This is a genomic window from Dyella amyloliquefaciens (assembly GCF_004296575.1).
GTDB classification, from domain to species: domain Bacteria; phylum Pseudomonadota; class Gammaproteobacteria; order Xanthomonadales; family Rhodanobacteraceae; genus Dyella; species Dyella amyloliquefaciens.
Genome location: NZ_SAYT01000005.1, coordinates 57,672 through 113,148 on the forward strand (window position 1 = coordinate 57,672; position 55,477 = coordinate 113,148).

58 protein-coding genes and 1 tRNA gene (2 of these 59 only partly in view) are annotated in these 55,477 nt (G+C 65.6%); 26 read left to right on the forward strand and 33 right to left on the reverse strand.

Features of this window, described 5'->3' with window-relative positions:
* The 12 genes from flgL to EPB08_RS12190 all read right to left on the reverse strand — a co-directional run.
* Window positions 1–163, reverse strand: partial view of a flagellar hook-associated protein FlgL gene (gene flgL, locus EPB08_RS12135; RefSeq protein WP_130619383.1) — the start only. Its footprint begins 1,064 nt before the window's first position; the window shows 163 of its 1,227 coding nt (coding positions 1–163); its start codon is at window positions 161–163; its stop codon lies beyond the left edge, outside the window.
* A 6-nt stretch (window positions 164–169) separates the two neighbouring features.
* Window positions 170–2,044, reverse strand: a complete 1,875-nt coding sequence (flgK, locus tag EPB08_RS12140) for a flagellar hook-associated protein FlgK (RefSeq protein WP_130619384.1) — start codon at window positions 2,042–2,044, stop codon at window positions 170–172.
* Window positions 2,045–2,062: 18 nt separating this feature from the next.
* Window positions 2,063–2,995: a flagellar assembly peptidoglycan hydrolase FlgJ gene (flgJ, locus tag EPB08_RS12145; protein WP_324615261.1), complete on the reverse strand. Its 933-nt coding sequence runs from the start codon at window positions 2,993–2,995 to the stop codon at window positions 2,063–2,065.
* 262 nt (window positions 2,996–3,257) lie between these two features.
* On the reverse strand, window positions 3,258–4,424 hold the full coding sequence (locus EPB08_RS12150) for a flagellar basal body P-ring protein FlgI (RefSeq protein ID WP_130619385.1): 1,167 nt from the start codon (window positions 4,422–4,424) through the stop codon (window positions 3,258–3,260).
* A complete protein-coding gene (gene flgH, locus EPB08_RS12155) occupies window positions 4,424–5,107 on the reverse strand; it encodes a flagellar basal body L-ring protein FlgH (RefSeq protein WP_130619386.1) in 684 nt (227 codons plus the stop codon). The genes EPB08_RS12150 and flgH overlap by 1 nt, the downstream gene beginning before the upstream one ends.
* 8 nt (window positions 5,108–5,115) lie before the next feature.
* Window positions 5,116–5,901, reverse strand: a complete 786-nt coding sequence (gene flgG, locus EPB08_RS12160) for a flagellar basal-body rod protein FlgG (RefSeq protein ID WP_130619387.1) — start codon at window positions 5,899–5,901, stop codon at window positions 5,116–5,118.
* A gap of 23 nt (window positions 5,902–5,924) precedes the next feature.
* Window positions 5,925–6,665: a flagellar basal-body rod protein FlgF gene (flgF, locus tag EPB08_RS12165; RefSeq protein ID WP_130619388.1), complete on the reverse strand. Its 741-nt coding sequence runs from the start codon at window positions 6,663–6,665 to the stop codon at window positions 5,925–5,927.
* 6 nt (window positions 6,666–6,671) lie between these two features.
* Window positions 6,672–7,889, reverse strand: coding sequence for a flagellar hook protein FlgE (gene flgE / locus EPB08_RS12170; RefSeq protein WP_130619389.1), 1,218 nt, complete (start codon window positions 7,887–7,889; stop codon window positions 6,672–6,674).
* Window positions 7,890–7,921: 32 nt separating this feature from the next.
* Window positions 7,922–8,596 (reverse strand): flagellar hook assembly protein FlgD, encoded by a 675-nt coding sequence (locus tag EPB08_RS12175; protein ID WP_130619390.1) that lies wholly within the window; start codon window positions 8,594–8,596, stop codon window positions 7,922–7,924.
* A gap of 17 nt (window positions 8,597–8,613) precedes the next feature.
* Window positions 8,614–9,042, reverse strand: coding sequence for a flagellar basal body rod protein FlgC (gene flgC / locus EPB08_RS12180; protein WP_130619391.1), 429 nt, complete (start codon window positions 9,040–9,042; stop codon window positions 8,614–8,616).
* A complete protein-coding gene (gene flgB / locus EPB08_RS12185) occupies window positions 9,042–9,440 on the reverse strand; it encodes a flagellar basal body rod protein FlgB (protein ID WP_130619392.1) in 399 nt (132 codons plus the stop codon). Before flgB ends, flgC begins: the two co-directional genes overlap by 1 nt.
* Window positions 9,441–10,539: 1,099 nt before the next feature.
* Window positions 10,540–11,469, reverse strand: a complete 930-nt coding sequence (locus EPB08_RS12190; protein ID WP_130619393.1) for a chemotaxis protein — start codon at window positions 11,467–11,469, stop codon at window positions 10,540–10,542.
* Window positions 11,470–11,637: 168 nt separating this feature from the next.
* Between EPB08_RS12190 and EPB08_RS12195 the strand changes: the two genes are divergently transcribed.
* From EPB08_RS12195 to EPB08_RS12215, 5 genes are all read left to right on the forward strand, one after another.
* Window positions 11,638–12,945, forward strand: a complete 1,308-nt coding sequence (locus EPB08_RS12195) for a methyl-accepting chemotaxis protein (protein WP_130619394.1) — start codon at window positions 11,638–11,640, stop codon at window positions 12,943–12,945.
* Window positions 12,942–13,631, forward strand: coding sequence for a flagellar basal body P-ring formation chaperone FlgA (gene flgA / locus EPB08_RS12200; RefSeq protein ID WP_130619395.1), 690 nt, complete (start codon window positions 12,942–12,944; stop codon window positions 13,629–13,631). Before EPB08_RS12195 ends, flgA begins: the two co-directional genes overlap by 4 nt.
* Window positions 13,632–13,705: 74 nt before the next feature.
* Window positions 13,706–14,020, forward strand: coding sequence for a flagellar biosynthesis anti-sigma factor FlgM (flgM, locus tag EPB08_RS12205; protein WP_130619396.1), 315 nt, complete (start codon window positions 13,706–13,708; stop codon window positions 14,018–14,020).
* Window positions 14,017–14,463: a flagella synthesis protein FlgN gene (locus EPB08_RS12210; protein ID WP_130619397.1), complete on the forward strand. Its 447-nt coding sequence runs from the start codon at window positions 14,017–14,019 to the stop codon at window positions 14,461–14,463. Before flgM ends, EPB08_RS12210 begins: the two co-directional genes overlap by 4 nt.
* 91 nt (window positions 14,464–14,554) lie before the next feature.
* Window positions 14,555–15,811, forward strand: a complete 1,257-nt coding sequence (locus EPB08_RS12215; RefSeq protein ID WP_130619398.1) for an EAL and HDOD domain-containing protein — start codon at window positions 14,555–14,557, stop codon at window positions 15,809–15,811.
* A gap of 532 nt (window positions 15,812–16,343) precedes the next feature.
* On the opposite strand, the gene EPB08_RS12220 is transcribed toward EPB08_RS12215, so the two are convergent.
* The 7 genes from EPB08_RS12220 to rsmD form a co-directional block, all read right to left on the reverse strand.
* Window positions 16,344–17,357: a TMEM43 family protein gene (locus tag EPB08_RS12220; RefSeq protein ID WP_130619399.1), complete on the reverse strand. Its 1,014-nt coding sequence runs from the start codon at window positions 17,355–17,357 to the stop codon at window positions 16,344–16,346.
* Between the two features lie 32 nt (window positions 17,358–17,389).
* A complete protein-coding gene (locus tag EPB08_RS12225) occupies window positions 17,390–18,235 on the reverse strand; it encodes an MBL fold metallo-hydrolase (RefSeq protein WP_130619400.1) in 846 nt (281 codons plus the stop codon).
* Window positions 18,236–18,391: 156 nt separating this feature from the next.
* Entirely contained in the window at window positions 18,392–20,119 is a 1,728-nt protein-coding gene (gene ggt / locus EPB08_RS12230; protein ID WP_130619401.1) for a gamma-glutamyltransferase, read from the reverse strand.
* A complete protein-coding gene (locus tag EPB08_RS12235; protein ID WP_130619402.1) occupies window positions 20,116–20,373 on the reverse strand; it encodes a YfhL family 4Fe-4S dicluster ferredoxin in 258 nt (85 codons plus the stop codon). Before EPB08_RS12235 ends, ggt begins: the two co-directional genes overlap by 4 nt.
* A 211-nt stretch (window positions 20,374–20,584) precedes the next feature.
* On the reverse strand, window positions 20,585–21,076 hold the full coding sequence (locus EPB08_RS12240) for a hypothetical protein (protein WP_130619403.1): 492 nt from the start codon (window positions 21,074–21,076) through the stop codon (window positions 20,585–20,587).
* Window positions 21,077–21,411: 335 nt separating this feature from the next.
* Window positions 21,412–21,909, reverse strand: a complete 498-nt coding sequence (gene coaD, locus EPB08_RS12245; RefSeq protein WP_130619404.1) for a pantetheine-phosphate adenylyltransferase — start codon at window positions 21,907–21,909, stop codon at window positions 21,412–21,414.
* A gap of 94 nt (window positions 21,910–22,003) precedes the next feature.
* On the reverse strand, window positions 22,004–22,576 hold the full coding sequence (gene rsmD, locus EPB08_RS12250; RefSeq protein ID WP_130619405.1) for a 16S rRNA (guanine(966)-N(2))-methyltransferase RsmD: 573 nt from the start codon (window positions 22,574–22,576) through the stop codon (window positions 22,004–22,006).
* Window positions 22,577–22,650: 74 nt separating this feature from the next.
* On the opposite strand from rsmD, the gene ftsY reads away from it, so the two are divergent.
* The 6 genes from ftsY to EPB08_RS12280 all read left to right on the forward strand — a co-directional run bounded on the left by ftsY (window position 22,651) and on the right by EPB08_RS12280 (window position 28,500).
* Complete coding sequence (gene ftsY / locus EPB08_RS12255; RefSeq protein ID WP_130619406.1) at window positions 22,651–23,799, forward strand: signal recognition particle-docking protein FtsY; 1,149 nt, start codon at window positions 22,651–22,653, stop codon at window positions 23,797–23,799.
* A 13-nt stretch (window positions 23,800–23,812) separates the two neighbouring features.
* Window positions 23,813–24,913: an AsmA family protein gene (locus tag EPB08_RS12260; protein ID WP_130619407.1), complete on the forward strand. Its 1,101-nt coding sequence runs from the start codon at window positions 23,813–23,815 to the stop codon at window positions 24,911–24,913.
* Entirely contained in the window at window positions 24,910–25,941 is a 1,032-nt protein-coding gene (mutY, locus tag EPB08_RS12265) for an A/G-specific adenine glycosylase (RefSeq protein WP_130619408.1), read from the forward strand. Before EPB08_RS12260 ends, mutY begins: the two co-directional genes overlap by 4 nt.
* Window positions 25,942–25,961: 20 nt before the next feature.
* Window positions 25,962–26,240, forward strand: a complete 279-nt coding sequence (locus tag EPB08_RS12270) for an oxidative damage protection protein (protein WP_130619409.1) — start codon at window positions 25,962–25,964, stop codon at window positions 26,238–26,240.
* A gap of 66 nt (window positions 26,241–26,306) precedes the next feature.
* Window positions 26,307–26,382 (forward strand) — tRNA-Phe (locus tag EPB08_RS12275).
* A gap of 444 nt (window positions 26,383–26,826) precedes the next feature.
* Window positions 26,827–28,500: a hypothetical protein gene (locus EPB08_RS12280; RefSeq protein ID WP_130619410.1), complete on the forward strand. Its 1,674-nt coding sequence runs from the start codon at window positions 26,827–26,829 to the stop codon at window positions 28,498–28,500.
* A 176-nt stretch (window positions 28,501–28,676) separates the two neighbouring features.
* Here the strand turns inward: EPB08_RS12280 and EPB08_RS12285 are convergent, their stop codons facing one another.
* From EPB08_RS12285 to EPB08_RS12295, 3 genes are all read right to left on the reverse strand, one after another.
* Window positions 28,677–29,135, reverse strand: coding sequence for a host attachment protein (locus tag EPB08_RS12285; RefSeq protein WP_130619411.1), 459 nt, complete (start codon window positions 29,133–29,135; stop codon window positions 28,677–28,679).
* A gap of 180 nt (window positions 29,136–29,315) precedes the next feature.
* Window positions 29,316–29,984: a DUF1045 domain-containing protein gene (locus EPB08_RS12290; RefSeq protein ID WP_130619412.1), complete on the reverse strand. Its 669-nt coding sequence runs from the start codon at window positions 29,982–29,984 to the stop codon at window positions 29,316–29,318.
* Between the two features lie 449 nt (window positions 29,985–30,433).
* Window positions 30,434–30,895 carry a phasin family protein gene (locus EPB08_RS12295; RefSeq protein ID WP_130619413.1) on the reverse strand — a complete coding sequence of 154 codons (462 nt, stop codon included), beginning with the start codon at window positions 30,893–30,895 and terminating at the stop codon, window positions 30,434–30,436.
* Window positions 30,896–31,157: 262 nt separating this feature from the next.
* Here EPB08_RS12295 and EPB08_RS12300 point away from each other — a divergent pair, with 262 nt between their 5' ends.
* A complete protein-coding gene (locus tag EPB08_RS12300) occupies window positions 31,158–31,580 on the forward strand; it encodes a PepSY domain-containing protein (RefSeq protein ID WP_130619414.1) in 423 nt (140 codons plus the stop codon).
* Between the two features lie 146 nt (window positions 31,581–31,726).
* Here EPB08_RS12300 and EPB08_RS12305 read toward each other — a convergent pair whose 3' ends face one another.
* Entirely contained in the window at window positions 31,727–32,125 is a 399-nt protein-coding gene (locus EPB08_RS12305) for an HU family DNA-binding protein (RefSeq protein ID WP_130619873.1), read from the reverse strand.
* Between the two features lie 290 nt (window positions 32,126–32,415).
* Here EPB08_RS12305 and EPB08_RS12310 point away from each other — a divergent pair, with 290 nt between their 5' ends.
* Entirely contained in the window at window positions 32,416–34,068 is a 1,653-nt protein-coding gene (locus EPB08_RS12310; protein WP_130619415.1) for a M28 family metallopeptidase, read from the forward strand.
* Between the two features lie 230 nt (window positions 34,069–34,298).
* Entirely contained in the window at window positions 34,299–34,556 is a 258-nt protein-coding gene (locus EPB08_RS12315; protein WP_130619416.1) for a hypothetical protein, read from the forward strand.
* Window positions 34,557–34,591: 35 nt separating this feature from the next.
* Here EPB08_RS12315 and recQ read toward each other — a convergent pair whose 3' ends face one another.
* On the reverse strand, window positions 34,592–36,406 hold the full coding sequence (recQ, locus tag EPB08_RS12320; RefSeq protein WP_130619417.1) for a DNA helicase RecQ: 1,815 nt from the start codon (window positions 36,404–36,406) through the stop codon (window positions 34,592–34,594).
* A 187-nt stretch (window positions 36,407–36,593) separates the two neighbouring features.
* Complete coding sequence (locus EPB08_RS12325; protein WP_229238323.1) at window positions 36,594–36,944, reverse strand: MGMT family protein; 351 nt, start codon at window positions 36,942–36,944, stop codon at window positions 36,594–36,596.
* A gap of 76 nt (window positions 36,945–37,020) precedes the next feature.
* On the opposite strand from EPB08_RS12325, the gene EPB08_RS12330 reads away from it, so the two are divergent.
* A complete protein-coding gene (locus EPB08_RS12330; protein WP_130619418.1) occupies window positions 37,021–37,425 on the forward strand; it encodes a type III secretion system chaperone in 405 nt (134 codons plus the stop codon).
* A gap of 139 nt (window positions 37,426–37,564) precedes the next feature.
* Here EPB08_RS12330 and EPB08_RS12335 read toward each other — a convergent pair whose 3' ends face one another.
* Window positions 37,565–38,686, reverse strand: a complete 1,122-nt coding sequence (locus EPB08_RS12335) for an inorganic phosphate transporter (protein WP_205746346.1) — start codon at window positions 38,684–38,686, stop codon at window positions 37,565–37,567.
* A 78-nt stretch (window positions 38,687–38,764) separates the two neighbouring features.
* Entirely contained in the window at window positions 38,765–39,394 is a 630-nt protein-coding gene (locus tag EPB08_RS12340; protein WP_130619419.1) for a DUF47 domain-containing protein, read from the reverse strand.
* A gap of 167 nt (window positions 39,395–39,561) precedes the next feature.
* Between EPB08_RS12340 and EPB08_RS12345 the strand changes: the two genes are divergently transcribed.
* The gene (locus EPB08_RS12345) at window positions 39,562–40,884 is read left to right on the forward strand and encodes a hemolysin family protein (RefSeq protein ID WP_130619420.1); all 1,323 of its coding nucleotides are present in this window, start codon (window positions 39,562–39,564) and stop codon (window positions 40,882–40,884) included.
* A gap of 160 nt (window positions 40,885–41,044) precedes the next feature.
* On the opposite strand, the gene EPB08_RS12350 is transcribed toward EPB08_RS12345, so the two are convergent.
* Window positions 41,045–41,812: an RNA methyltransferase gene (locus tag EPB08_RS12350; RefSeq protein WP_130619421.1), complete on the reverse strand. Its 768-nt coding sequence runs from the start codon at window positions 41,810–41,812 to the stop codon at window positions 41,045–41,047.
* Window positions 41,813–41,955: 143 nt separating this feature from the next.
* On the opposite strand from EPB08_RS12350, the gene EPB08_RS12355 reads away from it, so the two are divergent.
* The gene (locus EPB08_RS12355; RefSeq protein WP_130619422.1) at window positions 41,956–42,759 is read left to right on the forward strand and encodes an inositol monophosphatase family protein; all 804 of its coding nucleotides are present in this window, start codon (window positions 41,956–41,958) and stop codon (window positions 42,757–42,759) included.
* Window positions 42,760–42,897: 138 nt separating this feature from the next.
* On the opposite strand, the gene hda is transcribed toward EPB08_RS12355, so the two are convergent.
* From hda to EPB08_RS12370, 3 genes are all read right to left on the reverse strand, one after another.
* On the reverse strand, window positions 42,898–43,602 hold the full coding sequence (gene hda, locus EPB08_RS12360) for a DnaA regulatory inactivator Hda (protein ID WP_130619423.1): 705 nt from the start codon (window positions 43,600–43,602) through the stop codon (window positions 42,898–42,900).
* The gene (locus tag EPB08_RS12365) at window positions 43,599–44,780 is read right to left on the reverse strand and encodes an AI-2E family transporter (RefSeq protein ID WP_130619424.1); all 1,182 of its coding nucleotides are present in this window, start codon (window positions 44,778–44,780) and stop codon (window positions 43,599–43,601) included. The genes hda and EPB08_RS12365 overlap by 4 nt, the downstream gene beginning before the upstream one ends.
* 103 nt (window positions 44,781–44,883) lie before the next feature.
* Window positions 44,884–45,864, reverse strand: a complete 981-nt coding sequence (locus EPB08_RS12370) for a DUF2066 domain-containing protein (protein ID WP_130619425.1) — start codon at window positions 45,862–45,864, stop codon at window positions 44,884–44,886.
* Window positions 45,865–46,026: 162 nt separating this feature from the next.
* Between EPB08_RS12370 and purM the strand changes: the two genes are divergently transcribed.
* From purM to EPB08_RS12385, 3 genes are read left to right on the forward strand one after another with little or no spacing between them, the layout of a single operon-like run.
* Entirely contained in the window at window positions 46,027–47,055 is a 1,029-nt protein-coding gene (purM, locus tag EPB08_RS12375) for a phosphoribosylformylglycinamidine cyclo-ligase (RefSeq protein ID WP_130619426.1), read from the forward strand.
* A 4-nt stretch (window positions 47,056–47,059) separates the two neighbouring features.
* Entirely contained in the window at window positions 47,060–47,728 is a 669-nt protein-coding gene (gene purN / locus EPB08_RS12380; protein ID WP_130619427.1) for a phosphoribosylglycinamide formyltransferase, read from the forward strand.
* Between the two features lie 56 nt (window positions 47,729–47,784).
* Window positions 47,785–48,501, forward strand: coding sequence for a DUF3108 domain-containing protein (locus EPB08_RS12385; RefSeq protein WP_130619428.1), 717 nt, complete (start codon window positions 47,785–47,787; stop codon window positions 48,499–48,501).
* A 161-nt stretch (window positions 48,502–48,662) separates the two neighbouring features.
* Here the strand turns inward: EPB08_RS12385 and murA are convergent, their stop codons facing one another.
* Together murA and EPB08_RS12395 are read right to left on the reverse strand one after the other, a co-directional pair.
* Window positions 48,663–49,922, reverse strand: a complete 1,260-nt coding sequence (murA, locus tag EPB08_RS12390) for a UDP-N-acetylglucosamine 1-carboxyvinyltransferase (protein WP_130619429.1) — start codon at window positions 49,920–49,922, stop codon at window positions 48,663–48,665.
* A 44-nt stretch (window positions 49,923–49,966) separates the two neighbouring features.
* Window positions 49,967–50,206 carry a BolA family protein gene (locus EPB08_RS12395; protein WP_111981234.1) on the reverse strand — a complete coding sequence of 80 codons (240 nt, stop codon included), beginning with the start codon at window positions 50,204–50,206 and terminating at the stop codon, window positions 49,967–49,969.
* Window positions 50,207–50,461: 255 nt separating this feature from the next.
* Here EPB08_RS12395 and EPB08_RS12400 point away from each other — a divergent pair, with 255 nt between their 5' ends.
* The 6 genes from EPB08_RS12400 to EPB08_RS12425 form a co-directional block, all read left to right on the forward strand.
* Complete coding sequence (locus EPB08_RS12400) at window positions 50,462–51,472, forward strand: KpsF/GutQ family sugar-phosphate isomerase (RefSeq protein WP_130619430.1); 1,011 nt, start codon at window positions 50,462–50,464, stop codon at window positions 51,470–51,472.
* A gap of 91 nt (window positions 51,473–51,563) precedes the next feature.
* Window positions 51,564–52,103, forward strand: coding sequence for a KdsC family phosphatase (locus EPB08_RS12405; protein ID WP_205746347.1), 540 nt, complete (start codon window positions 51,564–51,566; stop codon window positions 52,101–52,103).
* Window positions 52,100–52,705 carry an LPS export ABC transporter periplasmic protein LptC gene (gene lptC, locus EPB08_RS12410; protein WP_130619432.1) on the forward strand — a complete coding sequence of 202 codons (606 nt, stop codon included), beginning with the start codon at window positions 52,100–52,102 and terminating at the stop codon, window positions 52,703–52,705. Before EPB08_RS12405 ends, lptC begins: the two co-directional genes overlap by 4 nt.
* The gene (gene lptA / locus EPB08_RS12415) at window positions 52,659–53,240 is read left to right on the forward strand and encodes a lipopolysaccharide transport periplasmic protein LptA (RefSeq protein WP_130619433.1); all 582 of its coding nucleotides are present in this window, start codon (window positions 52,659–52,661) and stop codon (window positions 53,238–53,240) included. The genes lptC and lptA overlap by 47 nt, the downstream gene beginning before the upstream one ends.
* A gap of 3 nt (window positions 53,241–53,243) precedes the next feature.
* Window positions 53,244–53,963 (forward strand): LPS export ABC transporter ATP-binding protein, encoded by a 720-nt coding sequence (gene lptB / locus EPB08_RS12420; RefSeq protein ID WP_130619434.1) that lies wholly within the window; start codon window positions 53,244–53,246, stop codon window positions 53,961–53,963.
* A 111-nt stretch (window positions 53,964–54,074) separates the two neighbouring features.
* Window positions 54,075–55,477, forward strand: partial view of an RNA polymerase factor sigma-54 gene (locus EPB08_RS12425; protein ID WP_130619435.1) — the 5' portion only. Its footprint extends 61 nt past the window's final position; only the first 1,403 of its 1,464 coding nucleotides appear in the window; its start codon is at window positions 54,075–54,077; its stop codon lies beyond the right edge, outside the window.

Genomic DNA, 55,477 nt, shown 5'->3' on the forward strand with positions numbered 1-55,477 from the left:
CGTGACTCAGGCTGACCACCTGGCCGGCGCCTGCCGGATCATCGGACGCCACGTTGATGCGCACGCCGGTGGTGACTTCGTTCTGCGTCGCCGCCAGCGAGCTCTGCTGGCTGAGCATCGTGGTGACGGACTGCTGGTACATCCAGCTCGTGGAAAGGCGCATGGCGGTTTATCCGTTGATCGCGGAAATCAGGCTGCTGAAGATGGTCTGCGAGGTGGAAATCACCTGCGCCGAGGCCTGATAGGCCTGTTGGTAACGCACCAGGCTGGCGGCCTCTTCGTCGAGGTTCACGCCAGAGACGCTCTGCTGCGCGGACATCGCCTGGTTGTAGAGGCTGGTCTGCGTGGTGAGGTTGGTCTGCGCCTGGCTGCCCACGGTGCCGATGTTGGTGGTCAGCGTGCCGTAGCTGTCGATCACCGACTGCTTGCCGCCGTTGAGCACCCCCTTGTCGGCCAGCGACGCCATCGCCAGCGCATTGCTGGTGTCGTTGAGGCCGTTCGAGTTGATGCCGATGGTGTAGCTGTCGTTCGCTGCCGGCGTGCCGGAAGGCGTCACGCTCCAGCCGTTGGCGCTGATGGTCTGTCCAGGCGTGTAGCTGCCGCTTCCAAGCACATTGCCGCCGCTGTCGGTGACCTGATAGCTGCCGGCCGTGGGGAAACTCAGCGTGGCGTTGCTGAGCAGCGCCGCGTTGGTCGGATCATCCACGGTTACCGCGCCGATGCTGCCGGTGCCGGTGTTGGCACTGGCGGCCGTGGACGTGAGGGCCGCAGCCGCGGCGATGCCGTTGGGATCGGTCATCGTCAGTGCGAGGCCACTGGCTGCTGCACGCGTGGGCTGGATCTTGAAGCTGTCACCCGTCTGGGCACTGCCGGACAGGCTGAAGGTCATGCCGTCCGCGGAATACGTGCCATCCGGATTGCTCGTCATCGCCACGCTCTGGCCCGCCGTGGTGGCGAGGTTCCAGTTGTTCCCGTCGTAGCTGAGCACGTAGTCGGAGGTGGTGAGTTGCGAGACGTCGGTGATGCTGGCCGAAACGCTGGCACTGCCCTTGTTGTTGGTATTGCCCATCACCGCCGGCGAGGGCACGCTGAACATCGCTCCGCCCTGGTTGCCATTGAGGTCCAGGCCCTTGGCCTGCTGCGTGTTGACGCTGGTGGCGAGTGCCACGGCCGCCTGGCCGAGCTGGTTCTGCACGCTGTCCAGCACGTTGCTGCGGTAATCGAGCAGCGCGCCGAGCGTGCCACCGCTGATCTTGGTGGTGATGTCGGTACCGGTGGTGTCGAGCACGGCGGTGCGCGAGGCGTCGTACGCATCCTTGCCCGTCGAAAGCGCGAACGACTTGTCGCCGCTCACCAGCGCCTGCCCGCTGGAGGCATACACGCTGATGGTGCCGTCCGACTGGGCATAGGTGGATACACCCATGTAGCCCGACAGCGTCTGGATCATGGTGTCGCGCTGGTCCAGCAGGTCGTTCGGTACGTTGTTGCCGGCCTGGCGGATCTTCGCGTTGAGGTCGGCGATGCTGCTCGACACGCTGTTGATGCCGTCGACCGTGGTGCTGATCTGGCTGTTCACCTGGCCCTGCTGCGCCGTGAACTGCTGGGCCAGGGTGTTGAACGTGGTGACCATGGAGCTGGCACTGCCAAGCAGCGACTGGCGGCTTGAAGCCACGCCCGGCGTGTTGGCGACGGTATCGAAGGCGCCGTAGAAGCTGTCCAGCGAGCTCTGCAGGTTGCCGCTGGCGCTGAGCATGCTGTTGAGCGTGGTGGTCAGGTTGTTGTACGTCGTTGCGCGCTGCAGGCTGGAATTGCTGGTCCACAGCGCGCTGGTGAGGAAGTCGCTGTAGGCGCGCTGCACCGACTGCACGTCGACACCGCTGCCAATGGTGTAACGCCCGCCGCCCGGCGAGATGCTTTCGTTCTGCACCACGCTCTGCCGGCTGTAACCGGTGGTGTTGACGTTGCTGATGTTGTTGCCGACCGTGGTCAGCGCCACCTGGGCGGCGTTCAGCCCCGAGGCACCGATACTGAGAAGGTTGGACATGGATCGTTCCCTGACGGCTTATTCGGAGGAGTTCGGCCCAGCGCTGACATTCTTTAGCGCGGCCAGTGCTTCTTTCATGGCGGGGCTGTTGGCGATGGCCACGATTTTTTGCGCATAGGAGGGGTCGGTGGCGTAGCCGCCGCTGACCAGACCGCGCGCAAAACCCACCACATCCTCGCCGTGGTTCAGTGCCTTGGCGTAGCGCGGGTTGTCGGCGATCAGCTGGGCATAGTCGTTGAACGACTCGCCCGGGTTGTTGTACGAACGGAACTGCGCGCGGCGGTGCACGGCTACGCCATCCTCGAACTCCAGCGTGGGCACGCTCACTTTCTCGCCATCCCAGCTGCTGCCGGCCTTCATGCCGAACAGGTTGTTGCTGGTATTCCCGTTGGAGCGGGACGGCATGTGCTTGCCCCACTGCGTTTCCAGCGCCGCCTGGGCCAGCACGGCGCGCACCGACACGCCGAGTTTCTCGGCCGCCTCCTGGGCATAGGGCGCCAGCTGCTTCACGAATTCCTGGGCATCCTGCGGCAGCAACTTCACCACCTCGGAGCCAGCGGACTTGGCGGCATTGGCGACCGAACTCAGTCGCTGCTGCCAATCGTCACTCTTCGCGGCGTCGCCCGTGCTCGAAGACGACGCGCCACCCAACTGGCGCATCAGCATCTGCGCAATACCCAGGCCGTTGCCCTGCGACAGGTTCACCGACAGCTGCTGGTCGAACATGTCGCGCCAGGCATTACCCGACTCGCTGTCGCCCAGGCCATCGCCCGGACTCGCGTCGCGCATCGACTTCAGCATCATCTGCGTGAAGATGGATTCGAACTGCTTGGCAACGGCCGGCAGCGCGGACTTCGCATCCGACTGTGCCGACTGGCGCAAAGCCCCGAACCCGGACAGATCGGTCCAGGTATTGAGGCTCTTGGTCGCGTCGCCTGGGAGCATGTTCATGGTCTCTCCGTGGCCCGCGTTGACTCCATGCGCCCGCCAGGGAGTGGAGCGTGGCGCCGCGCCTGACTGGCCGTCAGGTCAAGCCGCGCGCCGCTTCCTGGCGGGCGCATGGAGTCAACCCTTCGGGCCGGGTCTGTTTGCCCGCAGTCCGGCGTCATCGCTCGGTTGTGTATCGACATACACGCCCTCGCTCTTCCTTGGCCCGCGCGCAAACAGCTCCCGGCGCGGGCCACGGAGAGACCATGAACAGGCTCTAGCGCCATCAGATCACCACCAGCTCCGCATGGAGCGCGCCGGCCTGCTTGAGCGCCTGCAGGATGGAGATGAGATCGCTGGGCGAGGCACCGACCTGGTTCACCGCGCGCACGATGGTGTCTAGATTGGTGCCGGGGCCGAACTTGAACATGTGGCCGCCGTCCTCGCTTACCTGCACGTTGCTGTTCTGCACCACCGTGGTCTGGCCACGACTGAACGCTTCCGGCTGGCTGACGGTCGGCTGCTCGCTGATGGTCACCTGGATCGCGCCGTGCGCCACCGCGGCCGGCGTCACGCGCACTTCCGAACCGATCACCACGGTGCCGGTACGCGAATTCACCACCACGCGCGCCGGTGCATCACCCGGATTCACGTCCAAGGCCTGGATGGCACCCAACCATGCCACGCGCTGGGCGGCGTCCGCCGGGCCGCGCACGGCCACCGAACCGCCATCCACCGCATTCGCTGTGCCCGCGCCATAAGTGCGGTTCACCGCCTCGGCGATGCGCGTGGCCGTGGTGAAGTCCGGCGTATTGAGATTGAGCATGAGGTCGCCGTTGCTGTTGGCAAACGACGAGGCGACGCTGCGCTCCACCGTCGCGCCATTGGGAACGCGACCGCTGGCGGAAATGTTCACCTGCACGCTGGAACCGCTCTTGCCCTGCGCGCTGACACCGCCGACCACCACGCTGCCCTGCGCCATCGCGTAGACGTTGCCGTCCGCGCCGCGGAGCGGCGTCATCAGCAACTCACCGCCACGAATGCTCTTGGCGTTGCCGATGGAGGCCACGGTGATGTCGATGGTCTGGCCCGGCTTGGCGAACGGCGGAAGCTGCGCGGTGATCGTCACCGCCGCCGCGTTCTTCAGCTGCGGGCGCACGTTGGCCGGCACCGTGATGCCGAACTGAACCAGCATGTTCTCCAGGCTCTGCGTGGTGAACGGCGCCTGCGTGGTCTGGTCACCGCTGCCGTCGAGGCCCACGACCAGGCCGTAGCCGATGAGCTGGTTGGTTCGTACGCCGCCGACCTGCGCGAGGTCGCGAATCTTGTCCGCGTGCACCGGCTGGTTCACCGAGAAGCTGGCGCACAGCACGATGGCCACGCCGCGCAGCACCGACAACGCGCGCTCGCGTGCGCGCGCCAATGTGTAGCGATCGAAGTAGAGACCGTTCATCAGTAGGGCATCCACTTGGAGCTGAAGAACCGCGACAACCAGCCCTGCGTATTCGCATCGGCCAGCGAACCCTTGCCCGTATAGGCGATCTGCGCGTCGGCCACGCGCGTCGACGGCACGCTGTTGTCCTGCAGGATGTCCTGCGGGCGCACGATGCCGGAAATGCGAATCAGCTCCTGACCCTGATTGATGGTGAGCATCTTCTCGCCCCGCACCAGCAGGTTGCCGTTGGAAAGACGCTGCGCCACGGTGACCGTGATCGATCCGGTCAGCTGGTTGCTCTGGCTGCTGTCGCCGGCGCCGTCGAAGGCACGATTGGCATTGAGCGACGAATCCGCCGTCTTTCCGCCCACCTTGAGCGCATGGCCCAGGATGGTGGGCGAGCTGATGGTGCTCGCGTCCTTCTTGCTGGTGCTGGTACTGGCCTTCTTCGATGCCTGCGTGCTCTCCACCAGCGAGATGGTGAGGATGTCGCCCACGCGATGCGCGCGCGCATCGTTGAACAACTCCATGCCCTGCTCGGCGTGGTAGATGGAGCCGTCGGTCGGCGGCGGCGCCGTCTGTTCGGCAGGCATCGTGGCTGCCCACTGGTGGTCGTCGTGCGGCGGCTGCATGGCGCAGCCCGCCAGCGCCGCGTACGCCAGTGCAAGAGCCATTCGGGAGAGGGGGCGGAAGGACGGCATGGTCGTGCTCACATCTTGTCGGTCAGGTCCTGCAGCATCTGATCGGTGCTGCTGATGGCCTTGGAATTCATTTCGTAGGTGCGCTGCGTCTCGATCATGTTGACCATCTCGGCCACCACGTTGACGTTGGAGGACTCCAGCGAGCCCTGCAGCAGCGAACCCATGCCGTTGAGCGCGGGCTGCCCGGTCTGGGGCGCGCCGCTCGAGGCGGTCTCGAGGTACATGTTCTGGCCCATCGGCTGCAGGCCGGCGGGATTGATGAAGTCGGCGAGCTGCAGCGTGCCCAGCGTCTGCGGCGTGGCGGATGCCGTGGTGGTGGCCGATATGGTGCCGTCGCTGCCGATGGTCATCGACTGCACGTTCGGCGGCACGGTGATCGCCGGCTCCAGCGGATAACCGTCGGACGTCACCAGCTGGCCGTTCGCGTCGGTGTGCAGCGAACCATCGCGCGTATAGGCCACGCTGCCATCGGGCATGCTCACCTGCAGGAAGCCGCGACCCTGGATCGCCACGTCGAGCGAGTTGCCGGTCTGCGTGATGTTGCCTTCGGTGAACAGCTTCTCGTTGCCCACCACGCGCACGCCGGTGCCCAGCATCAGGCCCGACGGCGACAGCGTCTGCTCGGTGGTCTGGCCGCCCGGCTGGCCCTTGTTCTGGTACATCAGGTCCTGGAACGCCGCACGCGAACTCTTGAACGCGGTGGTGTTGGCGTTGGCCAGGTTGTTGGAGATGACGTCCATGCGCGTCTGCTGCGCATCGAGGCCGGTCTTGGCGATCCACAAGGACGAAAACATCGGTTACTCCTGAAAGCCGTGGCTCAGTTGGACTGCAGCAGCTTGGTGGCGGAATCGGCGTTGTCCTCGGAGGCCTTGATGGACTTCACCTGCATGTCGTACTGGCGCGAGAGCGCGATCATCTTCACCAGCTCGGCGGACGGATTGACGTTGCTGCCTTCCAGCACGCCCGATGCCACCGTCACCGTGGGATCGGCGTCGGCGGTACCGCCGCCCGCCATATGCATCAGGCCATCGCCCCCCTGCACCAGCTGCGTCGAATCGGGATTCACCAGCTTGATGCGGTCCAGCGTGGTGACCGAGTTCGGCCCTTGTCCCAGTGGCACCGAGGAAATCGTGCCGTCGTTGCCGACGCTGATTTCAGCCGCCGGCGGAATGGTGATGGGGCCGGAACCACCCATCACCGGATTGCCGCGCGAATCGACCAGCCCGCCATCGGCGGTGAGCTGCAGGTCGCCCGCGCGCGTATACGCTTCCGTTCCGTCGGGCGCCTGCACCGCGATCCAGCCCTGGCCATGCACCGCGACATCGAGCGGGCGACCGGTGTTGATCTGCGAGCCCTGCGCGGTGTCCTGGCCGATGCCCTGCGACACCGCGTTGAAGCGCGAGGGCGAACCCTGGCCCAGCACCGGCACGCTCTGGAACGCAGTGAGCTCGCTCTTGAAGCCGACCGTGGAAGCGTTGGCCAGGTTGTGGCTCACCGCTTCCTGCGCACGCATGATCTGCGTGGCGCCGGTCATCGAGACGTAGACGGAACGGTCCATGGCTTATCAGCGCGAAACGGCGTTGAACAGCGCGGAGGCCAGCGTGTTGTCGGTGGACAGCACCTGGGCGTTGGCCTGGTAGTCACGCTGCGCCTGGATCATGTTGACCAGCTGCGCGGTGGTGTCGGCCGTGTTGGAGCTTTCCAGCGCGCCCGACTGGATGGTGCCGAACTGACCCACACTGGCCGTACCCATGATCGCCGGACCGGAGTCGGTGCTGGCCGCCCACGTGGTATCGCCGAGCTGGCGCAGACCCTGCACGTTGGAGAAGTTGGCGATCGCGACCTGACCGATCTGCGTGGTCTGGTTGTTCGAGTAGTACGCCGTGATGACGCCCTTGGAATCGATGTCGATGTTCGACAGCGTGCCCGCCTCGAAACCGTTCTGCGCAATGGTGCCGGCGGAATAGTCTGTGCCGTACTGCGTGGTGTTGGTCACGTCCATCGACAACGTCATCGGCGCGGAGCCGTTGCCCAGCGTCACCTGGTTGAATGCCAGTGAACCATTGGTCGGCGAGGACAGCTTGCCGGTCGTGTCGAACGTGAGCGACTGCGTGCCGGCGCTCTGGCCGTCCACGTAGAGGTTGGCGTCCCACGTGTTGGTGGCGGTCTTCACGTAGTAGATCGTGGCCTGGTGCGAACCGCCCTGCGAGTCGTACACGGTGACCGGCGCCGCGGCGTTGTAGCTGGTGGAGTCGGTGGTGCTGAAGGCGTTCGTCGGCACCGTGGCGCTGGCCGGCAGGTTCGACGTCATGGTGATCTTCGAGGTCGCCGTGGCGTTGCTCTGCGCGGTGACCCAGTTGAAGTCGGTGAGCGTGCTGGTGTCGAAGCCGCCGGCGCCATTGGGCGGGTACATCTGCAGGTGCGAGCCGTCAGGCGTCGTGATGTAGCCGTTCGGGTTCTTCTGGAAATCGCCCGCGCGCGTGTAGGTGGCGCCGTTGCCGTTGTTGACCACGAAGAAGCCGTTGCCGCTGATGGCAAGATCCAGGCTGTTGTTGGTGGTGGCGATGTCACCCTGGCTGAACTGCTGTGCCACTTCCTGCAGGCGCACGCCGCTGCCGGTGGCGGTGGAGTTCAGGTTGAGGCCGGTCACCGCGAAGATGTCGGCGAACTCCGCACGCGAGCCCTTGAAGCCCGTGGTGTTGGCGTTGGCGATGTTGTTGGCGATGACGTTGAGATCGGACTGGGCCGCATTGATGCCGCTGAGCGCTGTATTCAGTGCCATGTTCGGTTCCTCGTGAAAAACGCCGTGGGCGTTTAAAGAATTTGTGCGACCTGGCTGAGCGACACGCCGCCCACGCCCGCTACCTGCAGATACGTACCCAGCGAACTGCCGCCGTAGCCGACGCCGGTGACCGTGCCGGCCACGTAGGTATCGAGCGAGGTGGAGCCGGCCGCGGCCTGGACGGTGTAGGTGCCCTGGGCCACGGTGTTGCCGCTGTCGTCCTTGCCGTCCCAGGTGAACTGCGCGAGGCCCGCGCTCTGCGCGCCCAGCGGCATGTTGCGGACCACGTTGCCGTTGCTGTCGAGCACCTGCACGGTGACGTCGCTGGCGTTGGTGACGTTCACCGCACCCTTCACGCTGTCCGAGCCGTCGAAGCTCATCGTGCTGGAGGGCACCATCACCTGGCGGCCCACCAGGTTGGACGAGCTCAGCACCTGCGAGGTCTGCATCGCCGAACTGATATTGCTGCTCAGCGACTGCAGGTCCGTATCGAGCTGCTGCGTGGTCGACAGCTGGCTGAACTGCGCCATCTGCGACACGAACTGCGAGTTGTCCACCGGATTGGTGGGGTCCTGCGCCTGCAGCTGGGCCGTCATCAGCTTGAGGAAGTCGGCCTGCGTCATGGTGCTGGACAGCGCCGAGTTGACGTTCGACGTGGTGGACGTCGAACTGGTGTTCGTGGTGCTGTTGCTGGGAATCGTGGACATGTGGATTTCCTCCCGGCTTATTTGCCGAGGTCGAGGGTCTTGAGCATCAGCTGCTTGGTGGTATTCATCACTTCGACGTTGTTCTGGTACGAGCGCGAGGCGGAAATCATGTTCACCAGTTCGTCGATGGGATTGACGTTGCTGCCGTAGACGTAACCGTCGCCATCGGCCATGGGGTTGCCCGGTTCATAGCGCGCCTGCACATCGGCCTGGCTCTCGGTGACACCCTTCACCTGCACGCCGACGCTGCTGTCGCTGTCGGCATTGCTGGCGCCGCCCTGCGCGCGCTGCACGGCCGAGAACAGCGGCTCCTTCGCGCGATACGCACCGTCTGCCGTACCCGACACGCTGTCGGCATTGGCGAGGTTGCTGGCCACCGTATTGAGGCGCAGCGACTGCGCCGCCATGCCGGAACCTGCAACATCAAAAATCTTGAACATCGACATCACTGGCCTCCGGTGATGGCGGTGCGCAGCATGTGGATCTGCGCGGTGATGAAGGAGAGGCTGGCCTGGTAATGCACGCCATTAGCGGCGAAGTTGGCCTGCTCGGCCTGCGCATCGACGGTGTTGCCGTCCATGGTCGGCTGCGTAGGCACGCGATACGCGAGCTGCGTTGCCGCCTGTGCCTGCGGATTGATCTGCCCCGGCTGGGTGATGGTCATCGCCAACCCCTCGCTCTGCCCGCTGGCGCTCGCCATCGCCTTCTTGAAGTCGACGTCGCGCGCGAGATAGCCAGGCGTGTCCGCATTCGCGAGATTGCTGGCCAGCACTTCGCTGCGACGCTGCCAAAGGTCGAGCGCCTGCGTATGCAAACCGAACAGATTGTCGTTGATCGAACTCATCGCTCACTCCGGCGGCGAGGGCCGCGGGAGGGTTTGAGCAAATTGCGTGCCACGGGGTTGGGATGGGCGCGGAGGCCGCGCCGTTGCTGGGTTTGCGGGGATAGAGGCGGGTGTTTGGCGTCGTGTTCGCGGGATGCCGACGGAAATCCGACGCGGGTGGCAACGGCTTCCCGTCGCCACCGCCCTGCTTCGCTTTTGTAGGAGCGCACCCTGTGCGCGAGGCCTTTCGCCTCAGTCATCACGCCTATTGTTCTTGTAAGAGCGGTGTTTGGCTTTCGGTAGTCCCGCTGCCGCCAGGGTGCCGCTTACGCAGCGGGCGTTTCGATCGTCTGCCGACGCTCGAGTCACTTTTCTTTTGCTGGCCCAAAAGAAAAGTAACCCAAAGAAAATGGCCTTCAGAGCCAGGGCTCTTAGCGGTATGTAGATAGAAGCGTCTTATGACTGGGGCAAGCCGAACTACGGACGTGCTACCTCATAGAGTGCGGCTACACCGCAACGCGCCAATACCGTGAGGGCTTAAAGCAGCCGTGGCGCATAACGAACTCCGCGAGCCACCACACTTCTCCCTCTCCCCTCCGGGGAGAGGGCCGGGGTGAGGGGCGGGTGCTCGCGACAAACCTACCTACAACGAGCAAACCAGCCCCGCAAAGCGATGTGCCGCGCAGCGGCACGAGCCGTCACGGGGCCCCTGTGTGGCGGTGAGGGGTGGACGATCAGGCCCCGAAGGGGTGCCCGACAGGACGTCGGGCACTTTTCGTCCGGGCAGGAGCCCGGTCGAAAAGCCCGGCCGCCCCTCACGGACTGGCTGGGCATAGCCCAGACAGCGCCACGCGGGGTGCTCTTTCTTTTGGTTACTTTTCTTTGAGCAAGCAAAGAAAAGTGACCCGGGCCGCGGCAGCGGTCCGGAAGCCCGCGGCAGGCGAGCAAGCTGGCGTGAGCATCTCACCCAGAAGCCGAGAGCCAAGGCACTGGATTCCCGCTTTCGCGGGAATGACGGATAGGCGAGACCGAGGCTGAAGGCGGTCGCGCACAGGGTGCGCTCCTACAAAGTAGCCAGAGAGTTCCCGTTGGCGAATCACGGCGCAGTCTTCGGGAATCCTCAAAACTTCTGAAAATTCTCCGGCAACAAATCCAGCACCGTCTGCGCCAGCAGATCCGGCTGGAACTTCGCCACGAAGCGGTCCGCGTTCACTTCGCGCACCATCGTCTCGTTGAAGATGCCGCTGATCGAGCTATGCAGCACCACCTTCAGTGGCCGCAGCTCCGGCGTTTCGCGAATCGCTCGCGTCAGCGCATACCCGTCGACCCGCGGCATCTCGATATCCGACACCACCAGGGTCACGCCCTGCCCCTCCGGCGCACCCGCCAGCTCCTTCAGGCGCTCCAGCGCCTCGCGCCCGTCCTGGGCGACCACGCATTCCACGTCCATCTGGCGGAACAGGTTCACCAGCTGGTTGCGGGCGACCAGCGAATCGTCCACCACCATCACGCGCCGCGGCTGCAGGTCGTGGAAGCGAGCCATGCGCTGCATCGGCTCGGACAACTCGGTGGAGGTGGCGTTGAGGCTGGCGAGCACCTGCTCGACGTCGACCACCGCCACCAGCGCGCCATCCACCCGGGTCACCGCGTTGACGCGGGTGCCGAAACCCAGCGCTGGCGCGGGAGCCTCCAGGTTGTCGCCATCGCACTGCACGAGGCGCTGCGGATCGGCCACCAGGAAGCCCTGCACCGTGCGGCTGAACTCCGTCACCATCAGGTGCGCCGACGGTTCGTCGCGCAACGAGGGATAACCCAGCGCAATGGCCAGGTCGATCACCGGGATGGTCATGCCACGGTAATTGCAGCTGCCAGCGATCAGGCGGTTGGCGTCGGGCATGCGCTCCATCGGCGGGCGACGCATCACCTCGCGCACCTTGAACACGTTGATACCGTAAAGCTGCTCGTCCCCCATGCGGAACAGCAGCATGGCCACGCGGTTGTGGCCCGCCAGCCGCGTCTGCTGCTCCACCTTGTCCATCCATGCACTCATGCGCACTCCTCGCCAGGCGGCCTGATGCCGCGATCACATCGGACGTATCGGCATCGATGGCACCGGCTTGAGTGTCGCAGTCGGGCGGTGGCACGTCGCTTGCTTCTCAAGTTCCGACCTCTCCCGCCGATGCGGAAGACGAACCTTTTAGGAAGGAAAGATCCACCCATGAGTCTGATCTGGAGCCAGCATCTTGCCGAGCTTGCGCGCGCCGCCGCGGCGGGCGACCAGGCACGGGTGGCGCAGCTGTCTGCCCGCCATCCCCGCGCCGCGCAAGCCTTGGCGCCGTTGCTGGCAGCCGTTTCCACGACCCCTCCGCCCGCCGCCGTGGCGCTGCAGACGCTGGAGCAGCAGGGACTGGTGCTGAGCGCCGCCCAGCAGCTGTCGCGTGAGCAGGCGGCCATGCACCAGTCCGCCCAGGACAGCCGCGAAGACGTCGGCCGATTGACGGATGGCAGCGCCGGAATCTCGACGTCGCTGCAGCAGATCGGCACCGGCCTCGAATACGCACGCCAGACCGGCCAGGCCAGCGAGCGCAGCGTCAGCGAGCTCGACGGTCAGTTGCGCCTGCTGCGTACCGCCCTGTCGGCGATGAACCGCAACCAGAGCAAGCTGGCCGAGCAGGTAGCGCAGATCCGCAAGCTCACCGGCGTGGTGCAGGAGATCGCGCACCAGACCAACCTGGTGGCGCTCAACGCCGCTATCGAAGCCGCCCGCGCGGGCGAAGCCGGCCGCGGCTTCGCCGTGGTCGCCGACGAGGTGAAGCAGCTGGCCGAGAAGACCAGCCAGGCCACCGCCGAGATCGAACAGGTCACCGGTTCCATCGGCGAGTTCTCGCTGCAATTGGACGGCGACGTGCAGCAGGGCATGCAGCGCCTCGAGCGCGCGCAGTCCGGCGCCACCCAGACCGCGACCTCGCTGCAGGACAGCGGTGAGGCCTTGCGCCAGGTTGGCGATCGCATCACCACCATGCACAAGAACCAGGACGCCCAGCATGCCCGTGCCGTCGCGGCGCAGGCCGCGCTCGGCGCATGGCATCGCCGCGCCGCCGAGGCCAGCCGTCAGTCCGAAGCACTGAGCCGTGCTGCCCTGCTCGCCCATCACCTCGCACTGGACTGGCTGGAAACCGAAAGTGGCACCGACCCGGCCAGCCTCAGTCTTACCGTTCGCGAAGCCGCGCAAGGCCTGCGCCAGGCGATGGAGCTTGCGCTGCAGGAACCGGCGGCGCTCGACCGCCGCTGGTTCGACACACAGCCACTCAACCGCACGCTGCAGCGCCTGACGGCCGGTCGCGACAACCACCCGGCCGCCTCGGCACTCACTGCCGCCGGCATGCGCCTGCGCGAGCACGGCAGCAGCTTTGCCACCCTGCTGTGCGACGGCCACATCGACCAGGCCAGCCAGTTGGTGCCGCAATTGGAGAGCGAACGCGAACTGCTGCTGTCCCAGCTCAACGTGCTGCTGGCCGACCTATGACCCATCGACCGCTGGTCGCCCTGCTGCTGTGCGCGTTCACGCTGCCCGCCTTCGCCGCGGAGCCGGCGCAGGCGGCGCGCGCGACTGCCGAGCAGTGGCTGCGCGACCAGTACGCCACCCAGGGCGCCCGCGTGGTGGCCCAGGCGGGCGCGCTCGATCCAAGGCTTCAGCTTGCCCCCTGCCCGACCGCACTCAACGCGGGCCTGCAGGAAGGCACGAGGCTGATGCCGCGCATGAACGTCACCGTGCGCTGCCCGGTCGCCGACGGCTGGACCCTGCGCGTGCCCGTGCAGCTGCAGGTGTTCCGCCAGGTGCTGGTGATCGCCCGCCCGCTTCAGCGTGGCGACGGCGTGAGGCCCGATGATGTGCGCAGCGAGGAACGCGACGTCACGCGCCTGGGCTACGGCTATGTCAGCGACATGGGGGAAGTGGAGGGCCGCACGCTCTCCCGCGCCATGGTCGCCGGCAGTGTGCTGACTCCGGCCGCGCTGGGCGGACGCACCGCCGTGAAGGCCGGCGACCAGGTGCAACTGGTGTCCCGGCTGGACGGTATCGAGGTGCGGGCCAGCGGCGTGGCATTGGGCAGCGGCGACAGCGGCTCCCGCTTGCGGGTGCGCAACGGCAGTTCGGGCAAGGTCATCGATGCGATGGTCACCGCCCCGGGCGAAGTTCTCGCCCTCCCCTGATGGAATCACACTAAAGTTTGGCGCCGCCCGGCCGATCTTGTTCGGTAACAGGGCCAAAACCAGAGAACGGACCCATGAACACCACCATCTCAAACAATGGCTTGCCCATGCTTCCCCAGCCGCCCAGCGGCCAGGGCAGCTCGACGCAGAACGCCACCGGCACGGCCGGCACCGAGGCCGCCAGTGGCGCCACGGGCGGCGATGATCGCGTGCAGCTGACGGACTCGGCCAAGGCCATGCAGGAAGCCGCCCGTACCCATAGCGGCGCCGAAGTCGACACCAAGAAGGTGGAGCAGCTGCGCCAGGCCCTGGCCAACGGCAGCTACAAGGTCGACCCGAGTCGCATCGCCGACCGCATGCTGTCGCTGGAAAGCCAGCTCAAGTCATGAACGCGTCGCTGCAAGCCGAACTGGACCATGCCCTGACCGCCGCGGTCGAGGAAATGCGGCTCGCAGTGGAGCAGTTGTCCGATGCGCTGCGTGAGGAACGCACCGCACTCGAGGCGGCCGATGTCGACGGGCTCAACCGCGCCGGCGCCGCCAAGCATTCCCTCATGCTCAAGCTGGAGCAGCTCGACAGCGAGCGCGTGCAGCTGAGCCAGGGCGCCCCGGAAGCCAGCCGCGAGCTGGCCCCGATGTGGCAGCAGATCCTGCAGTCGTTACGCGCCTGCCAGCAGCTCAACCAGCGCAACGGACAGTTGGTCGGTGTCCGCCTGCAGCAGGTGCGCAAGGCGCTGGCGGTGCTGACCGGCAACGACGCGGAGGCAAGCGTGTACGGCCGCGCAGGTGAACTGCGCACGAGCCTGCGCTCGCAAACCCTGGCCGAGGCCTGATCACCATGGCGCGCATCCACTCCCCTTCGATGCGCACCTGTCTACCGGCAATCACCGCCGGCTTTCCCCACTGCCACCACATCGACCGACCATGAGCGAAGCTGCGGCCATCCCCTCCGCCCACGAAGGCGCTACTGCAAGCGAACAACCACTGCCGGTCATTCGCCTGCCGATGCTGGACACCAAGCGCGAACTGTTCGCGTACGAAATCGTGTTCCAGAACGAGGCCGAAGACGAAGCCGCGCTGATGCGTCGCGCGCTCGCCACCATTACCGACGGTGCGCTGGCACGCCTGGTGCGCGGCAACCGCACCTTCCTGCGGCTCACGCGTGAGCTGCTGATGGAGGAAACCGACGTGCTGCAGCACCAGCCACGCTTTGGCGTGCTGCTGCAGCCGGATGTCGCCAACGATCATCCCCTGGTCGAGCGCCTCACGCGCATGGCCCAGCGCGGCTGCCCGCTGATGCTCGACGCCGGCGATGCCCCGCTGGAATACAACGTCGCCGCCGAGCCGCTGCTCAAGATCGTGCAATTCGTGCGACTGGATGCCAGCAAGCTCGACCCGGCCACGCTGCGCGCGCGCAGCGAATACCTGCATGCGCGCGGCATCCACGTCATCGCAGGCCACGTCGACGACCACGACACCTACCACCGCTGCGAGACCCTGCCGCTGCAGGCGATCCAGGGACAGTTCCTGCTCAAGCCCGAACCCGTCGCCGTCCCCGTGCTCACCGCCAACCGCCTGAGCCTGCTGCGCCTGATGAAGGCGCTGGAAGAGGGCAATCCGGGTCCGGTTGAAATCGGACAGATCGTGCGCGACGACGCCATCCTCAGCTACAAGCTGCTGGGCTGCGTGAACTCCGCCTACTTCGCCCTGCCCCGCCAGTTGAAGTCGGTGCAGCAGGCCGCGATCTTCTTCGGCGCCACGCGCCTGCGCAACTGGATCTACACCATGGCGCTCGGCGGCGTGGGCGATCGCCCGCCCGAACTGCTGCGCGCCGCGCTGATCCGCGCGCACATGTGCGAAAAGCTCGCCCAGCACATGGCGTCCGAGCAGCGCGAAATGGCCTTCACCGCCGGCCTGTTCTCGCTGCTGGACACGCTGATGGAAGCCCCGATGGATTTCGTGCTGTGGCACCTGCCACTCGCCCGCGACATCAGCAGCGCCCTGCTCGAAAACAAGGGCCCGTTCGCCCCGTTGCTGGAACAGATCCGCAGCTGGGAAGCCGGCGACCTCCGCGGCGGCGAAACGCAGCCGCAGGTGATCCGCCGCATGGCCGCGATCTATCTCGAAGCGACGCAGTGGGCTGATCATGTCTATGCGTTTGCGGACCAGCGGCCGAATTGACGTGGGGCTTAGCCACTTGATGAGTGGCTGGTGTTTGCTAAAGGCCTCAAAAAAAGAGCGCCTCATTAAAGGCGCTCTCGCAAGATTGGCCCCTCACGCCGGCCCTCTCCCCAGAGGGGAGAGGGAGAAGTGTCGCGGCTCGCGGAGTTCGTTATGCGCGGCTGCTTTAAGCCCTCACCGTATTGGCGCGTTGCGGTGTAGCCGCACCCTATGAGGTAGCACGTCCGTAGTTCGGCTTGCCCCAATCATCCGACGCTTCTATCTCACATATCGCTATGAGCCCTGGCTCTAAAGGCCATTTTCTTTGGGTTACTTTTCTTTTGGGCCAGCAAAAGAAAAGTGACTCGAGCGTCGGCAGACGATCGAAACGCCCGCTGCGTAAGCGGCACCCTAGCGGCAGCGGGACTACCGAAGGCCAAACACCGCTCTTACAAGAACAACAGGCGTGATGACTGAGGCGAAAGGCCTCGCGCACAGGGTGCGCTCCTACAGTGCCCCCCCGCAAACGACGTTGCGACGAGAGAAAAAGTGCTCACTTCGCCGTAGCGCGAATCCGCCACGTCGCCAACGCCAACCCCACCAGCGCCACCCCAAACCACGCACCACCCACCGTCATGTCCGTTCCCAGCCACATGACACACGCCAGCGCACCGATCAGCAGCGCACTCGCCCCCATCGCCAACAGCAGGTCGTGATGCGTACGCGCGCGCTCCGGCAACAGCAGCAGCGCGCCGATCAGGCCGAGCAGCAACGCCGCGGTGCGGCGCAGCCACACGAACGAGGGTGACTCGGGTACATCAGGCACCACGTCGACCAGCGAGCGGTCGCCGACCTGCACGTCGTATCCCTTGCCATCAGCCGCATGGGACGCCGGCACCAGATGGTCGCCGTCCACCTGGGCAAATACGGTGACTTCCTGCGCAGGCACCGTTTCCCAGCTCACCCGCAAATCACCCAGGCGCGGCTGCGCAGGCTTGGCGCTGGTCGTCAGGTAACGGTCGTTGAGCGTGAAACTCGCCGCGAGATTCGGCGGGACGGACTTCATGTCCGGATCCAGTTCCTCGCTGCCCGGCAAGGCATGCTGCAGCGTGGGCGACAGCGCATAGCCGCCCACGCGTACCAGTCCGGCATCGAACTGCTTGCCCAGTACGGGGAAGTGCTCGGGATTGGCGTGTCCGGACGGCTGCGCAAAACGACTGGAATCGACCGGCCGGTCAACCCAGTCCAGCTCGTAGTGGATGTCGCCGCCCACGCGCACTTCGCGCCACTGGAACATCTCCACGTGCCGGATCAGCACGGGTACCGATGCCCGCTGGCCGAACTCCGGATCGTAGGGAGCCTCCACCACTTTGACCGGCCCCGCCACGCGCACGAGATAGCCATGACTGGCCTGCGAGTCGGCAGCCGTACCGAGATCGAGAATCTGGCCGCCGTGCTTCTCCGAGGCATGGTGATGATCGAGCAAGCCCTGCTCGGTCATCGCCACCAGCCCAGCGCCGCCCAGCAATAGCAGGGCACCCAGCACGCGTCGCATCCATTGCCGCATATCGGTCTCTCTCCCCTGCCCCCTGCCCATCATCATGCGCCTCGCAGTTCACGAACCTCGTCGGCTGTACCGTAACGGCCGCGCTCATCGCGCACCACGCGCGCCGCAGCGCAATCGTGATCGTGCGTGAAGAACAGGCGCACGCCACGCGCGAGCTTGTCGTCAAGAAAGTCGCGCTTTTCCTCGATCAGTCGTTCCGGATAGCGGTCGTAGCCCATGGTGATGGGCAGATGCACCCAGAAACGCCCCGGAATCAGGTCGGCGCAAAACACCACGCCTGCCACTTCGGCCAGCATCAGTCCTGGCGTATGGCCGTCCGAATAGCTGAATCGCACCGACTCGCCCAGCGCCTTCGAGTGTTCACCCTCGACCAGCTCCAGTCGACCGCTCTGCTCCAGCAGCGGCTGCAGCTCGGGGACAAACGAAGCGCGATCGCGCGGATGCGGTTTCAGCGCACGCCGCCAGTGCTCGGCGCCAACCAGGTAGGTCGCCTTGGGAAACAGCAACCGCGGCGACTGGCCTTCTTCCCATGCGGCCAGCAGGCCGCCCGCATGATCGAAGTGCAGATGCGAAAGCACCACTGTATCGATGTCTTCATGCGTCAGTCCCACCTGCTCCAGCGAATCGAGCAGTACGTGGCGATCTTCCACCACGCCATAGCGTTCCCGCAGCGCCGGTTCGAAGAAGGCACCGATGCCCGTCTCGAACAGCACATGGCGGCCATCCAGGTCCTTCACCAGCAGGCAACGGCAGGCCAGCGGAATGCGGTTCTCCGCATCCGGCGCGATCCACCGCGACCACAGCGCCCTAGGTGCGTTGCCAAACATCGCACCGCCATCCAGTTGCTGCGAATTGCCGGTAAGTGACCAAAGCTCCATATCAAATACCTCGCGTTGCCACGGATTCGCCGGGAGCGAATCCGGACGCCGCAGGCGGCCCCGCGCGACGCGCGGGGTGAGGCCCATGGACGGGCCGAGCAAACATCGCACCGCGATCGAGCTGCTGCGAATTGCCGGTGAGCGACCAGAGTTCCATCACTGCACCTTGCCCAGGCCCGATTCGCGGCGCGGGTCGCTCGCGGCATCGAGCTTGTTGTTCTTCAGGTCCCAGGTCACGACGTTCATGAAGCCCCACGGATTCCGCTCTTTCAGCGTATGACCCATGCGCGTCAGCCCCTCGGCCGTCGCAGCGTCGAACGCGCCCGGCTCCACGTCTACGCGGTCGGGCATGTACTGATGATGGAAACGCTTCTGTCCGGCAACGCCGGCAGCATCCTTGCCATCGATGAAGGCGAGGATGCCTTCCAGCACCTGCGTGATGATGGTGGAGCCGCCCGGTGAGCCGATCACGCCCACGCGATCGGCACCGAACACAATGCTCGGCGTCATGGAGGACAGCATGCGCTTGCCCGGCGCCGGCGCGTTCGCATCGCTGCCCAGCAGGCCGTAGACGTTGGGCTTGTTCGGCACCAGTGCGAAGTCATCCATCTCGTCGTTGAGCAGCACGCCGGTGCCTGCCGCAACGAAGGTCGAACCCATCGTGTAGTTCACCGTCTGGGTGATGGAGGCGATGTTGCCGTCCTTGTCGATGATGGAGAAATGCGTGGTGTGCATGCCCGGATCGGTACCGGTGCTCACCGGCAGCATCGACGACGGCGTGGCCTTGTCCATCAGGATGGTCTGTCGCAGGCCGGCCGCGTAGTAAGGCGACAGCAGCATGTCCATCGGCATCTTCACGAAGTCCGGATCGCCGAGGTAGTCGTTGTGATCGCGGAACGCGCGGCGCATCGCCTCGATGACGAGATGCGTGCGATGTACTTCATCGAGCTTGGTGAGGTCGTAGCCCGAAAGGATGTTGAGGATCTCGGCCACGGCCACGCCTCCGGACGATGCCGGCGGCGCCGTCACCACGCGATAGCCCCGGTAGTTCACGATGATCGGCGTGCGTTCCTTCACCTGGTAGCTTTCCAGGTCCTTCGCGGTCCAGTTGCCACCAGCGGCACGCACGGCGTCCACCAGCTTCTTGCCCACTTCGCCGCGATAGAAACCGTCGAATCCGTGCTCGCCCAGCAGTTCCAGCGTGCGAGCCTGGTCCGGATCGCGCCACACCTCGCCGGCCACCGGCGGCTTGCCGTTCGGCAGGTACTTCGCGGCGGAAGCCGGCCAGCGGCGGATGTCCTCGGCGCGCTCGCTGATCGCATTGACCAGGCGACCGTCAGGCTTGAAGCCGTCGCGCGCAATGCGCACGGCCGGCGCCAGCGATTCCTTCAGCGGCAGCTTGCCGTAGTGCGAGGCCAGCCAGGCGAGACCCGCGGCTTCGCCCGGAATGCCGGCGGAAAGCGGCCCGTTGAGCGCGGTGTCGCGATTGGGCGAGCCGTCCTTGTTGAGGTAGTCCTTCGCGTTCACCGCCGCCGGCGCGGTTTCGCGCGCGTCGATGAACACCTCGCGACCATCGGAAGCGCGATGCAGCACCGCCATGAAACCGCCGCCGATACCCGAGCTCTCCGGCTCGACCACCGAAAGCGTTGAGGCCACGGCGATGGCGGCGTCAAACGCATTGCCGCCCTTGGCGAGCACTTCGTGCCCTGCCTCGGTAGCGTGGAAGTTGGCGCTGGCGATGCCGGCTCGGCCGGGGCGCTCGGTGATGACGTGCGCGGAAGTTGCAGCAGGAGAGGAAGCCGGGAGGCTGTCGGCGGCGCATGCGGCGCTGGTGGTAAGCAGCAGGCCCAGCAGCGCTACGCGCCAGTTCAACGAAAACGTCATGCGTTGTCCTTTGCCATCAGGTGTTGATACTTCTGCTCGAGCTGCTCGTGCGTCTCGGTGTGCTCGGGATCGATGAGGATGCATTCGACCGGGCACACTTCCACGCACTGGGGCTGGTCATAGTGACCAATGCACTCGGTGCACAACGAGGGGTCGATCACGTAGTACTCCTCGCCGAGCGAGATAGCCTTATTGGGACAGACCGGTTCGCAGACGTCGCAATTGACGCAGGTATCGAGGATTTTCAGGGACATTGGCCCAGTTTACATGCTGGGGATGCCCTATGCGTCGCAAGATTCCACATGTAGGAACGCACCCAGTGCGCGACCGCGGAATCGCACCCTCAACGCTCCGCAGGCTTTTCGCGCACTGGGTGCGCTCCTACGAGAGCCTGACGGTCGCAAAAAGAAAGGCCCGCGACGCTGCCGTCGCGGGCCTTCGTGTTCGCTCCGGAAAAACCGGAACTTACATGTTCACGTAGCGGATCGTGGCGCCGGTCGGCTGCAGCGCGGCCGTCACCTTGTCCTTGTCGGCGGCGTCGCCGATCACCAGCACGATCACGTCCTTGAACGAGCCCGGCTTGGCGTCCTTGAACGCATCGGTCACGAACTCGGCGGTCTTGCCCGAATCCGGGCCGGCGAACACCAGCATGTTGCCCGGCAGCACGCCGCGGGCCACGGTGTCCTGCACCTGGTCGAGCTGGCGCTGGCGCACGGCATTGGCGTCGTCGCTGTCGCCAGCCGGCACCAGGTACGGGAACGGACGGTCAGCCGTCATGCCCTGCATGTTCTTCTGGACGATCTGGCCCAGGTAGGCGTTCCACGCCTTGCTGTCGTTCGGATCGGTCGGCTTGGAAACGGCCGCGACCTGTTCGGTCGGCTGCTGGGCGTCTTCCTGCTGGCTGCAGGCGGTGACGCCAGTGAGCGCGAGGGCGGCGAGGAGGGCGTACTTGTACATGATGGTCACCTTGGATGGTGGAATTCTTGGAATGACGAATCCATTGGAAGACGGGACCATCCGGCCGTCGTACGACGGGGCCGGTGAACCGGGAGCCCGGATGGGCGATACGCAACCCTTCGTTCCCCTGGTCCGCGGCGACGACTGTCCTGTCCGCAGGATGCCCGCGAGGATACACGACGACGAGCCGCGCCGACACCGCGAGGCGTGCTGCAGTGCGATCAGAGCCGGCTCTCTGTAGGAGCGCACCCAGTGCGCGAAAAGCCTACAGAGCGGCTACACGGAGACGCCGAGCTCGCGCACTGGGTGCGCGCCCACCTGGAAACCCGTGGATCTCAGCGCCAGCGCTGCCGCATCGCCTGCTGCACGGCCGGATGCACGAAGCCGGTGATATCGCCGCCCAGACGGCCAATCTCGCGCACCAGCGTCGAGGAGATGAAGCTGTACTGCTCGGCCGGCGTCAGGAACAGCGTCTCCGCCTGCGGAATCAGATGGCGATTCATGCTGGCCAGCTGGAATTCGTATTCGAAGTCGGACACCGCGCGCAGGCCACGGATGATCACGCCCGCGCCTACTTCTTCCACGAAATGCGCCAGCAGACCATCGAAGCCACGTACTTCCACGTTCTTGAGGTCGGCCAGGGCAAGCCGCGCCAGCGCGATGCGCTCATTGAGGCTGAAGCCCGGTCCCTTGCCCTTGCTTTCGGCCACCGCCACGATGATGCGGTCGAACAGCGGCGCAGCGCGCGCCACCAGGTCCGAATGACCGTTGGTGATGGGATCGAACGTGCCCGGATAGACGGCAAGACGCTTGTTGACCGGAGGCTTGTTCACGAGGCTGATCACCGGGGTGCAGGGGCGGCTAGCTTAGGCTCGTTCGCGGCCATCGCCTAGCCCGCGCGCAACCTCAGAAATCCATACGCGACCGTCAGGTTGCCGTCGCCGCCCGACGATAGAGCGCATAACGGACTTCACCGGCCGTCCCCTCGCGATGGAGCAGCCATGTGGCAGGCAGGATCGGCGCGGCATCCCTGGGAGACTCCACGTAAATCCATGCGGCCGGCGTGAGCCAGCCACCCTGCTCCAGCCGCTGGGCCAGGGGTGCCCACAGGTCGTGCGCGAAGGGCGGGTCCAGGAACACCAGCCCGTACGGCTGCGGCGCACCCTGCAGATAGGCCAGCGCGTCAGCCGCGCTCACCTGCCCGGCCTGCGTCTTCAGCCGGGCCAGGTTATCGCGCAACGCCTGGGCCGCGCGGGCATCGCGCTCCACGAACTGCACCCCGGCCGCACCGCGCGACAGGGCCTCGATGCCCAGCGCCCCGGTGCCCGCGCACAGGTCCAGGCAACGCACGCCCGAGATCACCGGCGCCAGCCAGTTGAACAGGGTTTCGCGCACCCGCTCGGCCGTGGGCCGCAGGCCAGGCAGGTCGGGAACCTCGAGACGGGAGTTGCGCAGCTGGCCGCCGATGATGCGGATGCGCCCGGGGGTACGGCCGGTCATGGGCGCCCGGACTCAGCGGTCAGTACAGGTGGGGGTGGTAGCATGCCGACCATTGTCTTTGAATCGCTGCCGCAATGCTCAAGTTCTGGAAGAAGAAGCCCGCCGAAACGCCGCCGGACCAGCCTGCCGCACCTGCGGCGGATGAGGCGCGGGCCACGGGTTTCGCACACGACACGGATGCCGCTTCGCTGGACAACGCCACGCCCGCTCTCGACGAGGCGTTGTCGGAAACCCCGCCGAGCCCGGAAGCTCCCGCCGAGGATGAAGTATTCGAGCAGGCCGCGATCGCCGAATCCGCCGCGCCGGCCAAGCGCAGCTGGCGCGAGCGCCTGTCCGGCAGCGCCTTTGCTCGTGGCCTGTCATCGCTGTTCGTCCGCCATCCCAAGCTCGATGACGAGTTGCTGGACGAACTCGAAACCACGCTGATCACCGCCGACGTCGGCGTCGAAGCCAGCACCGCGCTGGTCGAGGACCTGCGCAAGCGCATGCACAAGCGCGAGTTCGCCGATGCCTCGGCACTGCTGACCGCGCTGCGCCAGTCGCTGATGGCCCTGCTCAAGCCCGTGGAACAGCCGCTGGACGTAAGCGGGCACCAGCCGTTCGTGGTGCTCACCGTCGGCATCAACGGCGTGGGCAAGACCACCACCATCGGCAAGCTGGCCCGCCGCTATCGCGACGACGGCCGCCAGGTGATGCTCGCCGCCGGCGACACCTTCCGTGCCGCCGCGGTGGAGCAACTCAAGACCTGGGGCGCGCGCAACAGCGTGCCGGTGATTTCGCAGGGCCAGGACGCCGACGCCGCCAGCGTGATCTTCGACGCGCTGCAGGCGGCGCGCTCGCGCAGCGCCGACGTGCTCATCGCCGATACCGCTGGCCGCCTGCACACGCAGGGTGGCCTGATGGACGAGCTGGGCAAGATCGCCCGCGTGATGAAGAAGCTCGACCCCGAGGCGCCGCACGAAGTGCTGATGGTGATCGACGGCACCACCGGCCAGAACGCGGTGAGCCAGGTGCGCCAGTTCCGCCAGATCGTCGGCGTCACCGGCCTGGTGGTCACCAAGCTCGACGGCACCGCCAAGGGCGGCGTGGTGTTCGCGCTGGCCCGCGAGTTCGGCCTGCCGATCCGTTACGTGGGCCTGGGCGAAACCGCCACCGATCTGCGCGTGTTCGACGCCGAGGCCTATGTCGACGGCCTCCTTCCCGCCAGCCTGGGTCAAGGCTGAGGGGCCCGGACCGGTGCCGCGCTGGCTCCGACTCACCCTACTTGTCGCCAGCAGCGCCACCTTGGTGCTGGTGGCGGCGGCCCTCGTCGCCGTCCACTTCCTGCTGCAGCCCGAGCGCATCACCGCCATGCTGCAGTCGCAGGCCCGCGAGGCCGGCCTGGACCTCAGCCTCGCCAGCCCCGCCACCCCCGCACTCTTCCCGCGCCCGGCGCTGGAGCTGCAAGGCATCACGCTGAGCGCGCAGGGCGCGAACATGCCGATTCTGCTGGCGGCGCGCGGCACGCTGGCCTTGCCGTGGCGCACGCTGTTCCGCGGCGAGACGATCATTTCGCAGATGCAGATCGACTCCCCGCGCGTGGACCTCGACGCATTGCAATCATGGCTGTCGGGCCTGCCTTCCGGCCCGTCGACACCGCCTGCGGATATTCCGCGCATCGTCGCCGGCGTGCACATCACCCGAGGCAGCGTGGTGCGCGGCAACCAGATGCTGCTCGGCGACGTGGAACTGGATGCAGGCACGCTTGCCGCCCAGCAGCCGTTCCTGCTCACCATCACGGCGAAGGATGCCCAAGGCACGCCCACGCAATTGCGCCTCTCGCTGACACCCAGCATCAACCGTGGCTCGCTGCAGCTCGACAACATCGCGCTGCATCTCGCGCACAACACCACCGTGACACTGGAATTGAAGGGCAACGCCCGCTGGCGCGGCGCCGCCGATGCCACGGCACATCTCGACGGCAAGCTCGATCACGCCAATTCGGGCACGTATGCCACCTCGATCGAACTGTCACCGGCGAACGAGAGCAACCCATTGATGCTCGGCCTGAAGCTGGACGGCCCGGACAACCACGCCGACCTGCAAGTGCCGCCGCTCGCCTTCGTCGAATGGTGGTCCCAGCTCGACCACGACGAAGGCCCACGACTCGCCGTGCCGCCGGGCAATGGCCACGCAGAAATCGCCAAGATCGACACCGGCGACGTAAGCATCGAAGGCCTCACCATCCAGGCCGGCACCGACGTGCCCGCACCCGCATCAAGCAGCGCCGCGCCGCCCCAATCCAGTGGCGCGAAGCAGGCACCTGCGAAGTCCGCGACCAAGCGCAAGACACCATGACCCCCTTCGCCTCCGCACTGCTGGCCTGGTTCGACGACCACGGCCGCAAGGACCTGCCTTGGCAGCATCCACGCGATGCGTATCGCGTGTGGCTGTCCGAGGTGATGCTGCAGCAGACGCAGGTGGTCACGGTGATCCCGTACTTCCAGCGTTTCGTAACGGCGCTGCCCACCTTGCGCGACCTGGCTGCCGCCGACGAGGACACCGTGCTCGCCTTGTGGTCCGGCCTTGGCTATTACCGCCGTGCGCGCTTCCTGCAACGCGCCGCGCAGATCTGCGTGGAGCAGCACGGCGGCGAACTGCCGCGCGACTTCGATGCCCTGGCTGCCCTGCCCGGCATCGGCCGTTCGACGGCTGGCGCGATCCTCGCGCAGGCACACGGGCTGCGCTTCCCCATCCTCGACGGCAACGTGAAGCGCGTACTCACGCGCCACCTCGGCATCCACGGCCACCCGGGCCAGAGCGCCGTGGAAAAAGTGCTGTGGCAACACGCCGATGCGCTGACACCTGCAGAGCGCGCCGCCGATTACACGCAGGCCATCATGGACCTGGGGGCCACGCTCTGCGTGCGCACGCGCCCGCAATGCGATGCCTGCCCGCTCGCCACCGACTGCGTGGCGAAGCGCGACAATCTCACCGCGCAGTTGCCCAGCGCCAAGCCGAGCAAGGCGGTGCCCACGCGGGGCACGGTCATGCTGATCCTGCGCGACACGCAGGGGCGCGTGCTGCTCGAACGACGCGGCCCGCAGGGCGTGTGGTCAGGCCTGTGGAGCCTGCCGGAAGCGAGCGACCACGACGGCGCCTGGCGTTCCGCGCAGTCGTTCGCAAGCATCGATGACGCGCAGGCATTGCCTTCGTTCGTGCACGTCTTCAGCCACTACCGCCTGCAGGTCGAGCCATTGCTGTTCGACGAGGCGACAGCACACCCGCGCATCGCGGATAATCCCTCCCTGCGCTGGTGCGCCGCCGACGAGCGCGCGGCCCTTGGCCTGCCCGCCCCCGTGCGCAACCTGCTGCAGGATCTCTGAACCTACATGAGCCGTATCGCATGAGTCGTATCGTTCACTGCGCCAAGCTTGGCCGCGACGCCGAAGGCCTGGACTTCGCCCCCTGGCCCGGCCCGCTGGGCCAGCGCATCTACGCCGAAATCTCCAAGGAAGCGTGGCAGCAGTGGCTCGCCCACCAGACCATGCTGCTCAACGAATACCGCCTCAACCCACTCGATCCCAAATCGCGCCAGTTCCTCAGCGCCGAAATGGAGAAATTCCTGTTCGGCGGCGGTGCCGACACGCCCCAGGGCTACGTCGCCCCCGACACGGAGTCTTGACGAAGCGCCCCGCTTCCGATTTAATGCACGGCTCCACGCAGCATCTTCGATGCGCGTAGACATTCTGGCCGGGTAGCTCAGTTGGTAGAGCAGGGGATTGAAAATCCCCGTGTCGGCGGTTCGATTCCGTCCCCGGCCACCATCGATTTGAAAAGGGCTTTGCAGCGATGCAGGCCCTTTTCTTTTGCGGCGATTACGCAGTCCTTAGCTGCCTCGTGCCGGTGTAATCGAAATATCTCCGGCTGCGTCACGCGAAACACCGACGATCACCATACGGCGGTCATATACGGCATTGCTCCGGGCCTGCATCCACTGCGCAGGCCAGCTCGATGGCGAGGCCGAATTCCTCTTGGGGCGGATCAGTCATGCAAAGCGCCCTTCCCCTTCCTGCCTCCATGGTCGGCGACCAATAAAGGTTCAGACGATCTGCGGGCCCTGTCAGCCAACGAGCGATCAGGATGTCCAGATCGATCTCGCAACCGCCCCTGATATAGCAGACTTGCTCCGCGCGATAGTAGCCTTGGGGGTAATCTGCTCAAATCGTGGCACACAAAAGCCTGTTATTAACGAACAAGGCGACATACACATGAGGCAAGGCATTGGGGGGCGCAGTCTGGGGGCGTGGGCATGCATCTTCGTGCCCGTATTTGTCCTTGCGTTATTCGTTGCCCACTTCGCCAGATCGTTTCCCGTCTGGGAGACCTGGTTCTTCATGGGGACCTGGCAGAAACTGAGCCAGCACGAAAACTGGGTACCCGATCTTTTCATTGATCGATGGGGTCACATCTCTGCCTTGCCCAACCTGCTGAATATCGGCATCGATTCGATCTTCAATTTTGACCAGCGATTCGATATCTATTTTCTGTTTCTTGTCGCTATCGCCACGCTTCTGGTGACCGCAAGGTATTATTTCTATGACAACAAACTTCGGGTTGTCCTTGCACTCGCTTGCCTGTTTTTGACCCTGCGGGCAGCAGAGATATGGCTCGACGGCTGGAATACCGCAATGGTGGTCCCACTATTCATGGCGGTAACAGTCGGGGCCTTGGTCAGTCACTGTCGACACGCATGGCAAATTGCGCTGGCAGCCGTTGTGCTCTTTCTTGGCATAAATGCCGGTGGTTATTGTCTCCCAGCATTAGCAGCGTCACCGATCATTCTTTGCTTGCGGGCCCGGCAGGGCGAGGTGGCCTGGCGCACGGTTGCCCTATGGCTGCTGGCCTGCGCCTTCGTAGGTGCTTACTACCTCATGGTAAGAGCAAGCTCTACTGTCCTTGACTTGCGCGACCATCGGCCAGGCTCGGACTTTTTTTCATTGGTGTGGACGCTCATAGCGAGAAGTATTTATCCAGGTATCTGGGGCTCGGTCGCATTCGCGGCACTGATGATCGCCCTACTTATGACGAAAGGTAAATTCCTCGCGACAGCTTCGAGCGGACCGGCAAATCACGCCAAGATCTATCTTGTCATCTACGCGCTTGTGCTGGCCGGACTGATTGCCAGTACACGCGCCCATCATGGACCGGCACCACTTCACGAACGCTACGTTCCCCTGCTTTGTCTCGGCCCAATGGCCCTGCTTGGATTGTGCGAAACGCACTACGCCGCCAATTCCAACCACGTGCGACGGAAATGGCTTTGTGGCTTCGCTGGTGGACTTAGCTGGGCATTTGTTCTGCTATCGATTGCTGGCAATGCAAATTATTGGTTCGCGTTCGCTTCTAGCGCACCGCAACTGCAAGAGCTTGACGACGCGTACTCGGAGTTTCCGCAATTAGCGACTCCGGGGATGTTTTTGGGGAGAGCCTCCAATGACCCTGTTCTTGTAGCTACCGGGCTCGCGATCATGCGCGAGGCGCGCATCGGGCCTTATCGCGTGCACTCGTCGCCGACATTTGTCCAGCTGGAGCTATCTCGAAAATCGTCGAAGGTCGACCCCTCCATCGCGCTATCGCTTGATGGCCAGACCATGGACGCCGAAGGGAATTTGCAGGTGTTCGGCTGGTCGTTCGACCGCTCTGAAGGACACGCACCTCGCGTTATGATCCTTCGCCTGGGCGATTGTCGCGAACTTGCATTGGCGGGGTTACCCCGCCCGGATGTTGCAGAGGCCTTGAAGACTCCCGCAGCGTTGCGCTCCGGCTGGCTTGCAACATTTCCCGCCGCGTGCGTCCAAGAAGGCGCCACCGAGATGCTCGTCACCTCATTTGCACGGGACTTCCAAAGATATTCCGAGGTCATTACACGGGCTGGAAAGTGAGAAAATCGTGACAGATCGGCCAAGCCATGCGCCCGCCCGCGGCTCACAAGGATGGATGTGATTCACGAGATCACGCTCGCCGAGGCGAAGAGATTTTAAGCCAGTGGCCCCGCGGGTTGAGACTTCGATTGCACACCGCTTCGCGCCGGGCCCACGCTGCGCCGACGCGATGCTCTTCAGGCGCCAACAGAGGAGTACAAGCGCTCTGGCAGGTGACCGCGGATCACGGACGGGCTTTGCTGCACGAGGTTCTTGTCGATTTCGTGCGTGATGCGCTCTCGTGTTGCCACATCCAGGCGATCGCGCAGCGCGCCTAGGAAGGCTGGTGCCGCGACGAGTACCAGGGCATCGAACTTCCTGTCGCAGCGTGCCTTGTGCAGGAAGCGGCTCAGCTGGACAGCAAAATTGGTGGCTTCCTGCTCGGTGGCAGCGGTATCGGGATCTTCCGCATGGCGCCCGGCGCCATAGCTGTCGAAGGAGCGGCCGGGACGATCGGAAACGAGATCGTGTTCCTGCAATCGGCCTTCGGGATGGATGAAGGCGTCGAGTTCTTCGAGGGGACCCATGGGCTGGCTGGCCTGGAACAGGCGCGCCGCAGCGCGATTCGCAACCACGATCCATACGATTTTTTTCATCACGCGCTCCCAGGATGATGTCACCAGGAATGCCGCTGGGTGCGATGTCCAGCCTTCACAGGCAGGCACACTCCGTGTCGCGCAGATTCCGCGAGTGGCCGTCAAGCCAGCGTGAGCGATCGCCGACGCGCAACGAAGAAGACGGCCTCGAGTACATCTCGCCCGCCTCTGTCGCCAATGTTATGCCGCGGATGCCTTGCGCAACGGGAAGCGTTCCAGCACTTCAAAGGCCGCGCCCGATGCGCGCTCCACGCAGATCGAAAGTGCGTCGACACGTGCGACGGGCACGGCTGCAGCGCGTAGTGCCAGCCAACGCTGCAACGCGTGCTCCTCCTCGACGGTGGCAGGAGCGGACAAGGTCATGTGGAAACGGTAGCGTTCAAACACGTAGGGATATCCGTAGCGCTGAAGATAGTGGGTTTCAATGGCGTCGAGTCCGCGGACGCGACGCTGAAATTCGGGTTCAACCAGGGGAGCACGGAGTACCTCGACGGCCTCAGTGCAGGCTGCAGCCATCAAGTTGACGGCGGCACACTCGCCCACCGGGCGCAACGCGAGGAAGCCACCCAGTCGACTCAAGCGCAGGGTGATCGTGCTTGGCGAGTACGACTGCGCCACGACGTTGATCGCGCGGCGCAGGTCGTCGTAGTCGGCATCGGGAGACAGCGTGAAAGGTGGGCGCACGGTGGCATGCCAGCCATAGCGCCTCACGTCGGACAGCAGTTCGTTCCACCGCGACGCCGGGATGCCGGGAATGCCGTTCGGCACCGCTTCGCCACCGAGCCAGTCGCGCCCCAACGCTCCCAGGGCACTGGCCGGCGCCGGACAGAAATAAATGGCGTAACGCATCAGCCGCCCGCCGTCAGCACGTGCCACCCACCCTGCCAACCGACAGGCCGATGGTCGATCCGGTACTGCAAAACCGCATCACATTCCCCCTCACCCACTCCGGACCGACGTTGCTGCCCGTGCATCACCCGATGACGCCATGCGGCCGGAAAGCGCGACGTCCAAGTCGTCTAGATAACTAGACCAATGTGACAACACGTCGAACCGTGCCCCCTCAAGCACGGACTGTCCTTGATGCAGCCCCCGGCGGAAAGGCGCGTCGGCGCATCAACCAAAGACAGCATCCCGGCCAGACTGGCCTTCGCCGCACGTTCCGATGGACGACAGCGACCGACAGTTCAGCATGGATGCGCCGGCGGTGACGCGATGCAGTGGGCAGATTGAAGGGCCGGACCACGGTGCCTGATGTCACGGCAGCATGGGCGGAATCCCGGGGGACGATTCGCGAGCTACTTATCGCGCGGAGCACCCTTGCCTTCCGCCCAGGGCCAGAGTCGCCCCCATTGGGCCATGACGTCATTCCAGGGCGCGTTCGCCACATTGCCAAGATCGGACACGCCACCGAGCGCGCGCGCAGTGTCCTTCTGCCAGGTCTGGATCGCCTCCTGCAGTCCCTGGGCAAAGTGGGCCTGGACGCTGGCGGCGATCTGGTTGGTCACGTCGGCATCGCCCAGTCTCTGTTGAAGCAGCCGCCCGAAGGTTTCAGCGGGCATGCTTGCCAATGCGGTCCAGTCCTGTGCCCTCAGCAATTGCTCCACCCGCGCCTGCGACTCGGCGATGCCATCGTCCATGGCGCGCGTGGAAAGCTCCAGCCATTTCTTCCAGTTCTCCATCACCAGCTTGTTGATGCGCAGCTGGAGTTCACTGTTGGCTTTGTAGAGGCTCAACGGCAGGTCGCCCTGGATGCTCATGGCCATGCTCTCGATGAAGTGGATGTTGAATGGACCAGCACAACCGCGCCGCTTCCGCGGACCGTTTCGCGCAGCATGCTCGTATCGACCGCGGAGGCGCCAATGTCCGAAAAACTAGCGTTCAAACCGTGACGCGGATGTCACGGCCTCGCGAGGTCGCGCGCGTCAAGCGCGCAACGATTCAGCTCTCGGTCCGGTTGTGTTCACCGCATGTTGTTTCTGGCCGAACAACACTCGAGATCCCCCACGAGGAGGCACGCCCATGAAGAAGATCGCTTCATTGACCATTGCCTTGGCCCTGGGCGTATCCGGTACTGCCATGGCGCAGCAGGCCCTGACCGAACATCAGATCGAGAATTCGCTGGAGCAGCAGGGCTACACCAAGGTGCATGACCTCACCTTTCGCGATGGCGTTTGGAAGGCCAAAGCCCATAGCGCCGATGGCCAGCGCGTCAACGTGCGCGTGGATCCCCGCAGCGGCCAGGCCTTCCCCGACGAACGCGTTTCCCGCCTGAGCGAGCGCGATGTGCGGGCGGCGCTTTCCACCGAGGGCTACACGCACGTGCACGACGTGGACTTCAGCGACGGCATCTGGACCGCCAAGGCCGACAACACGGCGGGCGCCGGCGTGCGACTGCAGGTGGATCCGGAAACGGGGCGAGTGATTGGAAGCGACCAGCGCTGAGTGAAGCGCCTGGTTTCAGCCTTGGATACCGGCGGGCGCCGGTTGAGGCTTCGAGTACCGCCGTTGCGGCGGAACGGGTTATCCGATGATCGTCAGGTGCGGCGCGTACGCCGCACCTGACGATTGATGCTATCGAACAGCTGCGATCAGACCGCAGCGTCCTTCAGCTTCTTCAGCGCGCGGACCTTCAGCTTCACCGTGGCCGGCTTGGCAGCGAACCACTGCTCTTCCTTGGTGAAGGGATTGATGCCCTTGCGCTTCGGCTTGGCCGGCACGTTGACGGCGGTGATCTTAAGCAGGCCCGGCAGCGTGAAGTGGCCAGCGCCCTTCTTGTGCACCGAAGCCGTCACTGCGCCTTCGAGAGAGGCGAGCACTGCGCGCACGTCCTTGGCGACTACACCGCTGGCTTCAGCGATGTGGGCAACCAGGCCCGACTTGCTCAGAGCTTCCTTGATCGGCTTGTGAACGACTGCCTTTGCGGCGGCCTTCGGAGCTGCCTTCGGAGCGGCCTTTTTCTTTGCTGCTGCTTTCTGCGCCTTCGCCATACATTTCCCCGTGGTCATCAAGATGATGTTGTTGAATGCCTCTCGGCATGCGGAATGTATGGCATGCCGGGGCACTACGCCAAGCTGCAAGACGGAAAAAATGCGGTTTTTTTGCCGCTTTGGCCTGACAGGGGTGAAGAAAGTCACGATCGCCCCCTTCCAAAGGCTGCTTTTCAGGGCTTTTTTCGCGTCTCCGGGACCCGTTCCACCCGTGCCGTTCCACGAGGCTATGGACCCGCGCCAGCGACGCTATCTACTATCGAGGCTCGTTTAGCCGCCAGGTCCTGTCCATGAAGCGTTTGGCCTTATCCCTGCTCGCCCTGTCCGTGTCGTCGGCATTGTTCGCCGCGGCCGCCCCGACCATCGATCCGCACCGCTTGTCGGACGACGTCAAAACCCTCTCTTCCGACGCTTTCGAAGGCCGTGGCCCGGCCACCGCGGGCGAGACCAAGACCATCGACTACGTCATCGCCCAGTTCAAGGCGGCCGGCGTGCAGCCGGGTGGCGACCTCAAGAACGGCAAGCGCGAATGGACCCAGGCCGTGCCCCTGCTTCAGTCGGATATCGCCGGCACGCCGTCGCTGTCCTTCACGGTCAACGGGAAGACCGAGAACCTCACCCAGGGCAAGGAAATCGCCGTGCGCGCCGCGCTGGACGGCTCCAAGGCCGTATCGCTCAAGGATGCGCCGCTGGTGTTCATCGGCTACGGCGTGAAGGCACCCGAGCGTAACTGGGACGACTTCAAGGGCGTGGACCTCAAGGGCAAGATCGCCGTCGTGCTGATCAACGACCCGGACTTCGAAACCGGCGTGGGCGACTTCGGCGGCAAGGCCATGACCTACTACGGCCGCTGGACCTACAAGTATGAAGAGGCTGCCCGCCAGGGCGCCGCCGGCATGCTGATCGTCCACGAGACCGCGCCGGCTTCGTACGGTTGGGCCACCGTGGCCAACTCCAACACCAACACCCAGTTCGACGTGGTGCGCGACCATCCTTCCAGCGTGCATACGCCGGTGGAAGCATGGATCCAGCGCGACGTGGCGGTGGACCTGTTCAAGGCCGCCGGCCTGGATTTCGAGGCGCTCAAGAAGCAGGCGCAGACGCGCGAATTCAAGCCGGTGGTGCTGAAGGGCGAGAGCTTCTCGGCGAACTACAAGCTCAACTCCAAGGTCATCGTTTCGCACAACATCGTGGGCCGCATCGACGGCAGCAAGCGCCCGGACGAGACCGTGATCTACAGCGCGCACTGGGACCACCTGGGCGTCGGCGCACCGGATGCCAACGGCGACAAGATCTACAACGGCGCGGTGGACAATGCCACCGGCACGGCCGCGCTGATCGAGCTGGCCCGCGCCTTCGCCAACGGACCCAAGCCTGAGCGTTCGGTGGTGTTCCTCAACGTCACCGCCGAGGAAAAGGGCCTGCTGGGCTCGGAGTACTACGCCTCCAAGCCGCTCTATCCGCTGGCGACCACCGTGGCGGACATCAACATGGATGCGCTCGATCCGCACGGCCCCTCGCGCAATTTCAGCATCTCCGGCAACGCCAAGCTCGACCTGCTCGATGAGCTGACCGATACCGCCAAGAAGTGGAGCATGACCTACACGGCCGATCCGAAGCCGGAAGCGGGCCACTTCTTCCGCTCTGATCACTTCTCCTTCGCCAAGCGCGGCGTGCCTGCGGTCTCGTTCGAGTCGGGCGACGACTGGGTGGACGGTGGCGTGGCTGCCGGCAAGGCCGCGTCGGACGAATACGTGGCCAAGCACTACCACCAGCCGTCCGACGAGTGGCAGGCCAGTTGGCCGTTCACCGGCATGGCGCGCGACCTGCAGATCCTCTACACGCTGGGCAGCGATCTAGCCAACTCCGATACCTGGCCGAACTGGAGCAAGGATTCGGAATTCCGCGCCACCCGCGACGCCACGGCTTCGCAGCGCAAGTAATCAAAGCCGCACGTGAAAAGAGAACGGCCCGCAGTGATGCGGGCCGTTTTTTTATGCGCCGAACGAGATTTTTACGTATTGCTGAATCGCGTGACACCGCAACAAAAACGCAGCCTGACCGTCATTCCCGAGCGGGCCAGATGCCACGCAATCGTCGCTTTGGAATAACGGGAAAGTCATGCGCGATAGGCAGGCTATACAGCATCTGCCGCAAGAAGAAGTCCAACCTTATGCTGGCGCAATACGTTTACCCCTCAAAGATCGGCCTTTTCCGCATCATCCGCCATGGTCGCCAGTGGCGTGTGTTGCGGGAAGATCAGGAAATGGGTCGCCACGACACCGCCGAGGCAGCCCTCATCGCCACCCGCATTGCATGCCCCCAGGCCCGCCTCCCGGGCGAGCTGGATCAGTGGCGCTACATCCCGGAACTCGCGCTCGCCCATTCGCGCGTATCGTCGGAGGGCACGCATTGGCCGTTGGCGGGATGAGCGTCTTCTCCCGCAAGGGAGAAGACGCATAGCCATCATTCGTTGGCGTTGATCACTGCAAGGAAGTCCCTTCCATAACGCTTGAGCTTGGCCTCGCCCACGCCACTGATCGCGCCCATCTCCTCTTCGTTGGACGGCAGCGCGCGCAGCATCGCCAACAGGGTCGCATCATGGAAGATCACGTAGGGCGGCACGCCGTGCTGCTTCGCGAGCTGCGTGCGCAGCTTGCGCAGTTCATCCCATAGCGGCTGCTCGTAGGCTTCCACGCCGAGACTGCCGCCGGTCACCAGTTGGCTGTCGCGGCGTTTGCGTGAAGCACGAGCCGGGCGCGCGTCCTCGCGCAGACGCACGGAACGGTCTCCTACCAATACCTCGCGACTGGCCTTGGTCAGCCTGAGCGTGCCGAAGCCCTCCGCGTCAGCCTCCAGCAGGCCCATGGCCAGCAGCTGCCGAAACACGGAACGCCATTGCTTGTCGTCCATGTCGGCGCCGATGCCGAAGGTGGACAGGCGATCGTGGCCCAGCTCGCTCATGCGCGAACTGTCTTCACCGCGCAGGATGCTGATGACGTGGCCCGAACCGAAGCGCTGCCCACTGCGATACACCGCCGAAAGTGCCTTTTGCGCGGGCACGGTGGCATCCCAGGTCTTCGGCGCTTCGATGCAGTTGTCGCAGCGCCCGCACGGCCCGTGGAAGGTTTCGCCGAACGCCGCCAGCAGCAGCTCGCGCCGGCAACCCGTGGCTTCGGCATAAGCCAGCAAGGATTCCAGCTTCTGCCGTTCGATGCGCTTGCGCTCATCGGCCGACTCCGACTGCGCGATCATCTGGCTCATCGTCACCACATCGGACAGGCCATAGATCATCCAGGCGTCCGCTGGCAGGCCATCACGGCCGGCACGGCCGGTTTCCTGGTAGTAGCCCTCCATGCTGCGCGGCAGGTCCAGATGGGCCACGAAGCGCACGTCTGGCTTGTCGATGCCCATGCCGAAGGCGACTGTGGCCACCATCACCAGTCCGTCCTCGCGCAGGAAGCGGCGCTGATTGGCATGGCGCGTCGTTGCATCCAGCCCGGCGTGATACGGCAACGCGTCGACGCCCGCCTCGGCCAGCCACGCTGCCGTCTCATCCACCTTGCGGCGGCTGAGCGCATAAACGATGCCGGTTTCGCCGCGACGGCGCTCCAGGAAATCCATCAGCTGACGGCGCGCGTTATGGCGCAGGCCCACCTGGTAGCGGATGTTGGGCCGATCGAAGCTGGAGACGAACTGGCGCGCCTGCTGCAGCGCCAGGCGTTCGACGATTTCGTCGCGGGTGCGCTCGTCCGCCGTGGCAGTGAGCGCAATGCGCGGCACCTCGGGAAAACGCTGGTGCAACATCACCAGCTCCCGGTATTCAGGGCGGAAGTCGTGGCCCCACTGCGAGACGCAGTGCGCTTCGTCGATGGCGAACAGCGCGACTTCGGTACGTTCGAGCAGCCCCAGGAAGCGCGGCGTCAGCAGCCGTTCCGGCGCCACGTACAGCAGGTTGAGTTCGCCGGCCAGCAGCCGTCGCTCCACCTCGCGCTGATCTTCCGCGCTGAGGCTGGAATTGAGATACGCCGCCGCCACGCCGGCCTCACGCAAGGCATCCACCTGGTCCTGCATCAGTGCGATCAGCGGCGACACCACGATGCCGGTGCCCTGTCGCACCAACGCGGGAATCTGGTAGCAGAGCGACTTGCCGCCACCGGTCGGCATCAGTACCAGCGTGTCGCCACCTTCGATGAGGTGCTCGACGATGGCCTGCTGCTGGCCGCGGAACTCGGTGTAGCCGAAAACGCTGTGGAGAATATCGAGGGGCGAGGGAGACATCGGGAAATGCTAGCAAATGGAACCCGGTTCCCGCGCCTCGCAACGCCACTCATTGATGTAGGAGCGCACCCAGTGCGCGAAAAGCCTACAAAGCGGAGATGCGACCACCGATCATCGAGGCAGGCGGGTGAATCCGCGGTCGCGCACTGGGTGCGCTCCTACAGGGTTGGAGAGGGGAAACCGCGACTCAGCCAGGCATGCCCCACAACGCGCGATCAAGATTCGCATCGAGCCCGAAGCTGGCGAGCGGCACGCGACCGTTGCGTACCTCGACACCTTCCGCCTTCAGGCGCTTGCTTTGCTCGCGAAAGCCCCGACTGCCGGGCGGAAAGGCGATGTGGCCACTGGAGCGCAGGACGCGATGCCAAGGCAGTTCCATGCCATCGGGCGTCTCGCCCAGGGCCCTGCCCACCAGTCGCGCGCGCCCCGGCAAGCCTGCGCGCGCCGCAATGGCGCCGTAACTGGCCACGCGCCCTCGAGGAATCGCCGCAATGGCCGCGAAGATGCGCGCGTAGGCGTCGTCAATGGCGCGTTCCATGATCTTCAACAGGCTCTTTACACCGGGTCGTGGCACAGTATCCGGGCTGGATTCGCCTGCCAAGGAGATCGCACCCATGCGCCATTTTGAAGCCGTGCGCTCCCACGTCGGCAGCTTGCACGAGTTGCGCCACAACGACCCGTACCTGATCAGTTTCGACCTGTCGCTGCCGCACGATCGCCACCAGGGCATTTATCTCACGGAACTGGAAGACGAAGCCGGTCGACGCTACCTGCGCATCTCCACGCCCGTCGGCCCGCTGGCCGGTACGGACCCTCGCCGCTGCCTCCGCTTCAACTGGGAACAGCGCAACGGGTTCCTGGCCGTGGCGGACCTGGACGGCTCGCCCTACCTGCACCTGTGCGAGAACCGGCCGTATGAACTGCTGGATGCCGCCGAGCTCAAGCGGCTGATCGAGGAGCTGGGCGAGCTGGGCGACCAGTTGGAGAGGATCGTCGCCGCAGGCGGCGACGATCTGTAAACCAGCGTTCGCTTGTAGGAGCGCACCCAGTGCGCGATCGCGGCGCCCCGTGTTCGCCCCGGTGGCAGTTTGTCGCGTCACCGCTTCATAGGCTTATCGCGCACTGGGTGCGCTCCTACATGCAACGCCCCCGCGTCGGTCAGAACATTTGGGCCAGCCGCACGAAGCCGTAGGCCAACAGCGCCGTGACCGGCAACGTGAGTATCCACGCCCACACCATGCGCTCCACCACCGACCAGCGGATGGCGTTCCAGCGCTTGGCCGCACCCACGCCCATGATCGAGGCGGACACATTGTGCGTGGTCGACACGGGAATGCCGAACGCCGATGCGGTAAGGATCACCGCCGCCGAACTGCCCTCGGCCGCGAAGCCATTGATGGGATGCAGCTTCACCATCTTGTGCCCCAGCGTCTTGATGATGCGCCAGCCACCACCGGCCGTACCGGCCGCCATGGTGAGCGCGCACACCACCGCCACCCACGCCGGCACGTCAAAGCCGCCCGTCGAGGAACCGTGGATGCGCAGGAAGCCGAGCCACGACGGCAGGCCATCGAACTGACCCGCCGTGGTCGCGCCGGCCAGCGCGAGCGCAATGATGCCCATGCTCTTCTGCGCGTCGTTCATGCCGTGGGCCAGGCCCATGGCGCTGGCCGAGACGATCTGCGCCTTGCCGAAGAACGCGTTGACGAAGGGCGTGCGGCCCAGGCGTCGCAGGAAACCGGTGCGACTGGAGAACCAGCTCAGCAGCGCATAAAGTGCACCCATCAACAGGAAGCCGATGACGAAACCCATCAATGGTGAAACCACCATGGGTATGACGACCTTGGGCACTACGCCCTTGCCGTCCCACCAGTGCAGACCGCCTTGCGCCCAGATCACCGAGGCGAAATTGTTGCCGGACGTTGCAATGGCCGCACCCACCAGCGCGCCGACGAGCGCGTGACTGGAACTCGACGGCAGGCCCAGCCACCAGGTGAGGAGGTTCCATGCCGTCGCGGCCAGCAAGGCGCAGATGAGCAACTGCGGCCCGGCCTCGATCACGTGCGTGTCGATGATGCCGGCCGCGATGGTCTTGGCCACCGCCGTGCCCCACAGCGCACCGATCAGGTTGGTGATGGCCGCCAGCATCACGGCCTGGCCCGGCGTCAGCACCTTGGTGGCGACGACGGTAGCAATGGAGTTGGCGGTGTCGTGGAAGCCGTTGATGTAGGTGAATGCGAGTGCGATGAGCACGACGGCAATGGCAAGGCCGATGCTCATGCGCGCACCCCGCGCGCCACGACGAAAGCCCGGTTCGACACCGGGCGGCAGGAATGGAAGGGCGTCATCGGGCTGGCCTCAGGAATTCTTCAGCACGATCGAATAGACGATGTTGCCGACGTCGCGGCACTTGTCGATCGCCTTCTCGATCAGCTCGAACAGATCCTTGGCCAGCATCGCGCGCATGGCGTCGTTGCCTTCCACGTAAAGGTTGCGGTACGGCGAGAGCAGCATGCGATCGCCTTCCGACTCCAGCGTCTGCAGGCGATCCTGCAGCTTCTTCACCGGATCGATGCGCAGGCCGCGACGCAGCTCGCCAATCATCTCGGACACCACGCCGGTGGCGCGCTCCAGCACCAGCGCGCGGGCGGCGAAGTCCACGTCGGAAACGCGCTCGGCGATGATCTCGTAACGCTCGGCGAACTTCTCGATGGTCTTGGGAATCTTGTACAGCGCCGAGTTCAGCGCCTCGATGTCCTCGCGGTCTAGCGCGGTGACAAAGGTGTTCACCAGCTCCTCGCTGATCTGTCCGGCAAGCGCCTTCTCGCGCGCACGCGCGGATGCGAAGGCGGCCATCACCGGCGCGTGATCCTTGCCCGTCACCAGTTCATGGAGGGCCTTGGCGCTCTCGCGCGCCGCCTCGGCGCTTTGCTCGAGCAGGCCGTAGAACTTGTCGCCTTTGCCGAAAATCGTTTGCAATGAAAACATGCAGTTATTGCCTAGGGTGCGGGGGCTGAAATGACCGGTATGTTACAGGAGGGCCCTGCCGCACCGCATCACACCGCGTGGAACGCAGTGCCGCGCGCCCGACCACCCTCTGGCCTTACACTGCGTCTCATGTCCCCCCGCGACCATTTCCGCACCCCGCGGCCGCCATGCTGACCGAAATCGCGGCTGTCATCCTCCTATCGCTGTTCAACGGCTTCTTCGCCCTGTCGGAGATGGCCCTGGTCGCCTCGCGCAAGACGCGCCTGAAGCAAATGGCCCGCACCAGCCGCCGTGCCCGGGTGGCGTTGCGCAACGCCGAGGCACCCGAGCGCTTCCTCTCCACCGTACAGGTGGGCATGACCCTGGTGATCCTGATCACCGGCGCGCTGGCCGGCGATGCCCTGGGCGACCACATAGCCCAGGCCATCCACGGTGGCCGGGCGGCCTGGCTGGAGCCCTACGCCAAGGTCGTCGGCCTCGTGCTCGGATTCGTGCTGATCTCCTTCATCCAGATCGTGATTGGCGAACTGGTGCCCAAACGTGTGGCGCTGTCCTCCCCCGAACAGATCTCCGGCTACGTGGCGATGCCGATGATGGTGCTCTCGCGCCTCACCGCACCGTTCGTGTGGCTGCTCAATCTCTGCAGCGGGCTGATCCTGCGCATGCTCAACGTGAAGCAGCGCAGCAGCGACGTGGCAACGGAAGAGGAGATCCGCCTGCTGGTGGCCGAAAGCGCCGAGCACGGCATCCTCGACCGCGACGAACACAACATGGTCAACCGCGTACTGCGCCTGGGCGACCGCACGGTGGAAAGCGTGATGACCCCGCGCACGCGCATCGTGTGGCTGGACCAGGGCGCCAGCTACCAGGAAAACGCCGCGATCCTGCGCGATACCCCGTACTCGCGTTATCCGGTCTACCGCGGCGACGAAAGCGATATCGCCGGCGTGGTCGAGGTCAAGCGCCTGCTACGCGGCTATGAGCTGGGCAAGCCTGACCTTTTCGGCCAGCTGGTGAAGCCTCTGTACGTGCCGGGCACGGCACGCGCGCTGGACCTGCTGGAAGAGTTTCGCGATGCCGAAACCCAGCTCGCCCTGGTGGTCGACGAATACGGCGACATCGTAGGCCTGGTCACCCTCAACGACTTGCTGGCAGCCATCGTGGGCGCCACCCAGCTCGGCGGCAGCGGCCCCGAGGAAAGCCCGCTGGTGACCCAGCGTGGCGACGGTAGCTGGCTGATCGACGGCTCACTGTCCATCGACGACCTGCGCGAACTGCTGCAGGTGGACGTCCTGCCCGGCGAGGCGGAACACGAATACCGCACGGCTGCCGGCATGGTGATGGCGGCGCTCGGCCACATCCCGCAGACCGGCGAGGTCTTCGAATGGCGGGGATTCCGTGTCGAGGTGGTGGACCTCGACGGCGCCCGCATCGACAAGCTGCTGGTGATGCGCATTCCGCAGATCGACGTCGAGGAAGACGGGTTCTAGCGTCGATCCGGATTTCTTGTGGGAGCGCACCCTGTGCGCGACCGCGCCGCCGCGGTCGGCCTCCGGTGAGAGGTTATCGCTTCAGTTCCGCAATCAGCTTCCCGCAACGGCCCGTCGCGCACAGGGTGCGCTCCCACAGAATAGGTGCGCATGCGCCGCACTAGCCCTTCTTGAGCTTCTCGTTCGCAATCGCCGCCATGCGCTGCGCATCCGCGAAGATGCCATGCATTACCCGCAGCTCCCGCTCGTCCGGCTGGGCGCGCTGGAACAGCTTGCGCAGACGCAACATGATCGTGGTCGGCGCACGACCCTTGTGGAAGTCGATGTCGTCCAGCATCTGCGACAGGTGCTCGAAGAAGCGCTCCATCCGCTCCGCATCGGCGGGCGGCTCGGCATCGGCACGCACGGGCACAGCGACTTCACCCAGCGAGGCCACGCGCAGCTCATAGGCCATCACCTGCACGGCCTGCGACAGGTTCAACGAACTGAAATCGTCCACGCTGGGGATGCGCACCATCGCGTGGCAGCGCGCCAGCTCCTCGTTCTCCAGGCCGGTACGCTCGTTGCCGAACACCAGCGCCACCTGTTCGCCGCGGGCGGCGGCTGCCAGGGCACGGGCGGCGGCCTCACGTGGGGTGATCTCCTCCAGGTCCACGCCGCGGCGGCGGGCCGACAGGCCCAGCGCCAGGCTGGTGCCGGCCAGGGCGTCCACCAGGCCTTCGCTGACCGTGGCCTGCTCCAGCACATCGTCGGCGCCGGCGGCCAGGGCCGAGGCCTCCCGGTCGGGAAACCGGTGCGGAGCCACCAGCGCCATGCGGTCGAAACCCATGGTGCGAATGGCCCGGGCGGCACTGCCGATGTTGCCTGGGTGCGAGGTGCGCACCAGCACGTAGCGGATGCGGGCGGCGATGTCGGGAGAGGTGGTCATGCCGGGAAAGGCTCGGGCAAATGGTCGCAAAGCTTGGAAATTGTGGGGCCCCATGTCAAACCGTTCATCTTCCCCACCTGAACAGAGGCGGCTCCTCTGCTAGACTTTGCCGCCGAAACCCCGTTCTTTTGAAAGCCGAAGCCATGCCAAGACCCGCCGTCAACGTCGCGGTGCGCGCCGCGCGCTCCGCAGGAAACATCATCCTGCGCTACATGAATCGCATCGACGGACTCAACGTCGTCGAGAAGCAACGCATGGACTTCGCCTCGGAAGTCGACCGCCTGGCCGAAGCCGAGATCGTCAAGGAACTCAAGCGCGCCTACCCGACCCACGCCTTCCTCGCCGAGGAAAGCGGCGCCACGGGCAAGGGTCCGCTGGTATGGGTGATCGACCCGCTCGACGGCACCCATAACTACCTGCGCGGCATTCCGCACTTTTGCGTGTCCATCGCCCTGCTCGACAAGGGCGAGCCGGTGTACGCCGTCGTGTTCGACCCGCTGCGCGACGAGCTGTTCACCGCCAGCAAGGGCGACGGCGCCTACCTCAACGACCGCCGCATCCGCGTCAGCAAGCGGGACAACCTGGGCGGCGCGATGATCGCCACCGGTTTCCCCTATCGCCAGCGCTCGCACCTCGACGCGCAGTTGGACATGACGCGCGCCCTGCTCGGCCAGGCCGAGGACATCCGCCGCTCGGGCTCCGCCGCGCTGGACCTGGCCTACACCGCCGCCGGTCGCTACGACGGCTACTTCGAGATCGGCCTCAAGCCCTGGGACATGGCCGCCGGCGTGCTGCTGGTGCGCGAGGCGGGCGGTCGCTACTGCGATTTCGCCGGCCGCGACGGCATTCCCGAAAGCGGCAACATCGTCGCCGGCAACCTCAACGTGACGCAGGCGATGGTGGACGCCATCGGCGCGAATGCCACACCCAGGCTGCTGATGGCCTGATGGATAAGAAAAAGGCGCCGCAAGGCGCCTTTTTCTTTGCCGCTGTTTTTTTGTAGGAGCGCACCCAGTGCGCGATCACGGCATTGCCGCTCCGTAGGCTTTTCGCGCACTGGGTGCGCTCCTACAGAAGATGGGGCATCACGCCCCCGGCTCGGCCTCACGCAGAAACCCCCGCAGGAACGGCACCGTGATCTTCCTGCGTGCCGCCAGCGATGCCTGGTCCAGGCGATCCAGCAGGTCCAGCAAGGCACCCAGGTCGCGCGCGTAGCGGTTGAACAGCCAGTCGAGCACGGTGTCGTCCAGCTCGATGCCGCGCGAGGCCGCCTGCTGGCGCAGTACGGCGCGGCGCTCGGCATCGTCCAGCGGCTTGAGCAGGGCCTGCTGGCAGGCACCCAGGCGCGAGCGCAGGTCGGGCAGGCCCAGGCCCAGCTGTGACGGCAGGGTCTCGGCGGCGAACAGCAGCGTGGCACCCTCGGCCTTCGCCTTGTTGTAGACGTCGAACAGCGCGTGCTCGGCCTCGCGGTCACCCGCGATGGCGCCGAGGTCGTCCAGCGCAAGGAACTCGCTGCCGGCCACGCCGCGGATCGCAACGGCCTTGTCGGCCAGGCTGGCCAGCGGCAGGTATTGCACCGTGCGCCCACCGGCGAACGCGGCCTGGCAGGCCGCCATCAGCAGGTGGCTCTTGCCGCTGCCGGCAGAACCCGCCAGGTAAAGCCACGGCGTGCCGGGCGCGCTGGCGAGCTGCTCCACGGCGGCGAGCGTGGCGGCATTGCTCCCGGGATGGAAATGTTCAAAGCGCTGGCGGCGAGGCCAGCGCAGGGCAAGCGGCAACTGCGGGATCATGCGGGGGGTGCTGCGTCCTTCGTGTCGTCGTGACGGGTCACGACCGTATCGGTTTCCACCGTGCCTTGCGGCGTGGCGACGACGACATCCACTTCGGCGAGCACCGGGTCGCCCCTGCCCGCCTCCGTGTACAGATCGCTCTGCCGGTAGCGCTCGATAAGGTAGCGCAACACGACCAGGATTACCGAGGCCGCGGGCAACGCCAGCAGGACGCCGAGGAATCCGAACAGGTAACCGCCGGCCAGCACGGCGAAGATCACCGCCACTGGATGCAGGCCGATCTTCTCGCCCACCAGGCGTGGCACCAGCACGTAGCCCTCCAGCAGCTGGCCCACGGTGAAGATGCCCACCACCATCAGCACGTGGCTCCAGTCGCCGTACTGCACCAGCGCGGCGATCAGGGCCGAGCCGAAGCCGACGATGAAGCCCAGGTACGGCACGAAGCTGAGCAGGCCAGCGACCATGCCGATCAAGGGGCCGACCGAGAGGCCCATGATGGTCAGTGCCGCGCCGTAGAAGATGCCCAGCGCCAGCATCACCAGCAGCTGGCCACGCACGAATGCGCCCAGCACGCTGTCTGCCTCGCGTGCGAGATGAGCCACGGTCGGCTCGATCGAACGCGGCAGCATGCGATCGATCCATGCCACCAGGCGATCCCAGTCGCGCAGCAGGTAGAAGGCCACCACGGGGATCAGCACAAGGTTGGTCAGCCAGGCGATCACGCCGAGGCTGGAGCGGGAAATCTTGCCGATCACGGTGGAAGCGGCATCGCCGACCGAACCGATATGCTCCTTGAACTGCTCCACCAGGCGATCGGTATCGAACGCACTGGGGTCCAGGTGCAGCTTGGCCTGCACCCACGGCAGCGCGGTGTTGCGCGCCCAGTCCACGTAGTGCGGCAGGTTCTGCACCAGGTTGTCGATCTGGCGGGAGATCAGCGGGATCAGCAGCAGCAACGCGCCGATCGCCAGCAACAGCAGCACGATGAACACGATGCTCACCGCCAGCGTGCGCCCCAGGCCCAGCCGCTCCAGGCGATCGGCCAGCGGATCGCCCAGGTAGGCCAGCATCGCGGCGAAGGCGAACGGCATCAGCACCGGCGCCAGCAGCCAGAGCACGTAGATGATGGCCGCGGCGATCGCCAGCATTTGCCAGCGGCGGGAGGTGTCATGCGTCATGGCATGGCTCATGGGGCGGAACGGGTCAGTGTGACCCAGGCATCCAGGCATCGCCAGCGCACCGGCGACCCCTGCCGTTCAGACCGGGCGGGGCCCGGCGCGATCAATGGACCCAGCGCAGGCTGATGTCCGCGTCGGTATGCGAGTCACCGCGCAGCAGGCGCCCGCTCGCGGCGAGGTTGGCCGCCAGCACGTCCAGCGGCAGGCTGGCCTTCACCTCGAACAGCATGCCGTCGCCCTGCGCGCTTACCGTGGTGACCTGGCGCACCGAGGGGTCGGCACGCAGCATCGCCAGCAGGTTGGCGTAGTCGATCGCGGAATTGACCTGGGACACCCACAGCTTGCCGTCCACCGTGGCCGAGCCGATTACGTTCAGCTGCTTGCCCAGGCGGTCGGCCAGGCCGTTGCCGGCATCGGTGAGCACGGCCGCCGTGTTGGCGCCATTGTTGTTCCAGCGCTGCTGCGGGCCCCCGGAGACCAGCACCCAGTCGGCGCTGTTGCCGTGCAGTTGACCGAGCAGGATCAGGCCGGTCTTGTACTGGCGGGCGAGCGCAGCCACCTGGTCGGGTTCGGCGGTGGTCAGGTTCGGGGTATCGCCCGTCTTGGCCGGATCGGCCAGCAGGGTGCTGTAACCGCGGGCCGCCACGGCCTGGCTCAGCGCCGCCAGCGCGTCGCGAGTCAGCACGCTGCCGTCCTCGTCACGCACCAGCAACAGCACCGGCGGCTTGGGGCCGCTGCCGGCGACGCCCAACTGGGCAATGGTGCGTTGGACCGCGGCCTCGTCGAAGGTCACTTGCAGGCTCATGCCGGTAGGCGCGCGCTGGTACTGGTACTGCTTGACGATACCGCTGGCGCCCTTGAGCGCATCGGGATAGCCCGCCTTGGTGCTCAGGTCCTGCCCGCCGGCGGTGCGCGTCAGCACTTGGGCCAGGGCATCGCTGAAGGCGTTGTTGCGGGCGGCATCACTGGTGTCGGCGACCGACACCACGACGGTGTAGGGCGAGACCTGGCCCTGGGCATGCACGGACAGCAGCGGGGCAAGGCCCAGCACGAGACAGACGAGCAGCAGGCGGGACAGGCGCATGGGGAGGCGATATCCGGAAAGGAAACGTCGGAAGTCTGCCCAATCCGGCCCCCAGCGTCCATCGAAGCGATCCCGGTTCGGGTCATGCTTTTCGGCTCCCGCTCAGGCAGGGCACTGCCTTCACTGCTACACTTTGGCGTTTCTCCACGCCGGGTTTCCCTCATGTCCGACGCCCTCACCTACCGCGCCGCTGGCGTTGATATCGATGCCGGCAATGCCGTGGTCGAACGCATCAAGCCGCTGGTCAAGCGCACGTCCCGTCCTGAAGTGATGGGTGGCCTGGGCGGCTTCGGCGGCCTGTTCGACCTGTCCGGCAAGTACAAGGAGCCGGTACTGGTTTCCGGCACCGACGGCGTGGGCACCAAGCTCAAGCTGGCCCAGCAGCTGGGTCGCCACGACACCATCGGCATCGACCTGGTCGGCATGTGCGTCAACGACGTGCTGGTGCAGGGCGCCGAGCCGCTGTTCTTCCTCGACTACTTCGCCACCGGCAAGCTGGACGTGGACACCACCGTGGCCGTGGTCGGCGGCATCGCCAAGGGTTGCGAGCTGGCCGGTTGCGCGCTGATCGGGGGCGAGACGGCCGAAATGCCGGACATGTACCCGCCGGGTGAATACGACCTCGGCGGCTTCACCGTGGGCGCGGTGGAAAAGTCGCAGCTGCTTTCCGGCGCCGCCATCGTGGCCGGCGACGTGATCCTGGGCGTGGCCTCCTCCGGTCCGCACTCGAACGGTTATTCGCTGATCCGCAAGATCCTCGAGCGTGCCGGCAACCCGCTGGACCTCGAGGTCGGCAGCGTGAAGCTGGCCGACGCGTTGATGGCGCCGACCACCATCTACGTGAAGCCGATGCTGGAGCTGATGAAGAGCCAGCCGGTGCACGGCATGGCGCACATCACCGGCGGTGGCCTGAAGGAAAACATCATCCGCGTGGTGCCGGACGCGCTGGGCATCCAGGTCGACGCCGCAGCCATCGTGCTGCCGCCGGTGTTCGAGTGGCTGATGCGCGAAGGCAACGTGGCGCGTGAGGAAATGTGGCGCACCTTCAACTGCGGCGTGGGCTTCACCGTGATCCTGCCGCGCGATGCCGTCGAGGCCGCCTCCGCCCTGCTCGCCAAGCACGGCCTGGCCAGTTCGGTGATCGGCGAGATCGTGCCCGCCCAAAGCGACGAGCGCGTCCACATCGGCTAAGCCCGTGACAACCCAGCGTCTTCGTGTCGCCGTGCTCGCCTCCGGGCGCGGCAGCAACCTGCAGGCCTTGATCGCCGCGCGCGACGCGGGGCAGCTGCCGGTCGACTTCGTGCTGGTCGGCAGCGACAAGGCCAACGCCGGCGCGCTGCAGCTGGCGAAGGACGCGGGTATTGCCACCTTCACGCTGAACCCGAAGGCGTTCGCCAGCCGCCGCGACTTCGACTTCGAACTGTTCCGCCAGCTCGATGCCAGCGGCGCCGACGCGCTGGTGCTGGCCGGCTTCATGCGCATCATCGACGGTGAGGCGCTGAAGCCCTGGGTCGGCCGCATGATCAACATCCACCCTTCGCTGCTGCCCAAGTACCGCGGCCTGCACACGCACCGGCGCGCGCTGGAAGCGGGGGATGTGGAGCACGGCGCCAGCGTGCATTACGTGACCGCCGAACTGGACGGCGGCCCGGTGATCGCGCAGGCCACCATCGAGGTCCGCCCCGGTGACGACGAGCTCCAGCTCGCCCAGCGCCTGCTCAGGTTCGAGCACCAGCTGCTGCCCGCCGTGCTGAACCTGATCGCCGAAGGCCGCCTGTCACTGCTGCCGCCCGACCGTATCGCGCTGGACGGCCAACCGCAGGACGCGCCGCTGCAACTGCGCAACGGCCGTTTGGTTGACTGAGCGGCCCACGGCCTCTCTACAAGTCGTTCAGGCTGAACACGTAGACTGCGGTTCCCATGACCCAGTCCAACACTCTCCGCACATTCGCCGCCGGCCTGGTGCTGGCGTTCTCCGCCTCGACCGCGTTCGCCGCGACGGCGCCGGCACCGTTCACCGCGACCTATCAGGTGTCACAGGGCGGCCAAGCCATCGGCGAGGCCGTGGTGACGCTCAAGCCGGCCGGAGACGGCCAGTGGGAGTACAGCAACCAGACCAAGGGCACCTCGGGTCTGGCCGCCGCGCTCGGCGCCAATTCCAACGAGACCACGCGCTTCCGCTGGAACAACAACGCGCCTGAAACGGTGAGCTACGACTACCGCATGGACGCTGCGATCAAGAGCAAGCAGCGCCATACCAACGTGAACTGGACCACCAACCAGGTCACCGTCGACGAGGGCAAGGGCCCGATGAACTACGCCAGCGTGCCTGGCCTGGTCGATCGCAATACGGCGCCCTACGCCATCGGACTCGCGTTGCGCGACGGCAAGCAGAGCGTGGCGCTGCCAGTCGCGGTGAAGCGCAATGTCGAGACGCAGAGCTTCAAGGTGGCCGGCAAGGACGCGGTGAAGGTACCCGCCGGCAGCTTCCAGGCCGAGCGCGTGGAACGCACGGACGACAACAAGGCTTTCAGCGCATGGTACGCACCGCAGAAGTATCCGGTGCCGGTGAAGCTCGCGCAGAGCGATGGCGGCAACCTGACGCTGGAACTAGTGAGCTACAAGGGCGGCAATTGAGCCAAGCCGCCTCACCTGTAGGAGCGCACCCAGTGCGCGATCGCAGAATGGCGTCGTTACCGCTTCGTAGGCTTATCGCGCACTGGGTGCGCTCCTACAAAAGCCCCGCGTAAGAAAAAGGCCGCTGACGCGGCCTTTTTCATGCGACACGATCGTTGCGATCAGGACGGCAGGCGACGGATCTTCGCGCCCAGCGTGCCCAGCTTCTCTTCAATGTTCTCGTAGCCGCGATCGATGTGGTACACGCGATCCACGGTGGTGTCGCCCTGCGCCACCAGGCCGGCCAACACCAGGCAGGCGGAAGCGCGCAGGTCGGTCGCCATGATCGGCGCGCCGCTCATCTTTTCCACGCCCTTGATGATGGCGGTGTTGCCTTCGAGGCGGATGTCCGCGCCCAGGCGCTGCAGTTCCAGCGCGTGCATGAAGCGGTTCTCGAACACCGTCTCGGTGATCACGCCCACCCCCTCGGCCACGCAATTGAGCGCGGTGAACTGCGCCTGCATGTCGGTCGGGAACGCCGGGTACGGTGCGGTAGTGATGTTCACCGCCTTCGGGCGGCGACCGCGCATGTCCAGCTCGATCCAGTCGGCGCCGGTGGAGATGTGCGCACCGGCCTCTTCCAGCTTGGCCAGCACGGCGTCCAGCGTATCGGCGCGCGCGTTGCGGGCACGCACCTTGCCACCGGTCATCGCAGCGCCAACCAGGAAGGTGCCGGTCTCGATGCGGTCGGGCAGCACTTCGTACTCGGCGCCATGCAGGCGCTCGACGCCATGGATGGTGAGCGTGGAGGTGCCGGCGCCTTCGATCTGGGCGCCCATGGCGATCAGGCAGTGGGCCAGGTCGACCACTTCCGGTTCCTGCGCCGCGTTCTCGATCACGGTGGTGCCCTGCGCCAGCGCGGCCGCCATCATGATGTTCTCGGTACCAGTGACGGTGACCATGTCCATCGAGATGCGCGCGCCCTTGAGGCGCTTGGCCTTGGCCTTGATGTAGCCGTTCTCCACGACCACATCGGCGCCCAGCGCCTGCAGGCCGCGGATGTGCTGGTCGACCGGACGCGAGCCGATCGCGCAACCGCCCGGCAGCGACACTTCCGCCTCGCCGAAGCGCGCCACCAGCGGACCCAGCACCAGGATCGACGCGCGCATGGTGCGCACCAAGTCGTAGGGGGCGAAGTAGCGCTCGGTGGAACGCGGGTCGATATGCATCTTCATGCGGTCGTCCAGCACCAGCTGCGTGCCCATCTGGCCCAGCAGCTCGATGAAGGTGGTGACGTCGTGCAGATGCGGAACGTTGCTGATCGCCACCGGCTCATCGGCCAGCAGGCAGGAAGCGAGAATCGGCAACACGGCGTTCTTGGCGCCGGAAATGCCCACTTCGCCGTGTAGCGGCTCACCGCCGCTGATCAGGATCTTGGCCATCGTAGTCCTTGCGAATGTAGTGCTCAGGAATCGCAGCGCTGCGCTCAACGGCGCGCCGCGATCTCCTGCGGGGTAAGAGTTTTCAGGGCCAGCGCATGGATCGCACCACCCATGAGATCGCCCAGCGTGGCGTAGACCAGGCGATGGCGCGCCAGCGGAAGCTTGCCGGCGAACTGCTCCGCCACCACTTCAGCCTCGAAATGCACGCCGTCGTCGCCGCTTACGGCGACCTGCGCACCTGGCAGGCCCTGTTCGATCATTGCCTGGATGGTGGCAGCGTCCATGGGTTTTTCCACTTGCAGGATGTTAGGTCAGCGCCGGGTCCGGAGACGATCCAGGCCCAATGGCACCGACTATGAAGTTAAAATGCGAATATGCCATGTTAATGGAAAAGCTCTGTCGCAGAAACGACACGTGTTGCCGGAGCCATCCGCGACACGACCTTCGCGATTGCCCAACCCCATGATTCAACGGAACATCTCCTCCTGACCGGATCGTTCAGGATGATGACGAGATTCCGGCACGGACCCCGAGGACGCATGAACGCCCACGTCGCCACCACCAGCCCGCACGCGATCAACGCCGACGCCATCGTGCACAGCGCACGCACCGTGATCGCCACCGAGGCGGCCGCCATCCGCGCCCTGGAGCCGCGTATCGGCCCCGAATTCGTCGAGGCCTGCCGGCTGATCATGGGCTGCGCCGGACGCGTGGTCGTCACCGGCATGGGCAAGTCCGGCCACGTGGGCCGCAAGGTCGCCGCGACGCTGGCCTCCACCGGCACGCCGGCCTTCTTCGTCCACCCGGGCGAAGCCAGCCACGGCGACCTTGGCATGATCCTGCCGCAGGACGTGGTGCTGGCCCTGTCCAATTCCGGCGAAACCGACGAGGTGCTGTTCATACTCCCCGTGATCAAGCGTCAGGGCATCCCGCTCATCGCGATCACCGGCAATGCGCATTCCTCCCTGGCCGACCAGGCCGAAGTGCACCTGGACGCCAGCATCGCGGCCGAAGCCTGCCCGCTGGGCCTGGCCCCCACCGCCAGCACCACGGCGGCGCTGGTGATGGGCGACGCGCTGGCCATCGCCCTGCTCGAAGCCCGCGGCTTCACTTCGGAAGACTTCGCGCGCTCGCACCCGGCCGGTAGCCTGGGGCGCCGCCTGCTGCTGCACATCAGCGACGTGATGCATACCGGCGAGGGCATCCCGGCGGTGCCGCCGAACGCCACGCTGACCCAGGCCCTGATGGAGATGACCCGCAAGCACCTGGGCATGACAGCAGTGATCGACTCCAACCGGCGCCTGCTTGGCGTGTTCACCGACGGCGACCTGCGCCGCGCGCTGGACGACGATGGCGTGGACCTGCGCGGCGCCACCGTGGCCGAACTGATGACCCGCGGCCCCAAGACCATCGGGGCGGACAAGCTGGCCATCGAGGCGGCCCAGCTGATGGAGAAGCACCAGATCCATGCCCTGCTGGTAGTCAACGACGACCAGCAGGTGGTGGGCGCACTGAACATTCACGATCTGCTCCGCGCACGCGTGGTCTGATCGAAAGGTTCGCGCCCCACCATCACGTCCACCGCAACGCCCGACCGGCGTTTGACGGTATCGCCCCCCTGCCTCCTTGCCGACCGTGCCCATGTATCTGGCTGACATCCCCGCTGACGTACTCGCCCGTGCCGCCAAGGTCCGCCTCGCCGTGTTCGACGTGGATGGCACGCTCACCGACGGCCGCCTGTGGTACGCCGAGGACGGCCACGAAACCAAGGTGTTCCATGTGCACGACGGTCTGGGCCTGAAGCGACTCATGGCCAACGGCGTGCAGGTGGCCATCATCTCCGCCCGCATCAGCCACCCGGTGGCGCTGCGCGCCGAGGAGCTGGACATTGCCCACGTGTACCAGGGCCAGGGCGACAAGCGCGTCTGCCTGAACCAGCTGCTCGAGGCACTGGCCCTGGCGCCGGACGAAGTGGCCTTCGTGGGCGACGACCTGCCCGACCTGCCGCCGATGCAGATGGTCGGCCTGGCCGTGGCCGTCGCCAACGCCCACCCGTGGGTGGCCGAGCAGGCGCATTGGCATACCCGCCTGGGCGGTGGCCAGGGCGCAGCGCGCGAGGTGGCGGACATGATCCTGAAGGCCCACGGCAAGGACGTGGCCGAACGGGAGCGCTGGAAGTGAGTTTGCGCACCTATCTGCGCGACCGCGGACTGATGGTCGCGATCGTCCTGGTCGCTGCCGCCACGGGCGCCACCCAGATGCTGTACTGGTGGCTGGCGCCGGCGCCGAAAGTCAGCGATTTCGTGGGTCCGCCGCGCTCGGGCTACACCCTCACCAATTTCCGGCTGTGGTCCTACGACGTGGACGGCCAGCCCAGCTTCAACATGGTCGCCCCGCACCTGGAGCGCCGCGAGAACGACGAGTCGCTGTACATCAACACGCCGAAGTTCGAGCTGCCCTCCAACCAGGACGGCGTACCGCCCTGGCTGGGCGACTCGCTGTACGCCTGGGTGGACAAGAGCGGGTCGCTGCTCAAGCTGCAGGGCCCCGTGTACATGCACCGCGCCGCCTTCCAGGACACTGCGGCCGCCGAGATCCACACCTCCGACGTCACCTCCTGGCCCAAGGAAAACCGCATGGAGACGGCTGCCGCGGCACACATGGTGCAGGGCGACAGTACAATGAGCGGGGTTGGCATGCGCGCCAACCTCAACACCAATCACATGGAGCTGCTCGATGAAAGCCACGGCTCGTTCCCGCCGCGCAAACAGAAGTCGTCTTAAGCTTTCCCTGGGCCTGCTCTGCCTTGGTGTTTTCCTCCTGCAGCCGGCGTTCGCCAAGCAGGACGACCGCAACCAGCCGATGAACTTCCAGGCGAAGTCCACCGATGCGTACAACGCGCCGAACACCATCAGCACGCTCAAGGGCAATGTGATCCTCACCCAGGGCACGCTGAAGGTGACCGGCGACGTCGCCAAGGTGCACCTGGACGGCGATACGCAGATTGCCCGCGTCGTCGTCACCGGCAACCCGGCGCACATCCAGCAGCTGGATGACAACAACAACCTGATGCAGGGCGACGCGGCAACGCTCGACTACGACAACATCAACGGCATCGCCGTGCTCATCGGCAATGCCTCGGTGACGCAGCAGGGTCGCGGCGAGTTCCACGGCGACAAGCTCACCTACAACACCAATACCAGCCTGATCACCGGCGAAGCTGGTGGCGAAGGCGTGGTGCATGGCACCTTCCTGCCCAAGCAGAAGCCCGGCACGCCTGCGCCGCAGCCAACCCCCAAGCCGGCCGAGGGCCACTGATCGATGCTGTCCGCCGAAGGTCTGCAGAAAAGTTTCAAGGCGCGCCAGGTGGTGCGTGACTTCGCGTTCTCCATCCGCGAGGGCGAAGTGGTCGGCCTGCTCGGCCCCAACGGCGCGGGCAAGACCACCTGCTTCTACATGGTCGTCGGCCTGATCGAGGCGGACGCCGGCTTGATCAAGCTGGACAAGCAGGACATCACCGGCCTGCCCATGCACCAGCGCGCCAAGCTTGGCATCGGCTACCTGCCCCAGGAAGCCTCGGTGTTCCGCCGCCTCAGCGTGGCCGACAACATCATGGCCGTGCTGGAGCTGCGCGAGGGCTGGGACGAAAAGCGCCGCGCCAACGAGCTGGAAAGCCTGCTGGACGAGCTGAAGATTTCCCACATCGCCGACCAGAAGGGCATCAGCCTTTCCGGCGGTGAGCGCCGCCGCGTGGAAATTGCCCGCGCGCTGGCCGCACACCCGCGCTACATGCTGCTCGACGAACCGTTCGCCGGCGTCGACCCCATTTCGGTGGGCGAGATCCAGCGCATCGTGCGCCACCTCAAGGAGCGCGGCATCGGCGTGCTCATCACCGACCACAACGTTCGAGAGACGCTGGGCATCTGCGATCGCGCCTATATCCTCAACGACGGTGAAGTGTTGTCGCGCGGTACGCCGGCGCACATCCTGGCCGACGAAAAGGTGCGCGAGGTATACCTCGGGCGCGAATTCCGCCTGTAACACTCCGGCTACAGCGATAAACCGGAGGTAGTACGCGATTCGGCCTTTGACCTATGGCCGACCCTCCGACCACGCGTTACGATGCCTTTGAGTTCATCCCGACCGCCAGGCATGAAACCCGGACTCCAGTTTCGCCTCAACCAGCAGCTCACGCTGACCCCTCAACTGCAGCAGGCCATCCGCCTGCTGCAGCTGTCTCAGCTGGAGCTGGAAGCGGAACTGCGTCAGATTGCCGAAAGCAACCCGTTACTGGAGTTCTCCGACGACAACCCGGAGAACGCGGACAACGATGAGCATGAGGTGGTCGAACCGCTGCCCGCCGGCACGTCCAGCACCAGCAGCAGCGACACCGTCGATGACGGCGAAGCCCCCGACTGGAGCGACGGCGACGGTGGGGGCGAGGACCCGATCGATTTCTCCAGTGGCGGCACGTCTTCGCGCAACGGACCGAGCGGCGACGAGGATGGGTTCGAACCCCAGGGCGCCGCGCCGGAAACACTGCAGGAACACTTGCTGTGGCAGCTCAACCTCACGCACATGAGTGCGCGCGATCATGCGATCGCGGAAGTGCTCATCGACGCGCTCAATCCGGACGGCTATCTCACCGAAGGCATGGATTCGCTGATCGCGGCGCTGCCGTCGGGCGTCAAGGCGAGCGCCGCCGAGATGGAGCATGTCCGTCGCCTGCTGCAACGCTTCGACCCCACCGGCGTGGCCAGCCTGGATCTGCGCGACTGCCTGCGCGTACAGCTGGAGCAATTCGATCCGGACACGCCGCATCGCGATCTGGCCATGCGCATCGTCGACGGCGAACTGGAACTGCTCGCGCGCAACGACATCGCGCGCCTGGCGCGCAAGCTGCGCGCCAACGAGGACGATGCCGCCGCAGCCGCCGTGCTGATCCGTAGCCTCGACCCGCGCCCCGGCGCGGCGCTCGACGTCACACCGGTGGAATACGTGGCCCCGGATGTCTACGCACGCAAGGACAGCGGCCGCTGGCGCGTCAGTCTCAACCCGGATTGCCAGCCGCGACTCGGCCTCAACCAGCACTACTGCGGGCTGATCGCCCAGGCACGCGGCACCGACGCGAGCTGGATGCGCGGCCAGCTGCAGGAAGCACGCTGGCTGATCAAGAGCCTGGAATCGCGCGCCGAAACCCTGCTCAAGGTGGCGGAGGCGATCGTGCGCCGCCAGAGCGCCTTCCTCGACTACGGCCCCGAGGCCATGCATCCCCTCGTGTTGCGCGAAGTCGCCGAAGAAGTGGGCATGCACGAGTCGACCATTTCACGTGTAACTACGCGCAAGTACATCCATACACCGCGCGGCACGTTCGAGCTCAAGCACTTCTTCTCCAGCGGCGTATCCACCGAGGACGGTGGCAGCGCGTCGGCCACCGCCATCCAGGCCATGCTGCGCAAGCTGGTCGATGCCGAGGACCCGCGCAAGCCGCTGTCCGACCAGGCGATTGCGGAGGAACTGCACCGCAAGGGCATTCAGGTTGCCCGACGCACCGT

Coding starts and splice junctions, on each gene's coding strand:
- EPB08_RS12400 (WP_130619430.1), top strand. CDS start 50,462: ATGAACGCCCACGTCGCCACCACCAGCCCGCACGCGATCAACGCCGAC.
- EPB08_RS12150 (WP_130619385.1), bottom strand. CDS start 4,424: ATGAACGGTCTCTACTTCGATCGCTACACATTGGCGCGCGCACGCGAG.
- EPB08_RS12365 (WP_130619424.1), bottom strand. CDS start 44,780: ATGACGCATGACACCTCCCGCCGCTGGCAAATGCTGGCGATCGCCGCG.
- EPB08_RS12355 (WP_130619422.1), top strand. CDS start 41,956: ATGCCAAGACCCGCCGTCAACGTCGCGGTGCGCGCCGCGCGCTCCGCA.
- EPB08_RS12240 (WP_130619403.1), bottom strand. CDS start 21,076: ATGTACAAGTACGCCCTCCTCGCCGCCCTCGCGCTCACTGGCGTCACC.
- flgF (WP_130619388.1), bottom strand. CDS start 6,665: ATGGACCGTTCCGTCTACGTCTCGATGACCGGCGCCACGCAGATCATG.
- EPB08_RS12215 (WP_130619398.1), top strand. CDS start 14,555: ATGAGCGAAGCTGCGGCCATCCCCTCCGCCCACGAAGGCGCTACTGCA.
- EPB08_RS12385 (WP_130619428.1), top strand. CDS start 47,785: ATGACCCAGTCCAACACTCTCCGCACATTCGCCGCCGGCCTGGTGCTG.
- EPB08_RS12310 (WP_130619415.1), top strand. CDS start 32,416: ATGAAGCGTTTGGCCTTATCCCTGCTCGCCCTGTCCGTGTCGTCGGCA.
- EPB08_RS12395 (WP_111981234.1), bottom strand. CDS start 50,206: ATGGACGCTGCCACCATCCAGGCAATGATCGAACAGGGCCTGCCAGGT.
- EPB08_RS12340 (WP_130619419.1), bottom strand. CDS start 39,394: ATGTTTTCATTGCAAACGATTTTCGGCAAAGGCGACAAGTTCTACGGC.
- EPB08_RS12190 (WP_130619393.1), bottom strand. CDS start 11,469: ATGAGTGCATGGATGGACAAGGTGGAGCAGCAGACGCGGCTGGCGGGC.
- flgH (WP_130619386.1), bottom strand. CDS start 5,107: ATGCCGTCCTTCCGCCCCCTCTCCCGAATGGCTCTTGCACTGGCGTAC.
- flgA (WP_130619395.1), top strand. CDS start 12,942: ATGACCCATCGACCGCTGGTCGCCCTGCTGCTGTGCGCGTTCACGCTG.
- flgM (WP_130619396.1), top strand. CDS start 13,706: ATGAACACCACCATCTCAAACAATGGCTTGCCCATGCTTCCCCAGCCG.
- EPB08_RS12345 (WP_130619420.1), top strand. CDS start 39,562: ATGCTGACCGAAATCGCGGCTGTCATCCTCCTATCGCTGTTCAACGGC.
- EPB08_RS12300 (WP_130619414.1), top strand. CDS start 31,158: ATGAAGAAGATCGCTTCATTGACCATTGCCTTGGCCCTGGGCGTATCC.
- ggt (WP_130619401.1), bottom strand. CDS start 20,119: ATGACGTTTTCGTTGAACTGGCGCGTAGCGCTGCTGGGCCTGCTGCTT.
- mutY (WP_130619408.1), top strand. CDS start 24,910: ATGACCCCCTTCGCCTCCGCACTGCTGGCCTGGTTCGACGACCACGGC.
- EPB08_RS12405 (WP_205746347.1), top strand. CDS start 51,564: ATGTATCTGGCTGACATCCCCGCTGACGTACTCGCCCGTGCCGCCAAG.
- flgG (WP_130619387.1), bottom strand. CDS start 5,901: ATGTTTTCGTCCTTGTGGATCGCCAAGACCGGCCTCGATGCGCAGCAG.
- lptA (WP_130619433.1), top strand. CDS start 52,659: ATGAAAGCCACGGCTCGTTCCCGCCGCGCAAACAGAAGTCGTCTTAAG.
- EPB08_RS12220 (WP_130619399.1), bottom strand. CDS start 17,357: ATGCGGCAATGGATGCGACGCGTGCTGGGTGCCCTGCTATTGCTGGGC.
- EPB08_RS12290 (WP_130619412.1), bottom strand. CDS start 29,984: ATGCGTTACGCCATTTATTTCTGTCCGGCGCCGGCCAGTGCCCTGGGA.
- EPB08_RS12285 (WP_130619411.1), bottom strand. CDS start 29,135: ATGAAAAAAATCGTATGGATCGTGGTTGCGAATCGCGCTGCGGCGCGC.
- recQ (WP_130619417.1), bottom strand. CDS start 36,406: ATGTCTCCCTCGCCCCTCGATATTCTCCACAGCGTTTTCGGCTACACC.
- EPB08_RS12295 (WP_130619413.1), bottom strand. CDS start 30,895: ATGAGCATCCAGGGCGACCTGCCGTTGAGCCTCTACAAAGCCAACAGT.
- EPB08_RS12280 (WP_130619410.1), top strand. CDS start 26,827: ATGAGGCAAGGCATTGGGGGGCGCAGTCTGGGGGCGTGGGCATGCATC.
- EPB08_RS12235 (WP_130619402.1), bottom strand. CDS start 20,373: ATGTCCCTGAAAATCCTCGATACCTGCGTCAATTGCGACGTCTGCGAA.
- EPB08_RS12325 (WP_229238323.1), bottom strand. CDS start 36,944: ATGGAACGCGCCATTGACGACGCCTACGCGCGCATCTTCGCGGCCATT.
- flgE (WP_130619389.1), bottom strand. CDS start 7,889: ATGGCACTGAATACAGCGCTCAGCGGCATCAATGCGGCCCAGTCCGAT.
- EPB08_RS12315 (WP_130619416.1), top strand. CDS start 34,299: ATGCTGGCGCAATACGTTTACCCCTCAAAGATCGGCCTTTTCCGCATC.
- EPB08_RS12350 (WP_130619421.1), bottom strand. CDS start 41,812: ATGACCACCTCTCCCGACATCGCCGCCCGCATCCGCTACGTGCTGGTG.
- EPB08_RS12225 (WP_130619400.1), bottom strand. CDS start 18,235: ATGGAGCTTTGGTCACTTACCGGCAATTCGCAGCAACTGGATGGCGGT.
- EPB08_RS12195 (WP_130619394.1), top strand. CDS start 11,638: ATGAGTCTGATCTGGAGCCAGCATCTTGCCGAGCTTGCGCGCGCCGCC.
- lptB (WP_130619434.1), top strand. CDS start 53,244: ATGCTGTCCGCCGAAGGTCTGCAGAAAAGTTTCAAGGCGCGCCAGGTG.
- ftsY (WP_130619406.1), top strand. CDS start 22,651: ATGCTCAAGTTCTGGAAGAAGAAGCCCGCCGAAACGCCGCCGGACCAG.
- murA (WP_130619429.1), bottom strand. CDS start 49,922: ATGGCCAAGATCCTGATCAGCGGCGGTGAGCCGCTACACGGCGAAGTG.
- hda (WP_130619423.1), bottom strand. CDS start 43,602: ATGATCCCGCAGTTGCCGCTTGCCCTGCGCTGGCCTCGCCGCCAGCGC.
- EPB08_RS12175 (WP_130619390.1), bottom strand. CDS start 8,596: ATGTCCACGATTCCCAGCAACAGCACCACGAACACCAGTTCGACGTCC.
- EPB08_RS12335 (WP_205746346.1), bottom strand. CDS start 38,686: ATGAGCATCGGCCTTGCCATTGCCGTCGTGCTCATCGCACTCGCATTC.
- purM (WP_130619426.1), top strand. CDS start 46,027: ATGTCCGACGCCCTCACCTACCGCGCCGCTGGCGTTGATATCGATGCC.
- EPB08_RS12370 (WP_130619425.1), bottom strand. CDS start 45,864: ATGCGCCTGTCCCGCCTGCTGCTCGTCTGTCTCGTGCTGGGCCTTGCC.
- flgC (WP_130619391.1), bottom strand. CDS start 9,042: ATGTCGATGTTCAAGATTTTTGATGTTGCAGGTTCCGGCATGGCGGCG.
- EPB08_RS12270 (WP_130619409.1), top strand. CDS start 25,962: ATGAGTCGTATCGTTCACTGCGCCAAGCTTGGCCGCGACGCCGAAGGC.
- EPB08_RS12330 (WP_130619418.1), top strand. CDS start 37,021: ATGCGCCATTTTGAAGCCGTGCGCTCCCACGTCGGCAGCTTGCACGAG.
- EPB08_RS12305 (WP_130619873.1), bottom strand. CDS start 32,125: ATGGCGAAGGCGCAGAAAGCAGCAGCAAAGAAAAAGGCCGCTCCGAAG.
- flgJ (WP_324615261.1), bottom strand. CDS start 2,995: ATGAACATGCTCCCAGGCGACGCGACCAAGAGCCTCAATACCTGGACC.
- flgB (WP_130619392.1), bottom strand. CDS start 9,440: ATGAGTTCGATCAACGACAATCTGTTCGGTTTGCATACGCAGGCGCTC.
- rsmD (WP_130619405.1), bottom strand. CDS start 22,576: ATGACCGGCCGTACCCCCGGGCGCATCCGCATCATCGGCGGCCAGCTG.
- EPB08_RS12210 (WP_130619397.1), top strand. CDS start 14,017: ATGAACGCGTCGCTGCAAGCCGAACTGGACCATGCCCTGACCGCCGCG.
- flgK (WP_130619384.1), bottom strand. CDS start 2,044: ATGTCCAACCTTCTCAGTATCGGTGCCTCGGGGCTGAACGCCGCCCAG.